We start from the raw sequence: 55219 nt of genomic DNA, 5'->3' as shown, positions 1-55219 counted from the left end.
GGCCAGCTGTGATCCGGTGGTCAGATCCCAGTAACGGACGTCCTCGGGCGCGGCGCTGGGCTGGTCCGCCCGTGGGTCGCTCGGCAACGGACGCGCAACGATCGTCGCGGCGGCGACCGCGAAGACCAGCACGCTCGCCACCGCCGTGACCACCGCGTAGCTCTGCCGCCGATCGAGGCGGCGGCCGGTGTACCACGCCCCTACCCAAGCGACGACCAGACAGACGGCAAGCGCCACAGCCGCCAGGATCCGGACGTCGGCCAGCCACACCGCGGCGACGGCGGCCGCGACGATCGCCACGCACCAACTGGCGGCGACGATGACGACCGTCGCGGCGCCCCGCAACAGCCAACGCAGATACCTCGACGTCGATCGACTCGAACCGATAACGGATCACCCCTTTCCGCCGAAAAGGGTAGGCGATACCGGTGGAGGTAAGCCTAGCCTTACCCGATTCGGCGGTGTACCGTCGCTCGCCGTGAAGCCCTCAACTCCAGAAGCAGTAAGCGCCGCGCTCACCGAAATCCTGCGCGACGACATGAACGTCGACATCAGCCGGGTCACCCGCGAATCCCGCCTGATCGACGACGTCGGCCTGGACTCGGTCGCCTTCGCGGTCGGAATGGTGGCGATCGAGGACCGCCTCGGCGTGGCGCTTGAAGAGGAAGACCTGCTCAGCTGCGACACCGTCGGCGATCTCGAAGCGGCGATCCTCGCGAAGGTACCTGCCGCGCAGTCGAATTCGTGACTGAACTAGCCGCGGCGCTCACGGCGGCCATGAGGGACGCCTCGACCGGTGTCGCGGTGCTGGACACCGACAGCGGCGACTGGGCTCGCCACCCGTGGCCCGAGGTGTACGCGCGTGCCGAAAACGTCGCCGAGCGCATCTCCGACGACCGGGCCGCGACGGTCGGCCTCGTCGGTGATCCGACGGTGGAGTTCATCGCGGCGATCCCGGGGGCCTTCCTCGCAGGCGCCGCGATCTCGGTCCTGCCCGGGCCGATCCGGCGTGCCGACCCCGACCAGTGGGCCGTGAGCACCCTCGAGCGCTTTCGCTCCATCGGCGTCACCACCGTGTTCGGCCACGGCGCCGAGCTGACCCTGTTGCGCAAGCACACCGACGCACCCGTCGTGCACGATCTCGGGCAGGTCGCGCACCCGCGCCGCTCGACCACCTATCAGGGCCCGGATCGTGCCGAGGTCGCGATCCTGCAGGGCACCGCCGGCTCGACGGGAACGCCTCGCACAGCACAGATTTCGCCTGCGGCTTCGCTGGCCAACCTGCGTGGACTGGTCGGCAGGGTCGGCGTCGATCAGCGCAGTCGGCTGCACAGCTGGCTGCCGATCTATCACGACATGGGCCTCACGTTCGTCCTGGTGGCCATGTTGGGCCGGGCCGAGCTGTGGCAAGCGCCGACGCGGGCCTTCGCCGGTTCGCCGTTCAGCTGGCTCAAGTGGCTCACCGAGAGTCGGGCCGATGTCACCGCGGCGCCGAACATGGCATACAACCTGATCGGCAAGTACGGGGGCAGCCTGTCCGGCTTCGACCTCGGCAACCTCCGCTTCGTCCTCAACGGGGGTGAACCCGTCGACTGCGAGGGTTACCAACGCTTCGCCACCGAGATGGGGCGCTTCGGCTTCGACCCGGCTTCTCTCGCACCCTCCTACGGATTGGCCGAATCCACCTGCGCGGTAACCATTCCCGAGCCGCTCACCGGTCTTCGGGTCGACGAGGTGGCCGTCACGGCCGGCGCGAGCGAGGCCGTCCGCCGCTACGCGGTGCTGGGTCATCCCATTGCCGGTATGGAGGTCCGCTGCAATGCCGAACAAGCACACACCACCGACGTGAGCGGGCGTGAGGTCGGCGAGGTCGAGGTGCGAGGCAGCTCGCTCATGACGGGCTACCTCGGCCACGCTGCGATCGATCCGGGAGAATGGCTGCCCACCGGGGATCTCGGCTACCTGACCGACGACGGACTGGTGGTCTGCGGCCGCGCCAAAGAGCTCATCACGGTAGCCGGCCGCAACCTGTTCCCCACCGAGATCGAGCGCATCGCAGGTGAGATCGACGGCGTGCGCGACGGCTGTGTGGTGGCGATCGGCACGGGTGAGGCCTCCTCGCGGCCGGGGCTGGTCATCGCCGCGGAGTTCAAGGGCGACGACGCACCGGCCGCGCGCAGCGCCGTGGTGGCGCGTGTCGCGGCGCAGTGCGGCGTGGTGCCCGCAGATGTGGTGCTGGTGAAACCCGGTGCACTGCCCCGCACCTCGTCGGGCAAGTTGCGCCGTTTGGAAGTCAAACGAACGCTGGAAGGTGCCAACCGATGACCGCAACCGCGGACGCGCCGGTGACGGCGGATTACTCCGAGCTACTCGATCGGGTGTTCGACGATCGGGTCATTGCCTGGACCGCCGAGGCCGAGGCGACCGAACGCTTTCCCCGCAAGCTCATCGAATACCTCGGCGACGCAGGCGTGTTCGCACACAAGTGGTCCAACGGTCCCCAGCCGGACGTCGCCAAGATCATCGCGCTGGCCCAGGCGCTGGGCCGGCTGGGCTCGGCCGGCATCGCCGTCGGTGTCAGCCTCCACGACTCGGCGATCGCGATCCTGCGCCGGTTCGGAAAGTCGGACTACCTGCGCGACATCACCGAGCGGGCCATCCGCGGCGAGGCGGTACTGTGCATCGGCGCCTCCGAGCAGTCCGGAGGCTCGGACCTCCAGATCGTCGGGACCGAAGTGCGTTCGGTGCGAGACGGTTTCGAGGTGAAGGGCATCAAGAAGTTCGTCTCGCTGTCGCCGATCGCCGATCACGTGATGGTGGTCGCCCGTAGCGTGGACCACGACCCGAACAGCAGGCACGGCAGCGTGGTCGTCATCGCCGTACCGCTCGCGCAGTGCGAGGTGCAGACGCCCTACCGCAAGGTGGGCGCCGGGCCGCTGGACACCGCCGCGGTACACATCGACACCTGGGTGCCCGCCGACGCGCTGGTCGCTCGCGCCGGTACCGGGCTGGCGGCGATCTCCTGGGGCTTGGCCCACGAACGTCTGTCCATCGCGGGTCAGGTGTCGTCGTCGTGTCAGCGGGTGTTGGGAATCACCCTGGCCCGCATGATGAATCGCAGGCAGTTCGGCCACACGCTCTACGAGCATCAGGCCCTGCGCATGCGGATGGCCGACCTGCAGGCACGGGTGGACATGCTGCGGTACGCCCTCGACGGGATTGCCGCCACCGGAAGGCTCGACCTGCGCGCGGCCGCCGCCATCAAGGTCAACGCCGCGCGCCTCGGCGAGGAGGTGCTCTCGGAGTGCATGCACATCTTCGGCGGCTCGGGCTATCTCCTCGATGAGACACCCCTCGGAAAGTGGTGGCGCGACATGAAACTGGCGCGGGTCGGCGGCGGAACCGACGAAGTGTTGTGGGAGCTGGTCGCCGCGGCGATGAAGCCCGACTACGACGGCTACGCCGAGTTCAACCAGCTGCCGTAGAACTGCTAGCCGGCATCCTGGCTGCGCGGCAACGCATAAAGGGCCATGCGGCGGTTGGGCATATCGTGCTCGCCGAGGAACTCGCATCCCGCGTACTCGCACAGCCGTCGCGCACCGGTGTTGCGGTGATCGGGGTCGAACATGATGCGATGACACTGCGGTTCCATCTCGAAGATGCCCGCGACGATGCGCGGCAGCACGATCGGCGCGATTCCGCGGTTGACGAACCTCAGATCGGCGATCGCGGCGTGCAAACCGATGTCGTGCGGATCGGCGGCATACCGGGTGGCGATGGAATCCTTTGCCGCCCGGTAGAGCTCGATGTAACCGAACGGTTTGCCGCGAAAGTAGCCGAGCAGCGGGCGCGAGTACTGACCTTCCAGCTGCGCGGTCAAGTACCGGTGCCACCGGGCAGGCGGCCAGTCGTACTCCCAGGTTTCGACCAGGTGCGGACGGTTCATCCACTCCGAGATCATCTCCGCATCGGTGTCGGGATCGACGAGACGTGCGGCGTAGGGCTCGGCGACGAGCGGAACAGACGGCGCTGCCACCGCGCGCACCTCGTCGGGAACGTTGGTCAGCTCGCGCGGCAGAACGGGGCTCGGCACCTCTTTCATGTCGGTCATCGAACCGCCACCCTACCGCAACAAGTTAGGCAAGCTTTACCTACGTGCGAGCGGCTTTCTCAGGACAGCAGCTCGCGCAGGACCGCCGCCTGGCTGATGTCCAGATCCCGTGACGCGGTCACCAGCACGACCGGCTTCTTGCGCGCCAAAGCGCGCAACTCGGCGAGCGCCTCAGCGCCATCGCCGGATTCGAGCTCTGCCGCGTAGCGGGTGGCGAACTCGTCGAAGCGCTCACGCTTGTGCGAGTACCAGCGCCGCAGCTCGGTCGAGGGGGCCACCGCCGGTAACCAACGGCCGACCCTGGGGTCGTTCTTTCGCATGCCGCGCGGCCAGAGCCGGTCGACGAGCACCCGCTCCCCCTCCTCGGGGGCGGGGTCGTCGTACACCCGCGCGAGCGTGATGGTCGGGCGCCTGCTCATGCGTGGGATGGTAGGACGATGGACAACGATCGGGTCGCAGAACTTCAGCGTTGGCAGGACGCGGGCGCGGTGTGGGAGGTCGTGTCGCGCCGCGACGGGTCGGTCACGGTGGCGTTGTTGCGCTGCGACGGCGGGGAGGAGGCCGACCGGTTCACATCCGATGACCCCCGCCTGCTGGATTTCATCGGCGATCGCCGCAGCAGCGAGGAGTGACCGAACCATCACACTCCCCAGTCACACCGGACCGGACCGGCGAACCAGGTCGGCGAACGCGTTGGCCGCCGCGTCGACAGCTTCGACGTCATCGGTGGCCACCAGGTCCAACAGCAGTCCTCGGGCGACGGCCAGCCCGAGCCGTGTCAACGCCGGATCGAACCCCGGTGCGCTACTCGCGGCGCGGGCCAACCAGGCGTCCACGGCACCGGGCAGCATCCTGGCGAACGGCTGCTCGCCTTGCACGCCGCGCGCATAGCACTCGAAGAAGAGACGCTCGAAGGGACGTAATTCCGGCCTGCGCAGGTTCGTCCACATCGCGACGATCGCCCGATCCGGCTCGGGCGGTAGCTCACTGAGCAGCGCCATCTGCCGCCGTTCGACCTCCTCGACGATCGACAACAGCAGTTCGTCGCGAGATCCGAAGTGGTGCAGCAGCATACGGTGACTGGTGCCGATGGCCGCGGCTACCTCCCGCAGCGAACGATCCCCGATTCCGGCCCGCGCGAACTCGGCGACCATCGCGTCGAGCAGCTCCTGCCGACGCTCGACGTCAGGAGGCCGGGCCATCGAGGCGGTGGAGCTGCTCGCTTCGGGCCTTCAAGCCGGCGGCCTCCAAGTCCAGGTAGCGCTTGGTCATCCGGTGCATGAGCACGCCGACCGCGACGCCGACGGGACCGCGTTGGTCGATCTGCTGACGCACCTTGGTACGCCCGTCGGATATGGGGACGACGTCGTGGCGCGCCACCGTCACCCCTCCGGGCGACCGTTGCTCCCAACTCCACCCGCTGCCGGGCCGCAGCTCGGTCACCACCCACACCAGCTTGGGCATGCGGGGTTGCTTGAGCTCGAACCGCCTGCCGACGGCGAGCTCCGCATCGTCCAACGCGATGAGTCTGGTGACCGAAGCGGTCCACTCGGGCCAGCGTTCGACGTCGCTGAACACCTCCCAGACCACGTCGGCAGGCGCGTCGATCTCGATGGCGCAATCGGTAATCATGTACCAAACGGTACATGAATTGTCGGGTTCGTGGAAGGCCCGTGCAGCAAACAGAACCGTCGAAAGTGCGTGCAGAAGGTGTCGGTCGCCCATACGGTCAGACCAGTGGCTGCCTCGTTCGAGGATTGACGGAAGGACGCCTTCGTTGACGATGACTGCGAACACCTACGGACGATTCATCGGAAGGGTCGGTGGGCTGGCCGTCGCGCTGGGGATCGGGGTCGCCGTCGCCAACTGCCCCGGCGTCGCCGTCGCCGAGGGCGGCAGCTCCGACGGCGCCGACGCCACCAGCTCCTCGGTGTCGGAATCGGCCGTCGGTTCCGACGCCACGCCGTCGAACGATGACACGCAGGTCGCCGATGACACCGACGAAGACACCGGCGATTCCATCCAGGACGAAGACGATCCCGTCGATGACGATGACGATCTCATCGGCGAGGACGACGAGGATGAACAGCCGACGCCGTCGAACTCGGACGAGTCCCCGGTCCAGGACTCCGACGACGAGGTCGAGGACGAGGATGCCGACGCGGCCAAGACCCTGGATCCCGACGGCGACCGCGAGGGCGGTGACGAAACCGACGACGCAACCGATTTCGACGCGGTTCAGGCGCTATCGCCGGTCGTGAACGCGCTTTCGCGCGCCATCGAGCCGAGCGACGACCAGCAACCGCCGATGACGGCAGCGGCTGACGCCGCCGTCGTCGAGGCGGAGCCGGAACCGGCGGACACCGTCGCGGCCGTGATCACCGACGCACCCGAGCCCACCGTCGTCAGTGAACCTGTCGCCGCGACCGTCGACGGAGTGGTCTCGTCGGTCTTGTCCGCGTTGGGTTTCGGCTCGCAGGCCGCCGACGGTGCGACTACGCCGCAGCCGCCGGCCGCGCTGTGGGCGATGCTGGCATGGGCGCGGCGCGAGATCGGCGTCACGAGCACTTCTTCGACCACCCCGGCAGCGCAGACCGTGACGACGTCGCAGACCCTCGCGGGCGACACCGTCAGCCCGCTGGGCACCCCGCAGCAGCTGGCCGCCGAACGGATCGCCAGACAGACTGCCCGCTCGCTGCCGGTAGTGTTCATGAAAAGCATCTTGCGACTTGGCTTTTGGATGGCAGCGCGGCATCAGTATCCGGGCGGCCTGGACCAGGGCAGCCTGGCCGCGCTGAACCGTGCCGTCGACGAGTACGCCATGGCCGCGGCGTTTCAACAGCAACTGCTCAACCCGTTGACCCCGACGGTGGTCACCCAGGTCGCCCCGCCCCACATCTGGTACGGGCAGCACGTGCCCGGTTCGCGCATCCTCTACGACAACCCCGACACGATCTATCGGTTCATGCCGGTCAGCGCATCGTCGACGTATGTGATCACCGGCCGGTTCCACGATCTCTCCGAGGAAGGGATGCCGGCCGACGTCACGTTCAGCGTGCTCGAAGGGCTGGCCGGCACCACTTCGACGATCATGACCCTCGACGATCTCGAGATCAACGAGGACGGCACCTTCGTCATCACGGTGAGCACCGAGCCGGCCAACGGCCGCAAGAACCATCTGCAGCTCACGCCCGGCTCCACGATCATCGCCGCGCGCGACACCCTGGGGAACTGGAACGAAGAGACGCCGATGAGCCTGTCGATCAAGCGTGTCTCCGGCCCGCCCAACAGCCTGTTCGCCCAGATCGGCGGCTTCGTCTTCCTCGGCCCGCAGGTCAGCACCAACCCCTTCTTGACGTCGCTGGTGTCGTTGATCCCGCCGCTGCCCTTCATGCCGCCGATACTGCGCGGGGTGTTCACCGCGGCGATCCTCATCGTTCGCGGCGTCAACGAGCAGGCCAAGTACATGGCGCTGGCGAGTACCGACCCGCAGACCGGGCAGCCTCGCGAGGCCAACGTGCTGGCCCAGCCGTCCAGCAACGCTGAGTTTCTCGCCAACCAGTTGCAGAGCACGGGCCACTTCCAGCTTGCCGACGACGAAGTGCTGGTGCTCACCATCGACCCCGGTACGGCCAAGTACTTCATCGTCCCGACCTACAACATCTGGACCATCACCGACGACTACTGGAATCAACAAACCAGCCTCAACAACGAGCAGGCCATCGCCAACGACGACGGCACGTACACGTTCTTCATCTCCCCGACCGATCCCGGTGCGGCGAACTGGGTTTCGACCGGCGGCCTCAACCAGGGCGCGATCTCGATCCGGTTCCAGAATCTCGATCCCGATCCCGACAACGAGAATCCCCCGCGCATCGTCGACCAGCAGGTCATGACGCACGAGGAGCTGCGGAAACTCCTGCCGCCGGAGGACTTCATCACCGAAGCCGAGCGCGCCCAGCAACTCGCATTGCGCAAGGCCGGCTACGACCGGCGCTGGGCGCCCTATCCGCAGCCCTGACCGCGGCGACGGCCGCTCGCCGGGTGCGGAACAATCGCATCCGACATGACCGACAACGATGACCCGGCGCCCCCGTCTCGGCGCCGCCACGCAGTGCGCCTCGTCGCGGTCGTCGCATTCCTGTTGGGGCTGTTCTATCTGGTCGCCGTCGCCCGGGTCATCGACGTCGAGGCGGTGCGAGACGCGGTAGGCGCCACCGGACCCGCTGCTCCCCTGGCGTATGTGGTCGTCTCGGCGGTGCTGGGCGCGTTGTTCGTGCCCGGGCCGATTCTCGCGGCCGGCAGCGGGTTGCTGTTCGGGCCGGTGCTCGGGGTGTTCGTCACGCTCGGCGCGACGGTCGGGACGGCGACCATCGCCAGCCTGATCGGGCGCCGGGCCGGCAGGGACAGCGCCCGAGCCCTCCTCGGCCCGCCGCGCGCCGACATCCTCGACCGCCTGATCGCACGCGGCGGGCTCTGGGCGGTCGTCGGGCAGCGGTTCATCCCCGGCGTCTCCGACGCGCTGGCGTCCTATGCGTTCGGCGCGTTCGGAGTTCCGTTGTGGCAGATGGCCGTCGGCGCGTTCATCGGGTCGGCTCCGCGCGCGTTCGTCTACACGGCGCTCGGCGCGTCGATCTCCGACCTGTCGTCGCCACTGGTCTACGCGGCGGTCGCGGTCTGGTGCGTCACGGCGATCGTCGGCGCCTTCGCCACCCACCGGGGATACCGGGCGTGGCGTACGCGCGGTCGGTCGCCGAGCGGGTGACCTCGCCGTTTGATTGTGAGCTGACTCACATTAGGATGGGCCGCGGAGGTCAGAGCCCATGACACGTAAGTTCTCACATTCACTCGCCCAGGGCGGACTCAACTGGGACAGCCTGCCGTTGAAACTGTTCGCGGGAGGTAACGCCAAGTTCTGGGATCCCGCCGATATCGACTTCTCCCGGGACCGCGAGGATTGGGAGGCGCTGTCGGACCTGGAACGCGACTGGGCCACCCGGCTGTGCGCACAGTTCATCGCCGGCGAGGAAGCGGTCACCCAGGACATCCAGCCGTTCATGGCGGCCATGCGCGCCGAAGGCCGACTCGGTGACGAGATGTACCTGACGCAGTTCGCGTTCGAGGAAGCCAAACACACCCAGGTGTTCCGGATGTGGCTGGACGCCGTGGGCATGACCGGGGACCTGCAGCATTACCTCGACGACCTGCCGTCGTATCGGCAGATGTTCTACGAGGAGCTCCCGGAATCGTTGGACACCCTGGCCACCGATCCCTCGCCGGCCGCCCAGGTTCGGGCTTCGGCGACCTACAACCATGTCATCGAGGGCATGATGGCGTTGACGGGATACTATGCGTGGCACCGGATTTGCGTGGACCGCGGCATCCTGCCCGGCATGCAGGAGCTGGTCCGGCGCATCGGCGATGACGAGCGTCGCCACATGGCCTGGGGCACGTTCACGTGCCGGCGTCACGTCGCCGCCGACGACGCCAACTGGACGGTGTTCGAGACGCGGATGAACGAACTGATCCCGTTGGCGCTCAGCAACACCGAGGACGCGTTCGCGCTCTACGACGAGATCCCCTTCGGCCTGACGATGGCCGAGTTCCAGACCTATGCCGCCGACAAGGGTATGCGTCGGCTCGGCACGATCGGCAGCGCACGCGGACGGCCGCTGGCTGAGATCGACGTCGACTACGAGCCTGTCCAGCTCGAAGACGCGTTCGCCGAGGAAGACCGGGCGGCGCTGGCGTCGTCGGCCTAGGGCAGTTCGGGGCTGCCCGGCGGTGGGGTGAGCCGCCAGGTGTCACACGCCGTCGCCAGCATCGCGTAGGTGCCGACGACGAAGATGAGCTCCATCGCCTGATGGGTGCCGATCTCATCGACCAGGCGCTGCCACGTCGACGCGTCGGCGCGTCCGTCGGCGAGCATCTGGTCGGTCGCGTCGAGCACCAGCCGGTCCACGCCGTCGAATCCATCTGCGCCACGCGCCACGCGGGCGATGTCCGCCTCCGGTAAGCCACCTGCGGTGGCGACCCGGAAATGTTCGCCCCAGAAGAACGCCGACCGTCGAACGTACGCCAGCCTGAGCACCGCCAGCTCGCGTAGCCGCAGCGGAAGCTCGCCTTGCTGCAACAGAAAAGCGTTGTAGCTCAGAAACACCCGCGCCATCTTGGGGTGGCGTACCAGAACCCCGATGATGTCGAAGTTCAGCGGGTCCCTCGGGTGACCCGAACCCGCCCGCGGCACCTGGTCGCCGGGTATCCCCATCAGCGCGCCGAGCGCCTCGTACTCGTCGGCACTCCACTCGTCGGCGGTCAGCGGGGTCAGCAAGGGTGGGTGGGTGTCTTCGGTGCCGTCTCGGCGCGTCAAAGCAGGGGCTCCTCACCCGCCAGGATGGTGCGGTGCATCAACCGTCCGCTGTCCTCGGCGTACGGAAGCGCCCGGTGCATGGTGCCGGTGTTGTCCCAGATGAGCAGATCGCCCGGTTGCCAGCGGTGGCGGTAGACGTACTGCGGCTGGGTTGCCCAATCACGAAGGCGGGCAAGCAATGCGCGGCTCTCCTCGACCGGCATGCCCACCACGTAGTCGGCCGTCGCACCGAGCAGCAGCGACTTGCGGCCGGACTGGTGCGTCCACACCAACGGGCACACCTTCGTCGGCGACTTCTGCCAGAAGGCGACCTCCTCATAGCTCATCTCCGGCGTCACGTAGTACTGCGAACGCTCTGCGCTGTGCACCACTCGGATTTCGGCGATGGCGTCCTTCTCGGACTGTGGCAGATCGTCGTATGCCGCATAGGTATTGCAGAATTCGGTGTCGCCGCCGCTTTCAGCGAGCTTCACCGCCCGAAGCAGCGTCGCGAGATTGGGATAGGGCTGCAGCGAACCGTCGAAGTGCCAGAACATCGAGCCCTTCAGATACTGGGCGCGTTGGTTGACGTTCTTGTCCAGCGAGATCTTGTAGATGCCGTCCTCACCCTCGTTGGCGACGATGTCGCCGAGAGTCTTGGCGATGGCGACCTGTTGCTGGTCGGTGATGTCGAGGCCGCGGAAGAACACCACACCGCGCTGTTCGAGGACGGCGCGGATGTTGGCGGCTTCTCGGCCGCTGAGCAGGGTGTCGAGATCGGTCCTGATCTCGCTGCCGATCCTCGGGGTGAGGTCGACGACATCGAGCTGGGTAGAGGTCACTTCCATGCTGGATCAGCTCACCCTCGTGAGAATGGTGTTGGCGGAATGCTTCACGCGCGGCTGCTTCCACAGCTCCACGGCCAACGACACCGTGATCAGCGAGTAGAGCAGGTTGCGCAGGTTGGCGACATCCTCGGGCAGCGGTTCGGCGTAGTCGAATTTGTCGACATAGGCGAGCGCTTCCTCAGCGCACGGGAACATCTGGTCATAGAAGGCCTGGATCTCCGCCATGGGGCTGTTCACGCGCTTCACATAACGCTCGTGCCCATCCTCGATCGCCCACTCGGGCACAAGATGCTCCAGGTGTGAAAACTCCCGTGGCAGAGAGGTATTCATCGGTTGCCTGCCTTCTGCTCTTCGCCGGCCTTCACATAGTCTGCGACCACTTTGTGAAAGTGCCGCAAGAGGATCTCCTCGTCGTTCATCGTGAAGTGTGTCAACACACCGCTGTTCAGCATCGCCTGTAGGCCCTCCGACGGGCTGGCGTCTTCCAGGATGATGTCGTTGAGGAACGTCACCGTCAGCTCCTGGCCGAGCCGCTCCTTGTAGGTCTTCGGTGGTTGGTAGTACATCTCGGTTTCGAAGAGATGCGAGTGCGGCCCGGTCGGCCAGTGGGTGTGCACCGTGAACCCCGACGCACCGAAGATCAGCACGAAGTTCGGGAAGAACTGGAACGAATCGAAGCCGTACTTGTCCGACCGGGTGGGGTTCAGCCCCGGCGGCATCGGACCGCGATCGGTGCGCTTGTTCCACGGCCCCGCCGCGCTGGCTTCGAAGACGCATTCGATGGGCTTGGAGTACGGCGTTTTTCGAGAGGGCTCGCCGGAGAACGAGAACATGCGGTGCGGGCCGTTGAGCTGGTAGGCCAATGCGTCGGTGAACGGGTTCGGCTTGTCCAGCGCCTCCTTGGCCTCGGCGGTCAAGGTGCCGAACGAGGACGCGTGCAGATACGGTCCGTGATAGCTCTCCGCGAACCCGTCGAGGAAGATCTTCCAGTTGCACTGCAGTTCGGCCGTGAACTTGTAGACCTGATGCGGACCGTCGAAGGGATAGCCCTCGATGCCGTGTGCCAACTCGCCGAGGAAGTCGCGCAGCGACTCGGTGTTGTGTGGGTTGAGGTTGATGAAGATGAAGCCCTCCCACACTTCGCATTGCACCGCAGGCACCCGGCAATTGTCCGCGTCGAAGTCCAACAGCAGGTCTTTGCGCGTCGTCGAGTGCAGTGATCCGTCCAGGTTGTAACGCCACCCGTGAAATCGGCAGTACAGCAACGGTGCTCGGCCTTCGACTTCCTGAAACGGGTCGTCCTCCCAGAGCATTTTGTTGCCTCGGTGCGGACAGATGTTGTGGAAGGCGCGGATCACCCCATCCTTGCCCCGCACGACGATGATCGAGGTGTTGAGGAACCTCAGCTCGCGGGTGAAGTAGCTGCCCGACTTCGGCACTCGTTCGACCCGTCCGACGTAGAGCCAGCTCTTTCGGAAGATGTGCTCGCGCTCCTTGTCGTAGAACTCCTCGGAGACACAGTCCTCGAGCGACACCGGTCCCCGGCCGAGTTCGGGATACGCGTCCGTCCAATGTCCAGTGGCGGGCTTGGTCACCAGGCTGTCGTGACTCATGCCGGCGACGCTAACAGCCCCGTGCCCCCCGAAATAGGTCCAGAAACGCAACACCCTGTTGCATTTTTGGAACACCAGAAATGTGACGACCAGCGAAAAGCATTGCTTCTGAGCGGCTTTGAAGGGGGTAGCAACCCCGATGGCGGATCAAGGACGTCGATCGTTGCTCGACGCGGATGGGCGAACACGGCGGGCCACGCCGAAGACGATTTTGCTCGCCGGGGCCGGCGCGACGACGATCGAGGAGGCCGGTGGAGCGGTGTCGATGTCCAGTCGGGCTCTAGAAGTCGCTGATTAGCAACTGCCGATAGGCGCCACAGCAGACGGGGCACCGTGGCTGGCTTGCCGGCCTCGGACCCAGTAGAGGTAGCGCCCCACGACGGGTGACGGTGTTGTAAATTCTTGATCGCCGAATGCGTGACTCGGTAAGTACCGCCTATGGGCAGCGGGTTTACCCGTTCCGCACGATGCTGCCCGCCATCTGGGCTCCCCAAAACACACGTCAACTTAGATGAGCGAATCACTTGTGTGTGAGGTTAGCCTAAGCTAATCTTCCCCTGCCACTTGGCAAATTAGGCGCACTATCAGGAGAAAACGTGCAACTCGCATATCATGCTGACCCGCCGGCATTTGACCTCGCATCCGGCCAGCCACGGTCGACTCGTCGCAGCACCAAGTTCATGGTTGCTGGCGTCGCGATGGCAAGTGCCGGCGTCATCGCCGTCAGCCCGGTAACCCCGGCCCTCCCCGACATTCAGGAACGCGCCGCACATGCGGCGGTTGCGCTCACCGCGGCGACCAATCCGCTCATCGTGTGGCAGGAGACCATCACGGCGACGATGGAGAGCCTGCAGACCCTGGGCGTGGGAATCTCGGAGTCGGTGCCTGCGCTGCTGGGGGCGATCAGTAGCCCCGAGATCTACCTGGAACTGGTCAACATCATCGCGCAGAACACACTGAACCCGGTTCCTCTCCTGACCCAGATCGTCAACTTCCCGACGAACTACGGTGGCGTCATCGATACGGCTCTCACCGACACGGTTGAGCGCCTGACGGATACCGTCATGAAATTCCCCACGGTGCTGATCAATACGCTGCGCTACTTGGCGGAGGGTCAGTTCGTCGAGGCGTTCGCCGAGGCCGACGTCTACTTCGTTCTCGACTTCCTGGGTGCGCTGCGCCCGATGATTCCGCTGTTCTCAATCCCAAGCGATTTCCTGGCGAGCCTTCCTGGCGCGGAGAGACTGCCTGCACTGCTCGACGTCGTCTCCGAGTTCGCCGTCACCAAGGCGGCGGTCGCGCCGTTCCTGACGGCGGTCGCCCAGACGGCGGAGATCTTCGATGCCACTCGGATCGCGTTGACCGCCGGGGATTTCCAGTCCGCGGTCATCGAGCTGGTGAACCTGCCCGCCAAGGTGCTCAACGCGTTTGTCAACGGATACACGCCCGGCTTCGCCACCGGCGCGTGGCCAGGCCTGATCAACGGCGGCATCGTCGACTACCTCACGGTGACCCTGCCCAACCAGATCGCCGCTGCGCTGACCGGTCCGGTGGCCACCGCGACAACCACTGGCGCGCAAGGGTCGCCGAGCGACTTCAGCCTGAGCAATGACGCCGTCCTGGTCGACGTCGTTTCCCAGAAGGGCCTGTCCGGCACCAACGGTTCCGGCGACGGCGGCGTCATCGGCACCGGCGAAGGCGAAGACGACGAGACCGACGCGATCGACGAGGACGTCAGCGGCGAAGACGACACGTCCGAGGAAGACGTTACCGGCGAAGACGACGCGTCCGAGGAAGAAGGCGCCGGCGACGAGAACGTCACCGACGAAGACGAGGACGCGACCGACACCGACGACGACGCGACCGACACGGACGACGACACCACCGGTGACGACGACGCGACCGACGCGGACGACGACACCACCGGTGACGATGGTGCGACCGGCGGTGACGACGACGCTGGCGCGGGCAACGGCAACGGCTCGGGCTCCGGCAGCGGCTCGGGCTCGGGCTCCGGCAGCGGCAGCGGCTCGGCCTCCGGCTCCGGCAGCGGCAGCGGCTCCGGCTCGGGCTCGGGCGGCGGCTCGGGCAACTAAGCAGGGCCGACGCGGCGGCCCCCTCGGCGACGTGGGGGCCGCCGTTTCGTTCGATGGGCAGACCGAGGCCGCAGAAAACGGCCCACGCCCGCAACACTTCGTTGCATATTCGGAACACCCATGGAACACACCCCGAAGTTCGAACTCGACGCCCTGCTGGTGTTCGGCAAGGTGGTGGAAAACCGCAGCCTTTCGAAGGCGGCCGCACTGCTCGGCATGCCCAAGTCCACCGTGAGCCGCAAGCTGAGCAAGCTGGAATCCGACCTCGGCGTAAAGCTGTTGCGCAAGAACACCCACCAACTCACGGTCACCGACCTGGGCGAACAGATCTATGCGCACGCGGTGAACATCCTCGCCGAGGCCAACGACGTGCGCGCTCTGGTGGAGGGCAGCAAGTTGGAACCTCAGGGCGAGCTGAAAGTCGCGCTACCGATCTTCGTCGGCGTCGACTACGCCTCGCGGGTTGGCGCCACCTTCCTGCGGCGCCATCCCCAGTCACGGCTGGACATCCGGTTGGTGGACGACATGGTCGACCCAGTCAGCGACGGTTTCGACGTGGTGTTCGGCACTGCACCACTACAGGATTCGACGCTGATCGCGCGAAAGGTGTTCAGCCTCGAGCTATTTCTCTGCGCCTCTCCGGAGTTTCTCCGGCAACTCGCCGAACCGATCACCGAGCCGACCCAGCTCAACGACCTACCGTTGATCGACTTCAACTTCGGCCCCCAGCGCAAGCTGACCGTGGCCAAGGGCAAGCGCCGACACGAGCTTTCGCCGCCGGTGCGGGCACGCGCCAACAACTTTCAGGTGTGCAAGCAGTACATCCTCGAAGGGCTCGGCATCGGCGCCATGCCGACGCAGATCATCTGTGCCGCCGAACTGCGCGCCGGCACGATGGTGCCCGTCCTGCCGCAGTGGACACCGCAACCGCTGGACGTACACATGATCTACCCGTTCGAACTGTCTTACTCCACGCTGATCAGCGCGTTCTATGAAGCGGCCTGCGAAATCATCGTCGAGAACACCGCGCGCGCATAGGCGGCGCCGCGCCGATTCGCGAGCCGCGCGACACGAGCCCGCAGAATTTCGCTACCGGCGGCACCGTAATATTGCACGGTGCTTATCGGCGTCACCGGCGGAACCGGATACGTGGGCGCTCACTGCGTACGCGCCCTGCTCACCCAAGGCCACCGGATCCGTCTGCTGGTCGCCCCCACCGAAGAAGGCGCGCCGGTGCTGGCGCGTTTCGCGGAGATCGGCGACATCGAACTGCTGACCGGCGACGTGCGGGATCCGCGCACGGTCGACGCGTTGCTGCACGGCTGCGATGCGGTGCTGCATGGGGCCGGCGTGGTCGGCACCGACAGCCGGCGCAGTGCCTTGATGTGGGAGGTCAACGCCTACGCCACCGAAGCGGTGCTGACCCGCGCGGTCGACGCCGGACTGGACCCGGTGGTCTCGATCAGCAGCTACAGCGCGCTGTTTCCTCCGCCCGACGGCGTCATCGGTCCGGATACCCCGACAACGGCGGGCCGGAGCGACTACGCGAAAACCAAGGCCTACGCCGACCGCGTGGCGCGACGGCTCCAAGACCAGGGCGCCCCAGTCGTGGTCACCTACCCCTCGAGCGTGGTCGGCCCAGCGTTTCACACCGCCCCAGGCGTCACCGAACGCGGGTGGGCACCGATCACGCGGTTCGGTGTCGCGCCCCGGTTGCGCGGCGGCATGCAGATGATCGACGTCCGCGACGTTGCCGACGTGCACGCGGCGATCATGGCGCCCGGTCGCGGCCCTCACCGCTATGTCTGCGGCGGGGTCCTCGTGCCGTTCAACGACATGATCTCCGCGCTCGAGCGGGGCTCCGGCAAGCGGTTCACCAGGATTCCGGTGAGCCCCGCGATGTTCCGGGCGGGAAGCAGGTTCGCCGAGGCGCTGTCGACAATGGTGCCGATGGGTGACGGGCTGAGCTACGAGGCCGCCCTTCTCCTCACCGCGGCGACGCCGACAGACGACTCGGCCACCATCCGTGACTTCGGGCTGACGTGGCGGTCGCCCGTCGAGGCCATCGTCGCGTCGTTTCCTCGACACCGGGTCGGCGAGGATGCCGGAAACACGGTGGCCTGACTCGCGACGCATGCGGCCCGACATTCGCCAATAGGCTGTTGGTGGCGTCCCGGACTATCTAGCATGGCAGGTGCGACTCCTCGCCATCAGTCGAAGGAGGTCCTGTTGACCGCCGAAGCACCCGCAGTAGGGGAACTCGAGGCCCGTCGGCCGTTTCCGGCGCGGCTGGGCCCCAGAGGAAATCTGATCTACAAGCTGGTCACCACCACCGATCACAAGCTGATCGGCATCATGTATTGCGTCACCTGCTTCGTGTTTTTCTTCATCGGCGGGCTGATGGCGTTGCTGATGCGGGCCGAGCTCACGTCCACCGGACTTCCAGTTCCTGTCCAAACGAGCAGTACAACCAGCTGTTCACCATGCACGGCACGGTGATGCTGCTGTTCTACGCCACACCGATCGTGTTCGGGTTCGCCAACCTGGTGCTGCCGCTGCAGATCGGCGCGCCCGACGTGGCGTTCCCGCGGCTCAACGCGTTCTCCTACTGGCTGTTCCTGTTCGGCGCCCTCATCACCCTCGGCGGATTCATCACCCCCGGCGGGGCGGCGGACTTCGGCTGGACCGGCTACACCCCGTTGAGCACCGCCATCCACTCGCCCGGCGCCGGCGGTGACTTGTGGATCTTCGGTCTGGGTGTGGCCGGCCTTGGCACCATCCTGGGCGCCGTCAACATGATCACCACCGTGGTGTGCATGCGCGCGCCCGGGATGACGATGTTCCGGATGCCGATTTTCACCTGGAACATCATGGTGACGTCGATCCTGGTGCTGATGGTGTTCCCGGTCCTGACCGCGGCGCTGTTCGCCCTGGCCTACGACCGGATCCTCGGCGCCCACGTCTACGACCCCGCCAACGGCGGTGTGCTGCTCTGGCAGCATTTGTTCTGGTTCTTCGGGCACCCCGAGGTGTACATCATCGCGTTGCCGTTCTTCGGCATCATCACCGAGATCATGCCGGTGTTCAGCCGCAAACCGGTCTTCGCGTACACCACCTTCGTCTACGCGACGCTCGGCATCGCCGCGCTGTCCATGGTGGTGTGGGCGCACCACATGTTCGCGACGGGTGCCGTACTCCTACCGTTTTTTGCGTTCACCACGTATCTCATCGCAGTGCCGACCGGCATCAAGTTCGTCAACTGGATCGGCACGATGTGGCGAGGCCAGCTGACCTTCGAGACGCCGATGCTGTTCGCGGTCGGCTTCATGTTGACCTTCGTGCTCGGCGGCGTCACGGGCGTGATCCTGGCCAGCCCGCCGATGGACTTCCACATCACAGACACGTATTTCGTGGTGGCGCACTTCCACTACACGCTGTTCGGCACGATCGTGTTCGCCACCTACGCCGGCATCTACTTCTGGTTCCCGAAGATGACCGGTCGGCTGCTCGATGAACGGCTGGGCAAGCTGCACTTCTGGCTGACCTTCATCGGCTTCCACACCACGTTCCTGGTGCAGCACTGGCTCGGCGATGAGGGGATGCCGCGGCGCTACGCCGACTACCTGCCCTCCGACGGGTTCACCACGCTCAACGTCGTCTCGTCGATCGGCGCGTTCATCCTGGGTGTGTCGGTGCTGCCGTTCGCCTGGAATGTGTTCAAGAGCTGGCGCTACGGCGAACCCGTTCTCGTGGACGATCCGTGGGGTTACGGCAACTCGCTGGAGTGGGCGACGTCCTGCCCGCCGCCGCGGCACAACTTCACCGAACTGCCCCGGATCCGTTCGGAGCGGCCGGCGTTCGAGCTGCATTACCCGCACATGGTCGCCCGGATGCGCGCCGAATCACACGTCGGCAGGCATAAGAACGACGAGGATTCAGCGGTCGGCTCCGACGCGCGGATCGAAGCCGACCGCAGCAGCTGACCGCCGGTTACTTCGCGTCGGCCTTGGCGTCCTCGGCCGCGTGCATCCCGTACGGGACCGCGTTGAGCAACGTGACGGTGGCGGTAGCCCCGCTGGGCAGGGTGTAGGTGCGCTTCTCGCCCGGGCGCGCGCCGACAATGGCCGAGCCCAACGGCGATTGCACGGAGTAGACCTCGATTTCGCCGTACTCGGCGCCGCGCACTCCGAGCAGGAAGGTCTCGGTGTCATCGTCGTCGTCGAAACGCACCGTCACGACCATGCCGGGCTCGGCGATCCCGTCGTTGGGCGGGTCCTCCCCGACGACGGCGTTGACCAGCAGGTCATGGATCTCTTGAATCCGAGCGCGACGGGCACGCTGGATCGCCGCGGTGTTCTCGTCGCTGCCCTCCTCGTCTGCCACTTCATCGGTCAGCTGCTGCAGGGTGGCCAGCTCCTCCTGGAGCCGCTCGTGTGCCGCCGGGGTGATCCAAACAGTTTGGGAAGATGTCATTTTCGTCCTTTCAACGGTGGTGATAAGCGATAACGGGTCGTCGAGTCGATGGCCTGAAGGCGCCGCCGAGACGACATGACCGCCCGTGCTGGGCGAAGGTCCCGGATTGCGCCAGGCTACCTACCGGTTCGGCGCAACGGGTTGAATTCGCGTAGGGCTTCGGGTTGCTTGCCGGTGGTGATGTGTTCGGCCAGCAACCGGCCGGTGACCGGTCCGTGCGCCAACCCCCACATTCCGTGGCCGCCCGCGACGTACATGCCGCGCGACACTTCACCGATCAGCGGCCTGCCGTCGGGGCTCACCGGACGCGGACCCACCCAGACGTCGCGGCGCTCGGACCACCGCACACCCTCCAACAAGGGGCTTGCCGAGGCGACGATCGCAGCGACGCGTTCGGTGTCCACCCCGTCGTCGGGGTCGCGGAACTCCATGGTGCCCGAGACGCGCAGCGCGCCCTGGTAGGGCGTACATGCCACCCGCGCGTCCGGCAGGTAGATCGGCCCGACCAGCGGCCGGTCGACGGGCGCGGTGAACGAGTAGCCGCGACCGGCCTGCACCGGGACCCGCAGCCGACCACGCATGAGCCGCGAGAGCCAGGCGCCGGCGGCGACCACCACGGCGTCCGCGGTGAGCACGTCACCGCCGCTGATCGACACCTTGACCGCCCCGCCCGAATTGTCAACGTCCGAAACGTCATTCGTGAGCATGGTGGCGCCCCGCTCCACGACCGCGCGGCCGAGCGCGTGAACGAACCGGCCGGGATCCACGAAGCGCTGATTGTCGATGCTCAGCCCGGCGGTGACCGCCGGGGAGATCAACGGCACCTGCTCGCGCAGCGCCTCCCCCGACAGCCCGGTGACGTGGAGTTCCTGGCCGGCCTTCTCCAGCTCGCGCATTTCGGCCAGCATGCGTTCGGCGGCATCGGTGCTGCGGAAGACCGCGGTGATCGGCGCGTCGGTCACCGGGGCGTCGACCCCGTTGGCCACCAGCACATCGAACGCCTCGATGGCTTCTTCGTTGAGAGGAACGTTGGCCCGCACCGCGCGCCGCCAGGTCGATTTGCGGCAGCTCGCGGCGAACTGCATCAGGAAGGTCGCGAGTGCGCGGTCGGTCCTCACCGGAATGTGCAGGGGCGCGGACTTGTCCAGCAGCGAGCGCACTCCGTAGCGCAGCACCGCCGGCGAGTTCAGCGGTATCGTCAGCGCGGGAGCGACCCATCCGGCGTTACCCCAGGAGGCGCCCGCCGCGACCCCGCTGCGGTCCACGACGGTGACGTCGACGCCGCGCTCTTGGAGGAACCACGCGGTCGACAGCCCGACGATGCCCGCACCGACGACAACCGCCGATCGGGGTCCACCGTCAAACCGGTCGACGCCGCCCATCGTCACCTCCACAGCTGAGAATCTGGATCGCACCTTCCATGGTGCCGTCGCCGACCGCCACGCCATTGCCCGGAACGAACAACGCTGCGCCGCCAGGTTGTGGCGATCCGACAACGACATATTGGAGACATATTGGAGTTTGCTCAACCCCGCAAAGAGGCGTGCTGTGCGGTCTTTATTCGTTGCTGCGTGGCTCGTGGCCCGCGCCGGGGCGGCCGTCCGGCTGATGGACATCGGTGGCGGCGAGTTCGATCATCATCGCCAGCCGTTTGTTGGCGTCGTCGAGTGGCAGATCGGTGATCTCGCTCATCTTGCGCAGCCGGTATCGCACGGTGTTCTCGTGCACCCCGAGGCGACGACCGGCTTCGGCCGGGTCGCCGAGGGCTTCCAGCCAAGCGCGCAACGTCGCCACATAGCCGCTGGCGTGCGCCTCGTCGTGCCTCCTGAGTTCGGCCACCGGGCCGCGATCGGGTGATCGTCCCGCCCGGGCCGCGGTGCGCAGCCGCTGCAGCAGGATCTGGTCCCACGATTCGTCGTAGGCAGGCGGTGCGGTGTCGGCCGAACAACTCTGGTGCAGCGCCAGGCACTCGTCGGCCTCTTGGCGCGCCGCAGGCAACTCCGTCAGTTGCGCGGGCTTGCTGATGCCTGCCGACAATGTGACCCGTTCGGGCAGGGCGGCGCGCAGACCCGCGATCCAACGCCGGGCGGCATCGAGGTCCTCACCGGGCAGGATGGTGTAGACGGTGTTGCCCGCCAGCGCGCTTCGGCCAGGACGCGACCAGCCGAACCCGGCGGTGGCCCGGTCGAACGCCAGAAGCAGTGCGGCGTCTCGTTCCGCGCCGATGGCTGCCTGGATCGCGATCACGCGCAGCGGCCCGGATGAGAGCCCCAGGCGGCTGACCGACGATGCGGTGTCGGCGCTGCCCTCGAGCAGTCGAATGACCAGTTCGGATTCCACCTGCCGTTCGAGATCTGCACTGGCCCTTGACCGCAACAGGTGCAGAGCGACCGTGCGGGCACCGTCGACCAGCGCGGCGCGCGCCTGACCTTTCAGCGGTGCGGGACACGCCACCCAGACCGAACCGAGCAGTTCTCGCCCCGAGCGCACCGCCACCACCATGCGGCCCGTCACCCCGTGCTCTGGGTGCTCCCCGACAAAGAGCGGATCGTCCGAAGCCGCCAGATGGGCGTAAACCCCGTGTGCCCTGAAGAACTCGCTGAGCGACTCCGGTGCCTGCCGATCCATGATCGTCGCGACCCGCGCGGGGTCGGCGTTGCGCTGGTTTCTGGAGTACGCCAACACCCGCGCCAGCTGGTCTTCGATGGTCACCGCGCCCCCCGTCGCCTCCGCGAGGCTGTCGGCGAGCGCGAACAAATCGGTTGGGCCGCGCCCCGATTCGGTCTCTCGGCCCTCCAACACGAGGCCGTACACCACAGCCGCGAGCTCGCTCCAGGACACTGCCGGATCGACGGCCATCACCGCGACGCCTTCTGCCATTCCCGAGAACGTGGCGTCATCGTCACCGCCGCGCAGCAATACGACGATCGCCCTTGCCGAAACCGCCCACCGCACCGCTTCTTTCACCGAGCGTGCGCCGATCGCCAACAGCACGTCACCGACCACGGTGCGACCGCCGACGGCCTCGGGCATGACGACGCTGCTCAACTCGGTGGAGCGCGGCACCGGGCAGAAGCGCAGCCGAACACCGTAGCTGCCCAGCACATTCACCAGCCGGTCCAACGTGACCACACGTTCTCCTTACACCCAGCCGGTCATCGCGTGCCCGCGGTCAGCACCACGCAGCATCGCCCGTTCGCCGGGTCAAGGTCCGCGCTGGGGCAGTGCGGTTTCAACTCGGCTGTCAGCCCCGAGATGAGCGCATGGTTCATCCCGCAGACCAGCTGCCGATGGGCTTGTGCGAGACGGTGAAACGGGCAGTTCACGAGCAGCACGCGGGCGTCGTCCTCGCGGGGCTCGTACCCGTGCTGTGCCAGTGTTTCGACGGCGAGGCGCAGCGCCGCCTGCGGGCTCTCCGGTTGACCCTTCTCCTCGGCGGCTCGGCGTCCGATCGCGCTGCCTTCGCGGGCCGCGAGCCGGTAGAGCGTGTCCACCACGGGTTGGCCCGTCTCGGCCGCTTCGGCGATGGCGTCGGCCATCAACCGCCCGGCCAACTCGTAGTCGCGGTCCGGCAGCGAGACGCTGACCTCGCCGGCCGCGCGGCGGTACAGCTTCGACGGCCGGCCGGCGCCCGGTCCGCGACGCCCACCGAGCCGTGCGTACTCGGATTCCAGCAGCCCCTCCGCTTCCAGCTTGTCGAGGTGGAATTTCGCCTGGTGCACCGGCACCGCCACCGCCTCGGCGGCCTGGTCGCGGCTCACCGCGTCCGCCTGCGCGCACACGTACAGATACAGCCGGCGCCGCAGCGGATCGGCCAGCGCGGCGATCACCGATGTGTCGCGCTCGGCGAGAGGCAAAATCGCCTCCTTCTAAGAGAGAACACTCTTGACGATAGAGATCCGACAGTTCTAACGTAGAGACTACTATCCGTTAGACAGGAGTCCCGACATGAGCGCTAGCATTTCTGATCCGAACAGCCGCATCAAAGACCCTGTTTACCAGGCATTCATCCTGCTGCGAACGGTTTTCGCGGCCGCCCCGATCCTGTTCGGCCTGGATAAGTTCACCAACGTGATGGTCGACTGGACCGTCTACCTCGCGCCGTGGATCGACGGCATCGTGCCCGGGGACGCGGCGACCGCGATGCGCATCGTGGGCGTCATCGAGATCGCCGCAGGCGTACTGGTCGCCGTCGCGCCGCGCATCGGCGCCTACGTGGTCGCGCTGTGGCTCGCCGGAATCATCGTCAACCTGTTGACGCTGTCCGGCTTCTACGACGTCGCATTGCGCGATTTCGGCCTGCTGGTCGGCGCCTTGGCCTTGGCCCGCCTCGCGCAGGCCGAACACGGCCCGGGAATCGGCCGGGCACGGGTCACGGCGTCACAGTCCACGCATCGCTGACCGGCTCAGCGCGCCCCGCGCACCAACCTGCCGGGGCGCGCACCGGTGTCGGCGCCGTCGCGCCGGGTCACCACACCGTTGACGATCGTGGCGCGGTAACCGGATGCGCCCTGCACCAGGCGATTGCCGCCGGCGGGCAGGTCGTAGGCCATCCGCGGGGCGTGCAATGTCAAGGCGTTCATGTCGATCACGTTGATGTCGGCCTTCTTGCCGACGGCGATCGTGCCCCGGTCGGTGAGCCCGAACAGCTCGGCGGTGTCATGGGCCTGCTTGCGGATGACGTATTCCAACGGCAGCTGCTTGCCGCGGTGGCGGTCGCGCGCCCAGTGCGTCAACAGGAACGTGGGATAGGAGGCGTCGCAGATCATGCTGCAGTGCGCGCCGCCGTCGGACAGTCCGAGCACGCCCGCGGGATGGGTCAGCATCTCCCGGATCGCGTCGTGGTTGCCGTCGGCGTAGTTGTACAGCGGCAGCAACAGCATTGCGCCCGCGTCGGATTCGAGCATCAGGTCATACATGGTCGTCAGCGGATCTTCACCACGTTCGCGGGCGATCGCGGCGACCGTGCGATCGGGCGTGGGTTCGTAGTCGGGCGGCTCCCCGAGCGCGTAGAGCCGGTCCACCGAATGCTGCGCGAACGCGAACATCCCGTCGAAGAGCACGTTCGGGTCGATCGGCAGGTCTTCCTCGGCGAGGATCGCCGCCTTGACGGCGGGGTCGGCCAGCCGGGCGGCCAGCTCGTCGCGGCTGAATTCGGCCTTCAGGCGCCGATAGGTCGGCCGGTGGGTGAACGCATGATGGCCGGGGAAGCCCAACAGCATCCCGAACGGGCGCGCCGCGATCTGCGGGTACAGCCGGCTACCCGCCTCGTGGGCGGCCGCGCTGATCTCGAGCTGTTCGCGCCACAGGTTGGGATCGGCGTCGACCTGGATCAGCGCAAAGCTGATGGCGCAATCGATTTCGGCGCCCAGCCGACGCATCCACTCCAACTCCTTCTTGGGCGCGACGATGTCCTCCCCCGCCGCGCCTTGCGGGGCGAGCTCGAACACCGCGGCACCGCCGGCGGCCATCGCCCGCCCGAGCGCGAACAGTTCGTCTTCGGCGGCGAACGTGCCAGGAACGGGTTCGCCGTCCATGGCGCGATGCGCCAGCGTGCGCGACGATGAGAAGCCCAGCGCCCCGGCTTCGGCCGCCTCCCGCACCAGCCGGCTCATCACCGCGATGTCGTCGGGTGTCGCGGGCTCGTTGCGGGCGCCGCGCTCCCCCATCGCATACGCGCGGACCGTTCCGTGCGCGATCTGGCTGCCGACATCCACCGCCAGCTCACGTCGCCCGATCACGTCGAGATAGTCCGGGTAGCTCTCCCAGCCCCACGTGATGCCTTCGGCCAGCGCCGAACCCGGAATGTCCTCGACGCCCTCCATCAACTCGATGAGCCACTCTTCGCGGCCGGGCTGCACCGGCGCGAACCCGACGCCGCAGTTGCCCATGACGATGGTGGTCACGCCGTGGGTGCTGGACGGCTCGAGCAGATCGTCCCAGCTGACCTGCCCGTCGTAATGGGTGTGGATGTCGACGAATCCGGGCGCGACGACGTTTCCCGTCGCGTCGAGCGTTTCCTTCGCCTCACCCTCCAGCGGCGGGTCATGCGGGCCGCGGCGGCGAACTTCGACGATCTTTCCGTCGGCAACGGCGATGTCGGCCTGGAATCGATCGGCGCCCGTTCCGTCTACGACCGTTCCGCCGGTGATTTTGAGATCGAACACGATTCACTCCTCGGCTACAGTGGCAATGTAACACCGTTACAGGCCGATGTCGTCGAGTTCAGACAGGCAGGATGCGTCGATGACGACCCAGACCGCGCGCCCGGCAGACAACGCCGGCCAGCGCCGTGACCGAGGCGGCGACGCGATCGGCCCACCGCCGCAGCGCCCCACCCTGGTACCGGCCGAGCGGTATCACTCGGCCGCCTTCGCCGCCCTGGAGGTCGAGCGGATGTGGCCGATGGTGTGGCAGCTGGCCTGCTCCGTCGACCATGTGGCCGAGCCCGGCGACTACTTCGAGTACCGGTGCGGGCCGTACTCGGTGCTGATCGTTCGCGGCGACGACGGCGCGCTCCGGGCGTTTCAGAACGTGTGCCGCCATCGCGGCAACACGCTCTGTGCGGGAACGGGTTCCGGCCTGACCGAGCTCACGTGCGGCTACCACGGCTGGACGTGGGATCTGGCCGGGGCGCTCAAACGCGTGCCCAACCGCAGGGGCTTCGGCGCGCTGCGGATGGCGGAACTGCCGCTGCACGCCGCCGGCGTCGACACCTGGGAGCGGCTCGTCTTCGTCAACCTCGACAGTGCCGCGCCGCCCCTCGTCGAATACCTGGAGCAGGTACCGTCGGACGTCGCGTGGAACCGGCTGGGCGAATTCCGTTGCTACGCCACGATGACGATCGAGGTGGAGGCGAACTGGAAGACCATCGCCGACGGCTACAGCGAGACCTATCACATTCAGACGCTGCACCCTGAGCTTCGCCGGTGCATGGACGACGTGCATGCGCCGCAGCTGATCTGGGGACACACGGGCAAGTCCGAACAGTTCTACGGCGTGCAGAGCCCGCAGCTCAAGGAGACGCTTTCGAGCCGTGACGTGTGGGACGCCTATGTCTACACGCAGGGCGCGTTGATGGGTGTCGGGGAAGGCACCCCGCTACCCGACGGCCGGCCATTGCCCGGCGAGTCGGTGGCGGAGGTGATCGCCGAACGCACACGGGCGTTCGCGGCGCAACGCGGTGTCGAGTTGAGCTGGGCCAGCACCGATCAGCTGATGCGGCTGCACCAGTACAACGTCTTCCCGAACATGACGCTGCTGACCAACGCCGACCACCTGACGACCATGCACTCGCTGCCGGGACCCGATCCCGACCACGGGGAACTGGTGATGATGTTGTGGACGCGGATGCCGCCCGGTGCGCCGAGGACGAAACCCGCCGACGTCCGGATGACCGCAGGCGAAGCAGAGCCCGGTGTGGTGCTGACCCAGGACATCACGGTGCTGCCCGGCGTGCAGCGCGGGATGCACCAGCCGGGCTTCACCCACCTGAGCCTGTCCAACGAGGAACGGCGCGTGATCAACATGCACCGCAACCTCGATCGCTATCTGGATCTTCCAGAAACCGAACGGATCACCGGGGGTGAGACACCCTGACCGGCACCTCACGCAAGGCCGCCAAGACCGAAGGCGCACGCGGCCAGGACAATGTCAACGCCGAGGCGATCCTGGAGACGGCGGCGCGTCTCATCGAGCTCGACGGTGTGGACGCGTTGACGATGCGCCGCCTCGCCGAGGAGATCGGGGTGGCGGTCACCTCGATCTATTGGCACGTCGGGGGACGAGACAAGCTGCTGGACAGCCTGGTTGACCGATTGCTCGGCCAGATGGCCCGGCTGCCCGTCGAAGGCGCCACGCCCGTTGATCGCATCGCGTCGCTGGCACGGGCGCAGCGTCGCGCGCTCATCGAGCGGCAGCATCTGCTTGCCGTCGCGCACGAACGCGACCGCACGCCGCTGCTGTTCCTGCCGATCCAGCAGACCCTCGCCGTCGAGTTGGCCGAGCTGGGTGTGACGGGCGCTGACGCCGCGCTGTTTCTTCGGGCGGTGCAGGTGCACGTCATCTCCTCGGCGGTGATGCAGTTCACCGCGGTGCGAGGAGCCAAGCACGAGGAGGAGGATCCCACGCTGTGGGGTGACGACTGGCCCGACCAGGAACTGGTGGCCGCCCTGCGGTCGCCCACCGACTATGACGCGGTGTTCGAATACGGGCTCGACGCGCTGCTGGCTCCGCTACGGAAGAAGGATGCGGAAAAGGGTGAGAATGAACAGGTTTGACGGCAAGGGTGTTCTTGTCACCGGTGCCGCATCGGGCATCGGCAAAGCGACTGCCGAGCGACTGCTCGCCGAGCGGGCCGTCGTGGTGGGCATCGATTCGGCGCCCGGCCCCGCGGGTACGGCTGAGAGGTTCACCTACCGGCGCGCCGACGTGCTCGACGCCGACGCGGTCACCGCGGCCGTGGATGCCGTCGTGGCCGGGACAGGCCGCCTCGACGGGGTGGTGCACTGCGCGGGCGTCGCCGGCGGCGGTCCGATACACCTGCTGCCCGACGACGAATGGGATCGGGTGTTGAACATCAACCTCAAAGGCACCTTCGTGGTGATGCGGGCGGCCTTGGCCCAGATGATGCAGCAGAGCCGGATCGGCGGCGAGCGGGGCGCCATCGTCACTCTGGCGAGTATCGAAGGCCTGGAGGGCACCGCCGGGGGCAGCGCGTACAACGCGTCCAAGGGAGGCGTCAACCTGCTCACCAAGAACGCCGCTATCGATTACGGCCCCAGCGGAATTCGGGTCAACGCGATCTGTCCCGGTTTCATCGAGACGCCGATGTTCGACGCGGTCGTCGGGCTGCCCGGCATGGAGACGCCGCGCGAGGCGCTGCGCCACGAGCACAAGCTGCGCCGATTCGGCCGCGCCGAGGAGGTCGCCGCCGTCGCGGCGTTCCTGTTGTCGTCGGACGCCAGTTTCGTCAGCGGACAGACGATCGCTGTGGACGGCGGCTACACGGCCGGACGCGACCACCATGTCACCGAGCTGATGGGGCTGGCCGGAGGCTAACGCGGAGTGAACACCGGAACGAAAACGGCGTCGTCGCCGACGTCGTGGCGTTCGAAGCGCACCTCGACCGGAAGGCCGACGTATACCGAATCCGGGTCGCAGCCCACGATGTTCGTCGCGATGCGCAGATCCTGCTGTTCGTCGAGTTCGACGATCGCGACCACGTACGGTACCGGCACCGCTGGGTTGAACGGCTGATGGTTGACGGTGTAGCTGAAAACCCGTGCGTGTCCCGACACCGGTCGAGCGACGAGCGCGCCGTTGCATTCGGGGCAGTCCGGCGCCGGAGGATGCACCCACCGCGCGCATGCGGTGCACCACGCGATCAGCAGTTGCCCGTCGGCGCCGCCGGTCCAGAACGCCCGGTTGTGTTCGGAGAGGGCGGGCAGGATGCGCGCCGGAACGTCGGGTGGGGCATCGGGTGGAGCATCGCCGGGCATGACAAGCAAAGTACATTCCGCACAGTCGCCGTCACAAAAAACAGCCGGATGAAACGGATGGTCTGCCGATGAGCCACTTCGAAAAGGACGCCGTCATCAGCGGTCTGGGCCTCTCCCGAGTGGGGCGGCGCACCGGTATCCCTGGGCTGGAGCTGACGCTGGAGGCCGCCCGCGCCGCCATCGACGACGCCGGCCTGGCCACGAGCGACATCGACGGCATCGCCTCGCTGGGCGATGTCCCGCTGGCCGAGGTCACCACCGCGCTCGGCATCGACGTGCCCGACCGCACCTCCGGGTTCGACACCGGAGGTCTGCTCACCCCGGTGATGTCGGCGTGCCGCGCGGTCGCCGAGAAGCGGGCCCGACACGTGCTGGTGTATCGCACGGTCCTGATGCTCGGCGGCACGATGACCGAATCACCGTCGTCATCGGGGCCCAACCCGCTGGCCAACCCTGCGAGCGAGCCGCACACGCCTGGAACGCGAAGGAGACTCAAGCCGTTCGAGGACATCGACGAGTTGCTGGCCGCACATGCCTACTCGGCGGCCAACTGGCTGGCGATGCACTGCCGCCGGCACATGGAGCTGTACGGCACCACCAAGGAACAGCTGGGCTGGTTGGCGATCAACAGCAGGCGCAACGCCGCGCTCAACCCGCGAGCGGCCTACCGCGAGCCGATGACGATGGACGATTATCTGGCGGCACGTCCGGTGTCGACACCGTTCGGGCTGTTCGACTGCGACGTCCCGGTCGACGGGTCGATCGCGGTGGTGGTGTCCCACGCCGACTACGCGGCCGACTGCCCGAATCCCGCTGTGGCCGTCGAGGCCATCGGCGGCTCATACGGTTCGGGTGGGTGGTTTCATCGCGACGACTTCCCGAAGATGGCCTCGGTCGACGCGGCAGCCCAGATGTGGTCGCGGACCGATCTCACGGCCTCCGATGTCGACGTCGCCGAACTGTACGACGGATTCACGTTTCTCACGATCGCCTGGCTCGAGGCGCTGGGATTCTGCGCCGACGGCGAAGGGGGTCCGTTCGTGGAGGGAGCGACCCGCATCGCGCTCGACGGGGCGCTGCCCCTGAACACCTACGGCGGTCAGCTGTCCGCGGGCCGGATGCACGGCTACTGGCTGCTGCACGAGGCGTGCCTGCAGTTACGGGGCCAGGCCGGTGAGCGTCAACTGACCCGGCGGCCCGAAGTGGCGGTCGCCGCGGCCGGCGGCGGGCCGATCGCGGGCTGCATGCTGTTGACCTGCTGACCCCCCGAGACGGGGCTCACCCCATCGTGAAGAGTTCGAGCTGGATGTTGTCGGGGTCGCGAAACACCACCGTCGAGAACGGGAACGGCGTGTCTTCGGTTCTGATGCCGGAATGCTCGATGCCGAGTTCGTCCAGCCACGCCGTCCACGCCTGCAGGTCCTCGCGGCTGGCCACGTTCAGCCCGACATGGTCCAGGCCGGTGCGGGCCTCGTCGAACTGCTCTCCGGTGTTGGCGGTGTTGGTGTGCAGCCCGATCACCAGGCCGGACCGCTGGTCGACGAGCAGCTCGGCGTAGCCGGTGTCCTCCCGGCCGTAATGGGGGAACTTCACCGGTAACCGATCGGCGCCGAGCAGCCGCTGATACCAGGCCAGGCTGGCCTCCAGGTCGGTGACGGTGATCGAGATGTGGTGTATGCCGGTGAGGGCGGGTGCAGCGCTTTGGGTCATGCTCGGCTCCTTTGAACTGTCAGACGGATCCTCTCACCACCGTCGCGGCAGAGGACATGCGGTGCGTGCTCACGCCGGGTCGGACGCCAGCGTGAGCACGCTGATATCCGGAGAGCTGCAGATCCACCCCGCGCGGCCGCCTCGGCCACCAGGACCGGTGTGGCAAGCAGAACCGTCGGACCGGTCCCGTCGAGTCCGGCCGATGCACGGTCCAGGTCCGGTGGATCGGAACGCCGAGGTCGCTGTCAGGGCGACTGCGCAAGTGGCCCGAGGGCCGATTGTCGTCGGCTTCCGCGCCAGAACCGCAGGCCGTAACGCGCCAACTTGCGGGTCGGCACCCGGGTAGGCCAGTCATCGGCGCGGAAGTAGGCGTCGGAGCCACCGTCCACGAAAACAACGCTGCCACAGAGGAAGTCCGCCGCGTCCGACAGCATGAACACCATCCACTTCGCGAGCTGATGGGGGTTGCCGAAACCGCCGACCGGAACCGGAAACGCCCGAACCGTCTTGGCTTCTCGAGGTGTGGCCAGCTGTTTCTCGAGCAACGGCGTCAAGATCGCGCCGGGAGCCAGTGCGTTCAATCGGATACCCGCTCCGGCCCACTCGGGCCGGACGGCCTTGCGCCGCACCCAGCGCGCCACGGCGATCTTCGATGCTCCGTACGCCAATGACGGTGCGGCGGAACGAAATACCCGCAAGGCCCGGGCGGCTCGATCGACGTCTCCGCGCAGCAAGGCACGAACGGCACGGTTGGGAACCATCGGCATGGTGGTGGTCGAGTTGCTTGCCACCACGACGACTTTCGCTCGACCGGCCGATGCGAGTGCCGGCCGCCATGCGTCGAGCAGTTCGGTCACGCCGAGGTAGTTGACCGACAGGATCAGTGGAACATTCTCCGTTCCCGGCAGCGGGCCGACACCGGCGGCGAGTACGGCACCGTCGAGTCGGCCGTCGACACGGCCGAGCACGGCGGCCGCGGCGGCCGAACGACCCTGCGGCGTGGACAGATCGGCCACCACCTCGGCGTCCCGTTGGTCGATGCCGACCACGGTGTGACCGTCGGCGCGCAGCTGTTCGGCAGCGGCACGGCCCATTCCAGAGGCCGATCCCGTCACGGCATAGACGCCCATTGGCCACTCCTGATAGGTCGGTTCACGTGGCGCAGCGCAGCGCCGGCCATCGATACAACATAGTGACGGCCCGCCAACGGGCGGTCTGCGGGACGGGGACACCGCGCAGCGGTTCGGCGTTTGTTTCGCTGCGCAGCGGGCAGACGATGGTCATGGGCCCGGCCGGACGGCTTTGGCGACCTACTCGCCGGTCTTTTCCTCGCGCAACGCCTCGATGTCGCCCTCCAAGGTGACGTTGCGCTCGTCGAGGGCTGCGTTGCGGTCCTCGAGCGAGAGGATGCGGGCGATGCCTGCGAGGTTGACGCCCGCCTCGACCAGTTCGCTGATGCGTTGCAGTCGAACGAGATCGTCGGCGCTGTAGCGCCGGGTACCGCCGGGGCTGCGTGCGGGCTGCAGGAGGCCGTGGCGTTCATACAGCCGCAACGATTGTCCGCTGATGCCGGACAACTCGGCCGCTACCGAGATTCCGTACACCCCGAGATCAGACGGGGGCGGGCCGGCCTTGCGGGTCCCGTCTTTGACATCATCGTCGGTCATCTCGTGCGCAAAGTCCTGATGTGCTCGATCGGAAACATGTGCCGCCCAAAGGTGAACATATGCCTGCGGTATTGCACAAGCCCAGTGGCGGTGCTATACAAAATCTATTCGCGGGACCATAGATTTTCAATATCGCATTTGCCTGGAGGTCGACTGACGGGGAAGGACGTCATGCCGTTACATCCTCGGGACGATATTCATCACCACGGCGGCGTGAGGCGTCGGGCCGGGACCGCCCTGTCCCAGGAATTGACAAGCGTGACGAGACCGGACTCGGATATCGACATCGACCACGAAGCAGTCGAGCTTGCCGTGGGCGCCGGTGAACCGCAGCGGGTCGGCCGGTTCCGCTTCTTCATCGCCGATCAGCACTGGGAGTGGTCGGAGAACATCGAGCGGATGCATGGCTACGAGCCGGGCTCGGTGAAGCCGACCACCGACTTGATACTCAGCCACAAGCACCCCGAAGACCGTCAACAGGTGGCTGCGGTGTTGGAGCGGGTGATGAGCGGGGAGCCGTTCAGCAGCCGCCACCGCATCGTCGACACCGCGGGGGGCACGCACTGGGTCATCGTCATCGGTGACCGCATGATCGACGAGCGCGGCGATGTGGTCGGCACCTCCGGCTTCTATGTCGACTACACCGAGACCATGCAATCCGACATCTCCGCCGCGGTGTCCAAAGTGGCGGAAGGCCGCGCCCAGATCGAGCAGGCCAAAGGCTTGCTCATGGCCGCCTACGGCATCAGCGCAGACCGGGCATTCGACATCCTCGTTTGGCGATCACAGGAAACCAACATCAAGGTCCGGGAACTGGCCCGCCGGTTTGTCGAGGAGATGACCGGCGCCCTACCGTCCGACACCCGAGCCAGTGTGGACCACATCCTGCTGACGATCTCCTAGAGCGTGCTGAAATAGCGTACAGCGCAAGGCATTACCGAAGTCGTGCGTCAAGGCGGTTCAATCGAACAGGTCGTCGAGCACGCGTTGCTCGAGTTTCAGCCAGCGGTCGACCTGAGCGCGAATCCCGTCGACCTCATTGGGATCGAGGTGATGTGCCCCGTCGCGGGTGATGCGGCACAGGTCCATCGGTCCACCCACGCTGGGCGATGACACGGCCAGCGCGTCGAGCACCCGAAGCGCAGCGAGCAGACCGTGGTCGACGCTGCGTTCGGTCATCCGGAAGTTCGCGAGCAGGGCATATGCCTGCTGCGCCATCGGCGCACCGCTGCCCACCGCCTGAAACCCGGTCTCCTCGTAGTGCCCGATCAGCCCATGCGGGTCGATGTCGATGATGAACGGCCGGTCCCCCGCGTAGCCCGCCGCCAGGACGTACGTGGCCGGTGTCGCGCCGCTCTGCTGTGCGGCAGGCACGTCCTCGATGAAATTGGCGTAGTGATGCTTGAGCACGGGCACCACGCGCTGCTGAAGGGCGCGGCCGATGTCGCCGGCCTCCAGGATCGCGTCGGGTTCGGCGTGGAAGATCTCTTCCAGGTCGTACAGCACCGCCCGCGATCCGCTGCCGCCCCACGCCGCGTGCTCGCCCATCCGGTGAAGCTTCTGCGCCGGATAGCTCAACCCGCGACCCGGATCGGTGATCTGCGAGTCCGATGCCATCACCACGCCATCGGCGCAGCGCAGTGCGATAACGACAGTCACCGCCCGATGGTCTCACGCCACGGGCGGGTTACGGTGGCCGCTGATGCACTTGTTCATCGCCACCTCGAGCCTCGGGCACACGGATTGCGAACGCATTGCCCGTGCGGCGATGGCGCAGCCCGTGCTGGCGATCACCAGCCTGACGTTCATCGTCTTCGGGGTGGTCGTGCTGTGGTCGGCAATCCGAGGAAGGGCCGTGCTGGCGGGGCTTGCCGGGCTGACGTCCGTCGCCGTCGGGCTCGGCAGCTTCGCCTACCACGGACCCCAGCCGGCATGGGCGCAGGCTGCGCACGACTGGCCGATCATCGCTCTGGCACTGGTGTGCGTCGCCGGCTTGGCGCGTAGCCGGCTCGTCGAGCGGCGCCGGCCCTGGGCTGCGGCCACCGGGGTCTTCGCGTTGGGGCTCATCACCTACGCCGCGGGGCGTTCGGCATCGCCGCTGTGCAGGCCTGAGAGCCTGTGGCAGTACCACGGCGCCTGGCATGTCCTCGCCGGCGTTGCGGCCGGTCTGGCCGCCTGGGCCATGATTTCGCGCCGACCTGTCGAGGCCACCGGCAGGCGCTGACCTAGCGGCCCAGCACCCGGGCCGCCGTCGTCGCCACTGCGCCTTGCAGATCCGACACCGGCCGGCTGCCCCGCAGGTGAATGGCGTTGGTGAGCAGCACCACGTAGGTGTCTGAACCCGGGTCGATCCAGAGCGAGGTTCCGGTGAAGCCGGTATGGCCGAAGCTGCCGATCGGGAAGATGGTGCCCCTTGGTCGCGAGTGACCGGTGTCGATGTCCCAGCCGAAGCCACGCAGGTTCTGTCCCCTGATCGCCGGGTATCTCGGGCCGACTTCTCGGGCGGCCGCGTTGGCCGTCCGGAGCTGATCGGCCGAATGGCCGGGCTGTTGAGGCGCCGTCATCAGCTGCAAAGTGGCCTGCTGCAAAGGAAACCGGCTCGGACGGCCCGCCAGCCGGTCGAGCAGGGCCTGGGCGTAGCGGCTGACGTCGTGCACGGTGGAGAACACCCCGGCAGATCCGGCCACCCCTCCCATGCGGCGCGCGGCCGGGTCGTGCACCGTTCCGCGCAGCAGGCGTCCGAAGTTGGGATTTCCGCGGGGATCCTCGCGGTGTTCCTCGTCGAGCGCCGTCGGGGCGATGCGCGGCAGCAGATCCGTGCTCCAGGTGTTCGCCGGGCAAGCTTCGGGACGCTTTCCCGGCGCCGACACCAGCGCCACTCCCCTGATCTTGTGGGGCCCGCATGCTTTCGCCGGTGGCAGGTAGTGGGTGTCGTGCATGTCGAGCGGCGCGAAGATGTGTCGCTGGACGTAGACGTCTTCCTGCTCACCGGTGAGCTTTTCGATCAGCGCGCCGAGCAGAATGAAGCCGATGTCGGAGTAGCGAAACACCTCGCCGGGCTCGGATTGCAGCGGTGCGCTCAGCGCGCGACGGATTCCTTCTGCCTTGTCGGCGTGGTCGAATCCCCAGGTGCCGCGCAGGTCGAGGACGTCCGGTAAGCCCGAGGTGTGCGTGAGCAGCATCCGCACGGTCACCCGTGTGCGCTGCGGGTCGTTCGTCGGGTTGAACTCCGGCAGGTGGTCCTGGATGGGATCGTCGACGCCGACCTTCCCCTGTTCGTACAGCTGCATGACGGCGGTGGCGGTGGCGAGAGGTTTCGTCAACGACGCGAGGTCGAAGATCGTGTCCGCCGTCATCGGCTCGGCTGGTGCGGGCAGGCCGTCGAGCCCTTGCTCACCGGCGAGCTTGCGCACACCGTAGGCCCGCTGGAAGACGAGCTTGCCGCCGTGTCCGATCGCTGCCACAGCTCCCGGCAACCGGTGTGCTTCGAGCGCATCGTTGATGACCTTCGACACCTCAGGGATGTCGGGAGTGTCCGGTGCGGGTGGTGGCTGCGTAGGTCTGGTCGTCGTCGCAGGCGGTGCGTGCGTGGCCGACGGGCTGAGGCCGGCTCGTGGCGGCGGCGGCGCATCGCCGCACGACGTGATGCCGGTGAGGGCGACCAACCCGGTGCTCAGAGCAACGAGGGCCCGCGCGGGTCGTGCTGCGAACCTGACCATTGCCGCCTCGTCGGGTGAGGGTGCACGCTTCGACCCTCAGAATAGGGCGACGGTTGTTAGCATCGCGCCGTGTCCGACAGGGTCGATGGTGACGGACCGCGGGCTTGGCCGCGGCGTGAGGTTCTCAGGTATGCCGCCGCCACGCCGGTCCTGTTCGTGGCCGCGGCGACCCTGACCGCGCCGACGGCGTCGGCGCAGTCACTGCGGCTCGTCGACTTCACGCACCGCCAGGTGCCCGCCGATCAGATCAAGGCCGCGGGCTATGACGGAGCGTTGGTCTACGTGTCCGAGTTACGGCCGGGCGCGGACTTCGACTTCAAGCCCGTCACCCGGGAATACGCGGATTCGCTGCGTGCGGCGGGCCTGCACGTCGTCAGCTGCTATCAGTACGGCAAACCGGGCTGGCCGACGCCCTCGGACTACACCCGCGGATACGACGGCGGCGTGGCGGACGCTCGAACGGCGCTGCGGCTACACGCCGCCGCAGGGGGTCCGGATTCGGCGCCCATCTTCTTCAGTATCGACGAGGACATCGATCTCGACACCTGGAAAAGCGTTGCCGCAGACTGGCTTCGAGGGGTCAACTCGGTTCTCGGAGTGAACCGCACCGGCGTCTACGGGCACTCGCGGGTGTGTGCGTGGGCGATCGATGACGGCGTGATCGGGCCTTCGACGTCGTCCGGGCATTGGTGGGCGTGGCAGACGAGAGCGTGGTCCGCCGGCAAGCGCGAACCGCGAGCGGTGCTGTATCAGGCTGTGGTGGTCACCGGACCGGATACCGGCATCCCCATGGGAGGCACCCAGGTCGACGAGAACGAGGTTCTGGCGGCCGATTTCGGCCAGTGGGACCTGGATCGGACGTGAATTCTCCCCGCGGCTTAGGCGGCCGATCTTTCCAGCACGTGCACGCCGCAGGCCGAGCCCAGCCCGATCACGTGGGCCAAGCCGACCTTGGCGTTCTCGATTTGGCGGTCCCCTGCCTCGCCGCGCAGGTGATGGCAGATCTCCCAAATGTTGGCGATGCCCGTCGCCGCGATCGGATGGCCCTTGGACTGCAGGCCGCCGGACACGTTCACCGGGGTTGAGCCGTCGCGCCAGGTTGCGCCCGAATTGAAGAAGTCGGGGGCTCCCCCTTCGTCGCACAACATCAGGTTGTCGTAGTGCACGAGCTCGGCGGTGGCGAAGCAGTCGTGCAGTTCGACGAGATCGAGGTCGCCGGGCCCGATACCGGCCTGCTCGTACGCGGTCGCGGCGGCCCGCCGGGTCAGGGTGTTGACGTTGGGCAGCACCTGACAGCCGTCTTCGTACGGGTCGGTGGTCAACACCGATGCGGACACCTTCACGGCGCGGCGACGTTGTTCCAGCGACAGCGACCTCAAGGTCTCGCCGTTGCACACGATCGCGGCCGCCGCGCCGTCGCAGTTGGCCGAGCACATCGGTCGGGTGTTCGGGTAGGCGATCATCACGTCGTTCATGATCTGCTCGAGCGTGAACCGCTTCTGGTATGCCGCAAGCGGATTGAGGGTCGAATGCGCATGGTTCTTCTCGCTGATCCTGGCGAACAGTTCGAAGCTTGTGCCGCCGTACTTGTGGCCGTACTCGGTGCCGATCTGCGCGAAGACGCCGGGCATCGTCTCGGTGCCGATGCGCCCGTCGATCGGGGCGACGGCGCCGTAACGGCCCTTCGGCTGCCATACGTCGGAGTCGTCGGCCTTGCTTCCGCCCGCGAGCAGCCCGGCGCCGGACAGCTTCTCGACACCGACGGCCATGCCGTAGGCGACCTCGCCGGCCTTCACCGCCATGATCGCGGTGCGCAGCGCGGTGGCGCCGGTCGCGCATGCGTTCGCGACGTTGTACACCGGGATACCGGTCTGACCGATCTGCTTCTGCAGTTGCTGACCGATTCCGGCGCTGGCGTTCATCAGGTTTCCGGCCGCCAGCACACCGACGTCGGCCATGGTGATCCCGGCGTCGGCGAGCGCACCGAGCGCCGCTTCCGCGGCCAAGTCAACGGTGTCCAGGTCGGCATGCTTGCCGAACTTGGTCATCCGGATGCCGAGAATCCATACGTCGTCGCTGGCACTCATCGTCGCTCCCTCGGTTGCATTCGTGGTCAGTTCACGGGCTCGAAGGCGAAGTTGATCGCCTCGGTGCCTTCGGAATCGGTGCCGACCGGATAGGTGGTGAGGCGCACCTTCATCCCGTCGCGGACATGTTCGGGGTCGGGCTCGACGTTGATGAGGTTCGCCCGGACCTGCGTGCCGTCGCAATCGACCACGGAGGCCACGAACGGCGTCGGTATGCCCGGGGCGGCGAAGGTGACGATCGTGAACGCCCGCACCGTGCCCTCGGTCGCGACCGGCACTGTGCTGAACTCGGTCCCGAAGCAGCCGGCGCATGCGTTGCGCCGGTCAAAGAACCGCGCGCCGCAGTTCGCACACTCCTGCGCGACGAGATGCGGTTCGCCGTCGTCGAGGACCAGATAGTCGACAAAGGGGATCTTTCCGGCCATGAAACCTCCGTGGTGTGGTGATCCGACGGTAGCGAACGCCGTCGGTGTTTGTGCATCCGGCCGGCAATCCGCGCCGGGCAATGCGAAGCTGGAGCCGATGCAACACCGAACGCGCAGCCTGGTTCTCGCGCTCGCCGCTGCGTGCATGCACCTGACCACCGCCCCGGCTGCGGCGAACGCTGACGAGTGCAGCGCGATCCTGCCCGTCGCCGACCGGCTCCAGCCGGAGCTCAACCAGGTCTTTCCATCCGGAACCGCGCCTTACGTGGCCGGCCGGATTCGCAGCGCGCTGTCGCCGCTGTACGGCCTGACGAGCGCGGCGGCCGTCGACCTCCGGATCCGCTCGGACATGCTTGCGGCGCAGATCGACGACAGTGACCCGTATCGGCCGGCCAGACCCGACCTCCTCGCCGGCGACCTCGCCAAGGCCAACGAGTTGCTGGCGGCGGCTCGCCGATACTGCGCGCACTAGCGGGTCCCCGGTAGCCAGCGCCGAACCGAGATGCGCTCTGCGTCGGGCCAGATGGCGTTCGCGGCGGGCGACGCACAGAACGCCTCCTCGGCCTGGCGGATGGTCATGGCGACCGCGTGCAGGCCGTCCTCCTGATGGGCGCGACAGCTGACGGTCAGGACCCGGCGGGTGTGCGGGTCGATTTCCTGGGCCTCGATGGTCAGCACCACGACGAGCGTGTATCCCGCACCGGTCGGCAGATAGAAGGTGAGGTCTCGACTGACCAACCCGCCGCCGTTGGTGACGAGGTATCCGTCGCCGCTGGGATAGACCGCCTGCCCGACCATCTGGGTGCGCTCGTAGTGCAGCCGGTCACCCGGTGCGCGCCACACCGAGAACCGGGTGTTCGCGGTGCCGTTGAACAGGTTCCGGGCGATCGGGATGATCAGCTCTTCGCGGCCGTCGTCGTCGACGTCCTGCAGCCCGACGCCGCCCGGGCTCGTCGGTTCGAGTAGTTCGTCGATCGTCTGCACCAGCTCGCCCGAGACGTCGGTCACGGTGATTTTCACCGCGCCGGGCCGCGGCAGATCGGGCACCCGCCAGTAGGTGACGGCGAAATCGAGAGCACCCGAGTGAAGCGAGCAGTCCACCTGCGCGGTGGTGGCTTGCGGAGAGATGACGGCCGCCGTCTGCGGGCACGGCGGCAGCGTGGGGTCGGCGGTCGCGGCCGGGCACACGAGTCCCGCGTTCGCCGCCGCCACGGCGAGAAGCAGTGCCAACCTTTTCACGGCTGCGCCCCTATCGCGGCGGTGAAGGTTGGGCCGGTGTTGGACCGGGCGTCGGCCCAGAGGCTGCCGGGGGCTCGAGCATCGGGATCTGTTGCGCGACAGGCTGTTTGCTGCCGGTCTCCGGGCCGATGTCGGCTACCTGCCACGCGTCACCGGCCTTGTGCACGGTGACCCGCAGCAGAATGATCGACACCTGGGGCGTCGGGTTCTGCAGGTTGCGGGTGGTCTGGTGGGCCGACACCACCACCTGGTAGGAGCCGTCGGGCTGGGCGACGGGATCGACGGCCAGCACTTCACCGGTGGAGCTGACCTGCGCCTGCAGCATGACGGCTTTGAGCAGGTCGCCCGCGTTGGTGTACTTGTCCTGAAGTGACGGTGACACACCGTCTTTGACCGTGTCGAAAAATGCGTCGGGGTCTTCGAAGGTGTAGTTCAGCGACTTCATCGCATAGTCCTCGGCCAACTGCGCCACCGTGTCGCGATCGGCCTGGTTCTGACGCAGCTGCGCGACCTCGTCGGTCACCTGCTGATACTTGACGAACCCGAAAGCGCCGGCGCCGAGCACGGCTGCCACCAGGGCGGCGGCCACCCACAGCCCGGGTCTCTTCGACCAGTGCCGCGTCTTCGGACACTCGGTGGGCGCCGAGCCCTCGTCGTCCGTGGGTTCGGCGGCCTCACCGGACTCGGCGTTGGCGTCCTCGGGCCCGATGTGTTCGGCTCTCTCGTCGGTTTCGGCCGCGTCGGTCATGTCGGTACCTTCTCTACCTTCTGTGCTGTCGCATCGTTCGGGTCTCACTGGTGCCACTCCGGCACGTTGAGCTGGATCCGCACACTGCCGGTGTCGGTGAACGTCGATTCCCAGAAGTCCAGCCAGTGCCCGGCGTCGATCCGAATGTCGTGCAGTGGGGCCAGCGCGGGCTGCAGGACGCCCGCGAAGGTGCCCAGCGGGCCGGACAGCATGTCGAGGTATTCGCCGATCTTGCCCACCAGGATCCCGACTGGATCGGTGGGGCCCACCACGCCGAGGCCGGTATGGGAAAGGGTTTCGATCTCCTCGATCAGCGCCAGAAAGGCAGGCACGGAACGCGGCAGGAGTCTGCCTGTCTCGCTGATCTTTTCGCCGGCGTCGATTTCATCCATGTTGGTGGTGAACGTGGAGACATTGCGGAACAGCGTGGCCAACGCCGCCTTGTCGTCCTGGATGACCTTGGCGGTCAACGCGGCGGTGGTGGCCAGCGCGTCGAGGGTGGCGTCGTTGTCGGCCAACGCTGCGGACATGTTGTCGATGACGGCGTGTATCTGGTCGAGGTCCAGCGCCGTGAAAAGGGCGTTGACCCTGGCGAGCACATCGCTGGTGGTCACCATCGGCGCGACGCGATCCGCGGGGATCACTGCCCCATCGCTGAAGTACGGCGGCGCAATCAGTTCCGGGTCGAAGTCGATGTATTGTTCGCCGACGGCGGAGAGGTTTTGCACGCTGATCGCGCTGCCCGCCGGGACCGGGTGCGCGCGGTCGATGTCCATCGAGACGGCCAGCCCCGTCGGTGTGGTCTGGATATCGGTGACGCGGCCGATCTTGATGCCGCGCATCGTCACATCCGACGTGGGCATCAGGCCGCCGGATGTGTTGAGCATCAGGGTGAGCCGGGTGACGCCTTTGGCCGGGTTCATGTCCAGCACGCCGAACGCCATGTAGACCGCACCGGCGAGCGTCATCACCGCCAGGATGGCCAGCGTGGCGCGGGCGCTGAACTTCATGGCAGCAGCCCCATGGCCTGCATCGCCGATACCGCCTGGTCGGCCTTGTCCGCGGGATCCACGCCCTCGTTGCCGGTCGGCGGATGAAGTTCGGAGATGGTGTATTTCGGGCCCCCGTCGCGGAACCACCCGATGAGCTTGTAGCGCAGCAGCGCGACGAACTTGTCGGCGATCACCGGGATGGTGGTGTCGGCGGTCGCCATCGTCCCGACCATCGGCGTGAGGTGGGACAGGATCTGCATCAGGTCGCCTGCGACCGGGTTGATGAGTTGTCCGCCGAGGTCGCCGACGTCGCGAGACGCCCCGACCACGTCGAGAATCGCCAGCGTCACCGCCGACAGCCCTTCCAGTTTGGCCGGGCCTTCGGTGACGAGGCGGTTGAACACGGCGGTGTTCGCCGCCATTGCGGTGCTGACGTTCTCCATGCCGGCGAGGATGCCCTCGATGGTGTCCTGGTTGGCTGCCAGGTCGCCGAGCACATCGGACACGGTGTGCTGCATCCGGGTCAACTCGACGGGGTCCTGCGGAAACGCCTTGTTGGCGTTGACCACGGTGTCCTGAAGCGTGCCGATGGCGCCGCCGGCCACCAGGTTCGACATGGACCGCAGCAGGTTTTCGACGTTGTCGGCGGGGGCGGTGTCACGCAACGGGATGGTGTCGCCGTCACGCAACATCGCCCCGGGCGGCCCTTGTGGTGGGAGCAACGCGATATGGATGTCGCCGAGCGGGGTGGCCTGGCGAAGCTCGGCACGAGTCCCTTCGGGAAGCTCTGTGTCACCGGATATCTCGACGTAGGCAACGGCTGTGGTGCCGTCGAGCTCGACGCGGTCGAGCACCCCGACCTGAACCCCGCCGGAATCCACCCTGGCGCGAGCGGGCAGGTTGAGCACGCTCGAGAACTCGATCCCGATCCGGTAAGCGTGGTGCGGAAGATAGGCGCCCGGCACCGGCAGCCGCGTCGGATCCAGCGAGCATGCCGCCGTCGCGCCGATAGCCACCGCGGCCACCACCGCGCAGATGGCGTTGATCGGACGTCGGATCACGACAGCGCCCCTCCCAGAATCAGATTGGTCAGGCCGAGCGTGACGGGATCGGACTCCATGCCCGACGCGCACGCCGCGTCCGCCCCGGGGATATCGCGCTGCCGCAACCCCTCACAGATGGCGCCCGCCTGTGACGGGGAGATCGAAACCTGCGGCGGGATGTAGGTGACGTTGTGGGTGCCCCACGCCGGCTCGTAGATGTCGGCGAGCCAGTGGCTGAACTGGGGCCACGAATTGATCATGGCCAGAATCGCGGGGGCGTGCCTGTCCAGCACGTCGGCCAGCCAGGCGAACCGCGAATCGGTCTGGTCGTAGATCCGCGGCCCGAACCGGCTCACGGCGTCGACCAGGATCGGCAGCAGATGCGAGATGTGACTCATCGCCGCTCCGAAATTGTCCGACAGGCCCTCGATCAACTCGGTGGTGACCGGAAGCGTTCGGATGGCTGAGGCGAAGCTGTCCCAGTTCGCGAGGAACTCCGAGGTGAGGATCTCACTGTTCTCGAACAACTGCCGGTAGTCGGCGTCGGCCTTGTAGGGGTCGCCGAGCATGGTGGCCAGATTGCGCATCGCCCGGTTGATGTCGGGCCCGGTGCCCTCCAGCGAACGGTTGGCGGCACTCAAGCTCTCGTTGATCGCTTGCACGCCGGGAGCGTCGGAGGGATCCTCTCCCGGCTGGGATCCCAAGATCGCGTCGGTGAGTTCACCTATCGCTGAGAAGGTCTCGCTGATGCTGACCGGCGTCTTGGTGGAGTTCAGCTTGATACACCCGGGGCCGGTGAACTTCGGACCCCCGGTGTACGGCTTGGTCAGTTCGATATGGCGGTCGGTGACAATCGATTGCGAGTAGGTGACCGCACCGACGTCGGCGGGCAGGTCGAGGTCGGCAGGCACGGTGAAGGCGACCTGAACGTGGTCGGGCTTGTTGGTGATCGCGATCGTGGAACCGATCTCGATCCCCAGCAGCGCCACCTTGTTGCCGGGATACAGCCCGACCGCGTCGGTGAACTCCGCGCACATCGACCGGGTGTTGCTGGTCGTGGGCCCCAAGATCTTGACGCCCGCGATCCCGGCGGCGGTGACCAGCACGACGGCGAGCACTGCCGCGACGCCCCGCGGAGAACGTAACCGCGTGCCGATCGCAGACATCGCCGTCATCTCAACAGTGCCTCATGATGTTGGGCAGGCACAGATCCTGCCCGGGGACCAACCGGTTGCTCTCGTCGAACACCACCCCGTTGCCGCTGAGCATCGGGACGATGATGTTGAGGGTCTGCGCCAGGCCGTCGAGAGCCATGCCCCAACGCTCGGGGTGGGCGCGCAGCGTGTCCTCGATGTCCTCGATTCCCTCGGCGATGGGCGCGATCTCGCGGCCATAGAACACCGTGATGCGATCGAGGATGCGGGCCAATTCCTTGATCAGGCTGAAGAACTCGACGATATCGACGGCTTTGGTGGTGTACATCCTGCCGAGCAGGTCGAACTGTTCGAACAGCGTGACGAGTTGTGCGCGAGCGGCGACGGTGGCGCGCAGCCCGTCGTTGACGAAGTCCAGGCCGCGGTGAAAGTCGCTGGTGGACTTGCTCATGGCCGCCGTCAAGGCGTCAGCCGACCGGATCAGGTTCCGCACCGCATCCGGATACTTGTTGGCCGCGTTGGCCACCTCGGCGAAGGTGTCATGGATGACTTGGCCATCGACGTCCTTGACCACCGGGGTGGCGGCCTCGATGATGTCGTTGATCTCGAAGGGCAACGTGACGTGATCCGGTGAAATTGTGTTGCGGCCGAGCGGCACAGTTCCCTTCGGGTCGAGCGCCACGTAGTGGCCGCCGAGCGGGGTGAGCAGTTTGACCTCGAGGGTGGACTCCGAACCGACCGGCACCGATCGTTCGACGTCGAACCTCAACTCGACGAGGCCGCCGTCGAGCCGAACGCCGGTGACCTTCCCGACCGGGATGCCTGCGATGCGAACCTGGTCGCCGACCTGCACGCCCGCCGAGTTGGGCAGGTGCGCGGTGTAGCCGGTCTGATCGGAAGGGTTCAGATAGGCCATCGCGGTGGCGGCCAGCGAGGCAACGATGACGACGACACCGATGATGCCGTTTCGGCGATTGTAGGAAGCGGCGGCGCGTTCATCGAGCACAGCGCGCCGCCTGCTCAGCCGCTTACCCAAGGCGGTGAGTCGATCGCCGAGTGCCGTCATCGACACACCACCAGGTTCTGTTGCCCGAACGACACCTGCCCGATCCCCGGTAGGGTCACTTCCCCGTTGGCGCAGGAAAACGTTGGCGTCGCAGGTTGTTCGTCGACCAGCCAGCTCCGCATTCCCTGGATCAGGGACGGGGCCAGCGAAAGCCCCGCGATGATCGTCGGGGTCTGCGGCCACATCCGGCTGACCAGGTCGTAGAGCGGAACCGTCGTCCCGTCGAAGGTGCGCTCGGCGTATCGCAGGACGTGGGTGGTGTTTCGCAGGACAGGCAGCGTGCTGTCCAGGGTGGCGCGGAACTCCTCGGCCTTGGAACCGAACTTGGTCAGGACTTCGTTGAGCTGGGCGATGAGCTGGAACAACTGCTGTGACTTGCCGCCGAGATCCGCGGAGATCGCACTGAGGTTGCGGATCATCACGGTGATGACCGCCTGGCGGTCCACCGCCAACTTGGCGATGACGTCGAGATGATGCAGGAACGGGCCGATGCCGGATTCGTCACCCTGGATGAGCCGCAGCAAGTTCTCTCCCAGCAGATTGAACTGGGCCGGGTCGAGGGTTTGGAACATCGGCTCGAACCCGTTGAACAGCTTGGCCACATCGAAGGATGGAATGGTCTGTCCGAGGGGTATGGTGCCGCCCCCCGGCAGTTGGGAAGCCGGTTCGGCGGGCTGCACGAGCTCGACATAACGCTGACCGATCAGGGTTTGATACCGCACCGCAGCCACGGTGTTGGCGAACACCGGATGCGCTGCCTGCGTGGTGAAGTCCACCTTCGCGATGCGGCCGTCGAGACGGATGGTTTCCACCTTGCCGACCTGCACTCCCGAGACGCGGACGTCATCGCCCACGTAGAGCCCTGACACATCGGAGAACTCGGCGGTGTAGCGGGCGGCCGCGCCGGTGACCGGACTGCGCAGGGCGGTGAGCACGACGAGAATGCACACCACCGCGACCGCGGTGAAAGCGGTCAGCCACATCACCGATCTGGCAACGCTTCTCATCGCTCACCGTCCTGCGGTGGCCCCGGCGTCGCAGCGGGCAGTGCCGCCGCCAGCCCGGGCATGGTGTCGATGGTGAGGTCGAGTCGCATTCGGGTCTTGCCGTCGATGATCGGGAATGCCGCACTGGTTCGGTCCAGAAGGCCCGAGAGCCGGTCGTAGGCCGGTGCCGTGCTCCCGATGGTGTACGAGAGCGGCAACCACGCGCTGACCACACCGCCGAAGAACGGGACGAGCCACGGCATGTTCCTGGCGAAGATGGCCTCGGAGTCGAAGAGCAGTGTCGCGGTCTGGTCCATGATCATGTTCATGCGCTCGACGCCGTCCGGATGCGCCAGAAACTCCATCCCGTTGAGCAAATCGTATGCCAGCCTGATGAGCGGGACCGCGTCGCTGACGCCGTTGATCACCGAGGCAAACACCGAAAGCGACTGTGAGAAAGGCACTTTCTGAGAGTCGCTCAACATCTTGATCAGATCGAAGTATGACCGGGTCACCGGTTCGGTCAGGTCGGCGTGCCGTCGTACCACCTCGATGATGTGGTCGACGTCGGGTGAGTCCATGATCCGCGCGAACTTCTGGCCGTCTCGAAGCAGTCCGCTGATGGAGGCCGACTCCACACTGGTGTCCACCGCCAACGTGTGGCTTCGGTTCAGTCGAGGACCGGTCCCGCTACTGACCAGCTCGACCGCGGCTAACCCAAACGTGTTGGATGACATGAACTTAGCCGTCGTGTCGGCGGCCAGGGCGGTCGCTTGACGTGGTTCGAGCGTCAGCGTGATCTTCTGCTTGTTGTAGCCGACCGATTCCAGGGTCTTCACCGATCCGATCGTCAGGCCGCGGAACTTCACCTCTGCACCCGGCGTCAGCCCCTCGCCGATCTCATCGGCCATCACCGTCAGCGTGAACGTGTCGGCGAAGCCGCCGGTGCCCAGCTGGTAGAGCCCGGTACCCGCGACGCCCAGCAGCACCGCGGCAACAAGGCCACGGATCCGCAACGAGCGCGAGCCAGGCGTCCGTCCTCCTTGGTCTGGATAACTCGGCATGGGTTATCCCGATATCCGGATGCCGGCGCTGTCGCCCCAGAACAACAGCGTCAGCACCATGTCGGCGGCGACCACGATGACGATGCTGGCGCGGATGGCCCGGCCCGAGGCCCGTCCGACGCCCTCGGGGCCGCCGCCGGCGTAGTACCCCTGGTAGCCGTGGATGGCGATGATCAGGGTCACGAAGATGAGCGCCTTGAGCACCGAGAACACCACGTCGGACGGCTGGATGAACGAGTTGAAGTAGTGGTAGTAGGTGCCGGACGATTGCCCGTGCAGCACGTTGACGACCAGCGCACACGACACGTAGCTCAGCACCAAGGTCACCACGTAGAGCGGCACGATGGTCACCATCCCGGCGAGCACCCGTGTCGTGACCACGAACGGGATCGAGCGAATGCCAAGGGCTTCCAGCGCGTCGATCTCCTCTGAAATGCGCATGGCGCCGATCTCGGCCGTCATCCGGCACCCCGCCTGCGCCGCGAACCCGATTCCCGCGATCATCGGTGCCATCTCGCGGGTGTTCGCATACGCGGAGATGAACCCGGTCAGCGGGCCCATGCCGACCATGTCCAGGGCGTCGTAGCCCTCGATGCCCACCGAGGCGCCGACCGCCGCGCCCATCAGCACGAGCACGCCGATCGTGCCGCCGCCGACGATGACCGACCCGTTGCCCCACATCACGTCGACCAACAGCACTCCGGTTTGGTGCCGATAGTGCTTGAGCGTGTGCGGAATCGCCGCAATCACCTGAAGCAGAAACGAAACCTGGTGCCCGAGGCGCTGGATCAGGGCGTCGCCGCGTTCGACGGCCCACCATGGCCCCCGCAGGACACGGGGCCGGTGCCGCGACGGCAGCGATACCCGCGCCATCAGCCCATCCTCAGGGGCATGGACATCGACACTCCCTGCGTGATGATCAGGTTGAGAATGAACACCGCGACCACGCCGATGACGACGGAGGCGTTGACCGCATCGGCCACTCCGCGCGCACCGCCTTTGGCCTCGAGACCGCGCTGGCAGGCGACGAGGACCACGACCACGCCGAAAAGCCAGGTCTTGAGCATGGCGACGGCAACGTCGCTGACGCTGGCGAACGACGCGAACGACGCGATGTAGCTGCCCGGCGTACCGCCCTGGAAGCCGACATTGATGGCATAGCCCGCCGCCAACCCCATGAAGATGATGAAGGAGCACAGCACCGGCGCCACGAACACGATCGCGGCCAGGCGAGGGGCGACCAACCGTGGTACCGGGTCGACGCCCATGACGCGAAGCGCGTCGACCTCTTCGCGGATCGTGCGGGCGCCGAGATCGGTCGCCACTGCCGAACCCGCCGCACCGCCCAGCAGCAGAGCGGCCACCATCGGTGCGCCCTGGCGGATCACCGCCAGCCCGCCTGCCGCACCCGAGATCGACGAGGCGCCGACCTGTTGGATGAAACTGCCGACCTGGACCGCCACGATGACGCCGAACGGGATGGACACCAGCAACGCCGGAATCGCCGTGACGCTGATGATGAACCATGCCTGGTTGATGGTGTCGCGCCATGGGTGTCGCAGCCGGATCACGTCCACGATCAGATGCCGGAAGGACTGAATGGCCAGGTCGAAGAACCGACCCAACGTCTGCAACGAGGAATCCGCCCGGTCGAGGACACGCCAGAGCCGGGCACTTCGAATCGTGGCGTTCCGTTTCGGCGCAACGGCTACAGCGTGCGCCGAGACGTCATCATCGTTGCCGGTGAGGCTCGCATCGGCGTCGCGCAGTCGGTCGCCTTCGGTATCAGTCGCTACGTCAACCGCTGTCGCGTCATGCGCCTTCACCGTCAAAACGTGAGTTCCTCCCGGTTGCTGCGACGATTCCTCGCGGGCACGAGCGCTCGAACGCGGAGTCAAACCTCCGCCCAGGGAAGCCATTGAATATGACGCACGCGACAATATCAAGCAAATCCCGACGCCTAGTTTGCTAGCTCTACCTGATGCCTTGGCGGCGAAACGGCTGCCAGCAGTGTTGGACTCAGCGGTGCGCACAACGACGCGAAGACAGCTTTGCGGAGCTCACCGATCGACGACAAGTCCGCGACGGAAGCGCCTCCGCCGCGGTCGGGCGGGACGTCGAGCACACCGACCCGGCCATGACACCGGCACCGACGTAGCACTCCCGTTGGCGGCGATTGTCGACGCCGCGTCCTTCTACACGGCCCGGGCAGCCGTGACGGACGCCGCGACCTGACCGTGGTGATGTGGACCAGCTGCCGGCTCCGCCACGGGCGCCACACGTCGATGAGATCGAGGCTCTTGCAGCCGATTTCGGGGTGTAGGGGTTCGGCCGAGCCGCTCAGTGAGTGCACCTGAAGTTCGCCGGTCCCGGCGGCCAAACCGATTCGCTGCCAACCAATTCCAGTCAAGGGCACCGGCCGAATTTCGACTCCGGGTCGCGCCGTCAAAAAGGGTCCGGCCATCTGGGTCAAAGGACCCCGGCCCCGCACACCTCAGGAATATGCTCAATCCCCTAATGACCGAGTGGCTGCTGCTCGCGCTGATCGTTCCGGCCATCGTCGTGCCGGTCGTCCTGCTGCTCGGCTTCGCCGGTTGCGACAAGGTTTTCGGCCTCGACCGTCTCGAGGAGGCCGGACCGGTGATCGAGTCGGCCACCGGAAAAACCATGACCGTCATCACGCTGACGTGGATGATCGACGAAACGGCAACGGAGATCGAGTTCGAACGGACCAAAGTCAACCCGACGGGACCCCCGGATCCGCCCTTTCGGTTCAAGGTGGCCGCGTCGCTGCTCAGCCACGACGACCCCGGACTCGAGCCAGCCACCAGCTATACGTACACGGCGAGGGCCATATTCGCCGACGGCGACGAATCCTTGGCGTCTGCCCCTGTCACGGGTACCACGCTTCCGCCGCCGACCTTTGACGCCGCAGGCGCCGGAGGTTCCGGGGCGGGCACGACCAGCGCCACGGTGACATGGACTCATACCGCCTCTGCCGCTGCCACAGCGGTCGTCGTCGGCATGCGGTGGGCGCACCGGGGCGGGTTGCTGCCACCGAGTGGATCGCCTACCCGCACGGCGACTTACGGCGGCAACCCGATGACCTCACTCGGCGTTGTCGGCCTCAACAACGCGGCTCTGACGGCGATAAACGGCACCTTCGTCTACCACGAGTTCTTTGGTTTACTGAACCCTCCGACCGGCGACCAACCGATAGCGGTGTCCCTTGAGCGCGCGGGTGCGGCGTCCATCACCGTCGAAGGATGCTCGGTTTCCTACCTCGCCGTGTCCGCGTTCGGCGCCGTCACCGCAGATGCCGGCACGGAAGCTGGCACGTCGCTGTCACAGACGGTCAGTTCGGCCGTATACGAGATGGTCGTTCAGATGTTCACCACCGCGTCGGGGGCGATCACCAACTACAACCAGACGTCGCGTTTCACCGGTCTGGCCAACGGCATCGGCATCCTCATCGGAGATGCGCCGGGAAACGCGTCGGTCCCGTTCACCGCACAGCGCGCCGACGGTGTCGATTACGCCGCGCTGGCTGTGCGGCTCACGCCGATCTCGTAGCGAGGCAGCCATGGCCAATCCGTTCACCGGCGACTACCCCGCGGCGGTGCAGATCGCCGTGCGACAGATCAACGCCCTGTTGGGAACCCTGCACCAGAACGGTGACCGGGACACGCCGCTGAAGCTGATGCACAGTGTGTCCACCCGCATCGGTGATCCTCGCCGCAGACGCCCGGACGTCGGGGCGTTCGCGGATTGGTTGGTGGCCTACCAGCGCGCGAGCTCGGGCCGCGGGCTCGCCGATCTGCGCGCCCAACTGACGGCGACCGCACCCCCTGGCACGTTGAGGATGTTCGAGGACGCGTTCGAGCGGTTCGATCGGGATTGGGTGATCGAGCTGCCCCCTGACGTGGTGCGCGGCAGAGCCAAACTGCAGATCTCGTCGGTCACGGTCGGGGTGCCGGACGGCTCGTCCACCGAGGTCGTCATTCGGGCGGCCGTTCGGGCGCAGTATTACCCGGACCCCGGTACAACGGAGCTGCCGCAGTCGGTGCACGGCGAGGTGCGCGCCACGTTCGACGTCAGCCAGATACCGCACGGAACCGGACGTCGGCTGCTCATCCGGCCGTCGGCGCAGGACGCCAAGATCGACTTCATCGCCGCGCCCGGCAGCGGATTGGCCCCGCCGGCCGTGAGCCGGATCGCCGCTGAGGTTCGCAAGTTCATCCGCGAAGGTGTATCCCTGCTGCCCGTCGATCTGCCCCACGACTTCGCGTTCGCTCATTTCAAGGGCATCGGGTCCGGTTCCCATCAGGTGATCGCTCTGCCGTACCAGCTGTCGGGAGCTCCGTCTCCACCGAGCGGATTGCAGAGCCTCACGCAATCCTTCCTCGGCTCAAGCGGATTCGGCTTCGCGGTGAGCAAGGAACACGTCAACACCCTGATCGATGTCGAGGCGATCCGGCAGGCGGTCAGAAACCGACCCCCGCTGACCATCACGATCAGCACCATCTTCGGGGGTTCCGTTTCGGTGAAGTACCGCTTGCGATTCACGTCCGGGCCCACGCTGACGTTCAAGACCGGTGCGATCGAGATCGCCGGGCGGGTCGCGGCCGAGACCGACACCGCGTGGGCACCCAACGGGTTCGTCAGCTTCAAACAGCGAGTCGTACTCGTCCTGGACACGAGCAGCCAGAGAATCAGCCTCGAACGCGCCGGCGAACCCGAAGTCGACGAGTCGTGGTTCATTCCGCACAGCAGGGCGACCAGCGTCGTAAAGGCCGAAATCGACGACGCGTTGGCGCAGAACCGCCCGGCGATCCGCCAGGTTTTCGACGACGCCAGAAGCGCGCTCACCCGCGGGCTGCGCGCATTCGACACCGCCGCATCAGCTTCCTACACGGCCGTCGACATCACGCCAGAAGTCGTGTTGGTACGCGGTGAGATTCGCAGCCAGAACCGCCGCCCACCGGTGGTCACGGTCGAGGAGACTCACGGGGGTGCGGCGTTCACAGCGCTGAACAGCTGGATTCCCGCCGGCACCATCGAACGGTTCGTCTGGACGTGGGTGGAGCATTCGCATCCCGCCACCATCTGGTCAGGCGTGCAGAAAACCGTGGTCGACGCGCACAGCTTCATTCTCCCCAAGCCCGCCGGGCTCACCAACGTCAGCCAGATCTGCCTGCGGATCGAGGGCACGCAGATCACCCCGTCCGGGCAGCTGTCCACCGTGACGGCCGGTACGACGTGTCAGGTGCAGCAGCCGGAGTTCGCGATGGACATTCCGTCGTGGTGGCAGCCCGTCACGATCCCGATCTGGCGGCCGGATCTGGCCGAGAGTGTCCCCCTGAGCCAGGCGATCGCCGGTCACACCAGCGTGGCCGCCTTCCCAGGGGACACCTCATTCCAGCGAAATGCGTTGGTGTACTTCGTCGATGGTCGGAGCGATCGGCCGCTCGATCCGCTTTTCGAAGCGTTGCGCCGGGCGCGCGACAGCTCGTCGCTGGTGGTCACCGTCGTGGTGCCGGCCGGCACGTTCGACGCGCCTCGCGGCGAGGTGGAACGCCGACTCGGGTTGCCGCACGACGCTCTTCCCACGGTGCATATCACCCAGGACGACGACGGCGGCTGGACGCAGACGTTCGGAGTCTCCAGCATGCCGTCGGCGTTTCTGCTCAACGCCAGGCGCGAGTACGTCTGGAAGCATGAGGGCGAGCCTCAGCCCGAAGAGCTCGTCGCCGTGCTGGACAAGTACGCCGCCCCGCCGGCGCCGTCACGCTTTCGCCCCCTGGCGCTGGCGGTCTCCCCGGGTGACACGGCGCCGAACGTCAGGTTCGAAGACGGCGAGCAGCAATATGCACTGCACCGTCTTCGCGGCCGCGAGGTGATTCTCACCTTCTGGCAATCGTGGTCCGCGCCCTGCCTTTCGGAGCTGCAACGGCTGCAGCGGCTGCATCAGGACGGCCGAGAGGCGCCGTTCATCACCGGCTTTCACGGCGGCCCCAAGAGCGAGGCGGTCGACGAGATCCGCAAGCGGCTGCGCCTGACCTATCCCCTCGCGCACGACCCCCAGCAGCGGATCGCCCGCAGCTACGGAGTGCGGTGCTGGCCCACCACAGTCAAGATCGACGCCGAAGGATGCGTGGAACATATCCAATTCGGAACGGCGCACGATCACGACCGACCGGAATCGGTCACGAGCGGTTGACCGATGCAACTGGTACTGACCTCAGTCGTCGTGCTGGCTGTCGATCAAGCGGTGAAGCTTCTGGTTCGCAGCGGGCGGTTCGCAAGCGTGCGGCTGGGGCCGTTCGGGTCCCTGCGGATGGTCGCGGGACGGCTGTGGTGGTATCGGTCGGCTGTGCGTGCCTCGAAAGCGTTGTTGCTCTGGGCGGTTGCGGCGGGCACGCTGTTGGTCGCGGCAGCGGCGCTGCCGACTTCGCACATGTTTGTCGGGTTGCTGCTCGGCGGCTCGCTCAGCAATGTGATCGAAAGCTCGCTGCGGGGTTCGGTCACTGACTTCGTGTGCCTAAGGTTCTGGCCGGCGTTCAACGTCGCCGACGTCGCGCTCACGGCCGGTGCGCTCGGGATCGGGTTCGAACTCCTGAGGACCGTCGGTGTCGTCGCGGCCTGAAGCGGGCGCACCGGAACTCGCCGTTTCCGGGTTTCCGCGGTTCTTCACGATCGCGGGGCGGCGGGTCAACTCCTACAAAGTGTTTCTGGCGGTTGGCATCTGCGTCGGGACGCTGACAACCGCGGCGGCCGCGGACGCGGCCGGACTGTCGCCGCTGCCCGTCGGGCTGGCGGCGATGGGATCCGCGCTCGCGGGTTTGATAGGCGCACGCGTGTATCACGTCCTCGTCCATGCGCCGCGTTACCTCGGTGCGGACTCGCCGCGCACGTTGTGGCATACCGCGTCCGGGGGGATGGGTGTCTTCGGTGCGCTGCTGACGTTCGTCCCCACCTCGCTCGCCGCTGCCGCCGTCATCGGCGTCCCCGCGGCTGACTTGTGGGACCAGATGGCCGTCGGCGTACTCGCGGGGGGCTTCTGGATTCGGCTGGGGTGCGTGTTCAACGGCTGCTGCGGCGGGCGCGAGACCGACGGGCCGTTCGGGGTTTTCCTGCATGACACCGTTGGTGTGCGTAAGCGACGCGTTCCGGTGCAATTCCTCGAGATGGCGTGGTGGGTCCTCGGCCTGGTGGCTTTTCTCGCTCTGTGGCCCACGGAATCACCCGCGGGCAGTTGCGCACTGGCCGTCCTCGCCTGGTACGGCGCGGGCCGCTTCTTTCTCGAACCGCTGCGGGAAAGCCCGGCGGTCGTATACGGGCGCGTGCGGATCAATCAGCTGGTGGCGCTCCTGATCGCCATGGGTGCGATCAGCGCGTTGGTCTTGGTTGCCTGGCCTACGTGAGCCTCCACGAAAAAAGGCCGCGTGTCCGCGGCCCTCGCTGGTCGACGTCCCGGTGTCCAACCTGCGCGGGCTTTCTCGGTCGTCCATACATGCGGGCATGTTAATTCCCGCGCCGTCGGATTATCCGAGGCGCCGTTATCTCTTGCGTCGGCGGTCAGGCCGCCCGGTCTCCTGGGGGTGCCGGGCCGCCGGGTTCGTCGGCTTGGTTGATTGATGCCGCGGCATCCGAGTCACTTTCGGTGACTTGTTCTTCGTCGGTGGGTTCGTTTGCGGTGACTTGGTTGTCGGGTGGGTCGTCGGGTCGGAGGAGGCGTTCGGGTCGGTGGTAGTAGTTGAGTCGGGCTTGGCCGGTGTCGAGGTCAGGTGGTGGGAGCCATTCGACTTCGCAGTGGTTGTTCATGCGGGTGTTCCAGCCGCCGTTGCGGTCGACGCTGCGGTTGTCGGGTCCGCAGGCTAGTCCGAGTTCGTCGATGTTGGTGTTGGCGCCGTCGGTCCAGTCGGCCTCCACGTGATGGGCTTGGCAGCCGTAGGCGCCGATGGTGCAGCAGGGTTTGGTGCATCCGCCGTCGCGGGCGATCAGCATGATCCGCTGGGCCGGTGAGGCGGTGCGCCGGGCGCGAAACAGATCCAGCGCTTTTCCGGTGGTTTTGTCGAAGACGGCCAGGTAGTGGTTGGCGTGAGCGGCCAGCCGGATCACCTCGGCGATCGGCATCACGGTGCCGCCGCCGGTGGTGCCGATGCCGGCGCGTGATTCCAAGTCTTGCAGGGTGGTTCGGATGATGATCGACACCGGCAGCCCGTTGAGCTGGCCGAGTTCACCGCTCATCAACGCGATGCGCCCCACGGCGAGCAGTGCGTCGTGCTGACGCTGGGCCAGGCTGCGGTGATCGTTGTCGATCTGGGCT

At 66.7% G+C, this 55219-nt stretch carries 56 protein-coding genes and 2 pseudogenes (1 of these 58 cut by a window edge); 24 read left to right on the top strand and 34 right to left on the bottom strand.

Going from position 1 to position 55219, the window contains the following annotated elements:
- Nucleotides 1–300: the 5' end (the start) of an alpha/beta hydrolase gene (locus MELE44368_RS18130; protein ID WP_164890146.1), read on the bottom strand. The gene continues 945 nt to the left of window position 1, outside the view; only the first 300 of its 1245 coding nucleotides appear in the window; its start codon is at nt 298–300; its stop codon lies beyond the left edge, outside the window.
- A gap of 178 nt (nt 301–478) precedes the next feature.
- On the opposite strand from MELE44368_RS18130, the gene MELE44368_RS18125 reads away from it, so the two are divergent.
- From MELE44368_RS18125 to mbtN, 3 genes are read left to right on the top strand one after another with little or no spacing between them, the layout of a single operon-like run.
- The gene (locus MELE44368_RS18125) at nt 479–748 is read left to right on the top strand and encodes a mycobactin biosynthesis acyl carrier protein MbtL (protein ID WP_046751631.1); all 270 of its coding nucleotides are present in this window, start codon (nt 479–481) and stop codon (nt 746–748) included.
- Entirely contained in the window at nt 745–2325 is a 1581-nt protein-coding gene (mbtM, locus tag MELE44368_RS18120) for a long-chain-fatty acid--ACP ligase MbtM (protein ID WP_128109766.1), read from the top strand. The genes MELE44368_RS18125 and mbtM overlap by 4 nt, the downstream gene beginning before the upstream one ends.
- Complete coding sequence (gene mbtN, locus MELE44368_RS18115; protein WP_128109765.1) at nt 2322–3485, top strand: mycobactin biosynthesis acyl-ACP dehydrogenase MbtN; 1164 nt, start codon at nt 2322–2324, stop codon at nt 3483–3485. Before mbtM ends, mbtN begins: the two co-directional genes overlap by 4 nt.
- 5 nt (nt 3486–3490) lie before the next feature.
- Here mbtN and MELE44368_RS18110 read toward each other — a convergent pair whose 3' ends face one another.
- Complete coding sequence (locus MELE44368_RS18110; protein ID WP_064917954.1) at nt 3491–4111, bottom strand: GNAT family N-acetyltransferase; 621 nt, start codon at nt 4109–4111, stop codon at nt 3491–3493.
- Between the two features lie 59 nt (nt 4112–4170).
- Complete coding sequence (locus tag MELE44368_RS18105; RefSeq protein WP_064917953.1) at nt 4171–4530, bottom strand: DUF488 domain-containing protein; 360 nt, start codon at nt 4528–4530, stop codon at nt 4171–4173.
- Between the two features lie 18 nt (nt 4531–4548).
- Between MELE44368_RS18105 and MELE44368_RS18100 the strand changes: the two genes are divergently transcribed.
- A complete protein-coding gene (locus MELE44368_RS18100) occupies nt 4549–4743 on the top strand; it encodes a hypothetical protein (RefSeq protein ID WP_046751636.1) in 195 nt (64 codons plus the stop codon).
- Nucleotides 4744–4764: 21 nt separating this feature from the next.
- Here MELE44368_RS18100 and MELE44368_RS18095 read toward each other — a convergent pair whose 3' ends face one another.
- Nucleotides 4765–5313, bottom strand: coding sequence for a TetR/AcrR family transcriptional regulator (locus tag MELE44368_RS18095; protein ID WP_064917952.1), 549 nt, complete (start codon nt 5311–5313; stop codon nt 4765–4767).
- Nucleotides 5297–5743, bottom strand: coding sequence for an SRPBCC family protein (locus tag MELE44368_RS18090; RefSeq protein ID WP_046751638.1), 447 nt, complete (start codon nt 5741–5743; stop codon nt 5297–5299). Before MELE44368_RS18090 ends, MELE44368_RS18095 begins: the two co-directional genes overlap by 17 nt.
- Nucleotides 5744–5894: 151 nt before the next feature.
- Between MELE44368_RS18090 and MELE44368_RS18085 the strand changes: the two genes are divergently transcribed.
- Genes MELE44368_RS18085 through MELE44368_RS18075 form a run of 3 tightly spaced genes read left to right on the top strand, consistent with a single transcriptional unit; the run spans nt 5895 to nt 9873 of the window.
- Nucleotides 5895–8132 (top strand): DUF1214 domain-containing protein, encoded by a 2238-nt coding sequence (locus MELE44368_RS18085; protein ID WP_128109764.1) that lies wholly within the window; start codon nt 5895–5897, stop codon nt 8130–8132.
- 45 nt (nt 8133–8177) lie between these two features.
- Entirely contained in the window at nt 8178–8876 is a 699-nt protein-coding gene (locus MELE44368_RS18080) for a TVP38/TMEM64 family protein (protein ID WP_128109763.1), read from the top strand.
- Nucleotides 8877–8934: 58 nt separating this feature from the next.
- A complete protein-coding gene (locus MELE44368_RS18075; protein WP_128109762.1) occupies nt 8935–9873 on the top strand; it encodes a R2-like ligand-binding oxidase in 939 nt (312 codons plus the stop codon).
- Here the strand turns inward: MELE44368_RS18075 and MELE44368_RS18070 are convergent.
- From MELE44368_RS18070 to MELE44368_RS18055, 4 genes are read right to left on the bottom strand one after another with little or no spacing between them, the layout of a single operon-like run.
- Nucleotides 9870–10481: a carboxymuconolactone decarboxylase family protein gene (locus tag MELE44368_RS18070; protein WP_241566674.1), complete on the bottom strand. Its 612-nt coding sequence runs from the start codon at nt 10479–10481 to the stop codon at nt 9870–9872. The genes MELE44368_RS18075 and MELE44368_RS18070 overlap by 4 nt on opposite strands.
- On the bottom strand, nt 10478–11308 hold the full coding sequence (locus tag MELE44368_RS18065; protein ID WP_128109761.1) for a TauD/TfdA dioxygenase family protein: 831 nt from the start codon (nt 11306–11308) through the stop codon (nt 10478–10480). Before MELE44368_RS18065 ends, MELE44368_RS18070 begins: the two co-directional genes overlap by 4 nt.
- 6 nt (nt 11309–11314) lie before the next feature.
- Nucleotides 11315–11638: a hypothetical protein gene (locus MELE44368_RS18060; RefSeq protein WP_128109760.1), complete on the bottom strand. Its 324-nt coding sequence runs from the start codon at nt 11636–11638 to the stop codon at nt 11315–11317.
- Nucleotides 11635–12921 carry an aromatic ring-hydroxylating oxygenase subunit alpha gene (locus MELE44368_RS18055; protein ID WP_128109759.1) on the bottom strand — a complete coding sequence of 429 codons (1287 nt, stop codon included), beginning with the start codon at nt 12919–12921 and terminating at the stop codon, nt 11635–11637. Before MELE44368_RS18055 ends, MELE44368_RS18060 begins: the two co-directional genes overlap by 4 nt.
- Before the next feature lie 680 nt (nt 12922–13601).
- Here MELE44368_RS18055 and MELE44368_RS26700 point away from each other — a divergent pair.
- From MELE44368_RS26700 to ctaD, 4 genes and pseudogenes are all read left to right on the top strand, one after another.
- Entirely contained in the window at nt 13602–15017 is a 1416-nt protein-coding gene (locus tag MELE44368_RS26700; protein ID WP_164890145.1) for a hypothetical protein, read from the top strand.
- Between the two features lie 120 nt (nt 15018–15137).
- The gene (locus tag MELE44368_RS18045; protein WP_128109758.1) at nt 15138–16055 is read left to right on the top strand and encodes a LysR family transcriptional regulator; all 918 of its coding nucleotides are present in this window, start codon (nt 15138–15140) and stop codon (nt 16053–16055) included.
- 78 nt (nt 16056–16133) lie between these two features.
- Nucleotides 16134–17141, top strand: a complete 1008-nt coding sequence (locus MELE44368_RS18040; RefSeq protein ID WP_128109757.1) for an NAD-dependent epimerase/dehydratase family protein — start codon at nt 16134–16136, stop codon at nt 17139–17141.
- A gap of 105 nt (nt 17142–17246) precedes the next feature.
- Nucleotides 17247–19000, top strand: a pseudogene (gene ctaD, locus MELE44368_RS18035) (aa3-type cytochrome oxidase subunit I).
- Nucleotides 19001–19007: 7 nt separating this feature from the next.
- Here ctaD and MELE44368_RS18030 read toward each other — a convergent pair.
- The 4 genes from MELE44368_RS18030 to MELE44368_RS18015 all read right to left on the bottom strand — a co-directional run bounded on the left by MELE44368_RS18030 (nt 19008) and on the right by MELE44368_RS18015 (nt 23347).
- On the bottom strand, nt 19008–19490 hold the full coding sequence (locus MELE44368_RS18030; RefSeq protein ID WP_128109756.1) for a GreA/GreB family elongation factor: 483 nt from the start codon (nt 19488–19490) through the stop codon (nt 19008–19010).
- Nucleotides 19491–19606: 116 nt separating this feature from the next.
- Nucleotides 19607–20872: an NAD(P)/FAD-dependent oxidoreductase gene (locus MELE44368_RS18025; protein ID WP_128109774.1), complete on the bottom strand. Its 1266-nt coding sequence runs from the start codon at nt 20870–20872 to the stop codon at nt 19607–19609.
- A 175-nt stretch (nt 20873–21047) separates the two neighbouring features.
- Complete coding sequence (locus tag MELE44368_RS18020) at nt 21048–22622, bottom strand: PucR family transcriptional regulator (RefSeq protein ID WP_128109755.1); 1575 nt, start codon at nt 22620–22622, stop codon at nt 21048–21050.
- Between the two features lie 23 nt (nt 22623–22645).
- Nucleotides 22646–23347: a helix-turn-helix transcriptional regulator gene (locus MELE44368_RS18015; protein ID WP_128109754.1), complete on the bottom strand. Its 702-nt coding sequence runs from the start codon at nt 23345–23347 to the stop codon at nt 22646–22648.
- 91 nt (nt 23348–23438) lie between these two features.
- Between MELE44368_RS18015 and MELE44368_RS18010 the strand changes: the two genes are divergently transcribed.
- Entirely contained in the window at nt 23439–23891 is a 453-nt protein-coding gene (locus tag MELE44368_RS18010) for a hypothetical protein (RefSeq protein ID WP_128109753.1), read from the top strand.
- A gap of 5 nt (nt 23892–23896) precedes the next feature.
- Here the strand turns inward: MELE44368_RS18010 and MELE44368_RS18005 are convergent, their stop codons facing one another.
- Nucleotides 23897–25657, bottom strand: a complete 1761-nt coding sequence (locus MELE44368_RS18005) for an N-acyl-D-amino-acid deacylase family protein (protein ID WP_128109752.1) — start codon at nt 25655–25657, stop codon at nt 23897–23899.
- 79 nt (nt 25658–25736) lie between these two features.
- On the opposite strand from MELE44368_RS18005, the gene MELE44368_RS18000 reads away from it, so the two are divergent.
- Genes MELE44368_RS18000 through MELE44368_RS17990 form a run of 3 tightly spaced genes read left to right on the top strand, consistent with a single transcriptional unit; the run spans nt 25737 to nt 28550 of the window.
- A complete protein-coding gene (locus MELE44368_RS18000; RefSeq protein WP_128109751.1) occupies nt 25737–27089 on the top strand; it encodes an aromatic ring-hydroxylating oxygenase subunit alpha in 1353 nt (450 codons plus the stop codon).
- A complete protein-coding gene (locus tag MELE44368_RS17995) occupies nt 27086–27769 on the top strand; it encodes a TetR/AcrR family transcriptional regulator (RefSeq protein ID WP_128109750.1) in 684 nt (227 codons plus the stop codon). The genes MELE44368_RS18000 and MELE44368_RS17995 overlap by 4 nt, the downstream gene beginning before the upstream one ends.
- Entirely contained in the window at nt 27756–28550 is a 795-nt protein-coding gene (locus MELE44368_RS17990) for an SDR family NAD(P)-dependent oxidoreductase (RefSeq protein WP_128109749.1), read from the top strand. The genes MELE44368_RS17995 and MELE44368_RS17990 overlap by 14 nt, the downstream gene beginning before the upstream one ends.
- Here MELE44368_RS17990 and MELE44368_RS17985 read toward each other — a convergent pair.
- The gene (locus MELE44368_RS17985; RefSeq protein ID WP_128109748.1) at nt 28547–28990 is read right to left on the bottom strand and encodes a Zn-ribbon domain-containing OB-fold protein; all 444 of its coding nucleotides are present in this window, start codon (nt 28988–28990) and stop codon (nt 28547–28549) included. The two genes, MELE44368_RS17990 and MELE44368_RS17985, sit on opposite strands and share 4 nt — an antisense overlap.
- A gap of 68 nt (nt 28991–29058) precedes the next feature.
- On the opposite strand from MELE44368_RS17985, the gene MELE44368_RS17980 reads away from it, so the two are divergent.
- Nucleotides 29059–30252 carry a thiolase family protein gene (locus MELE44368_RS17980; protein WP_128109747.1) on the top strand — a complete coding sequence of 398 codons (1194 nt, stop codon included), beginning with the start codon at nt 29059–29061 and terminating at the stop codon, nt 30250–30252.
- A gap of 16 nt (nt 30253–30268) precedes the next feature.
- On the opposite strand, the gene MELE44368_RS17975 is transcribed toward MELE44368_RS17980, so the two are convergent.
- From MELE44368_RS17975 to MELE44368_RS17960, 4 genes and pseudogenes are all read right to left on the bottom strand, one after another.
- On the bottom strand, nt 30269–30700 hold the full coding sequence (locus tag MELE44368_RS17975; protein WP_128109746.1) for a VOC family protein: 432 nt from the start codon (nt 30698–30700) through the stop codon (nt 30269–30271).
- 85 nt (nt 30701–30785) lie between these two features.
- Nucleotides 30786–30936 (bottom strand): annotated as a pseudogene (locus tag MELE44368_RS27175) (metallophosphoesterase); the annotation flags it as partial.
- A gap of 9 nt (nt 30937–30945) precedes the next feature.
- The gene (locus MELE44368_RS17965) at nt 30946–31830 is read right to left on the bottom strand and encodes an SDR family oxidoreductase (protein ID WP_128109745.1); all 885 of its coding nucleotides are present in this window, start codon (nt 31828–31830) and stop codon (nt 30946–30948) included.
- Nucleotides 31831–32010: 180 nt separating this feature from the next.
- Nucleotides 32011–32367, bottom strand: a complete 357-nt coding sequence (locus tag MELE44368_RS17960; protein WP_128109744.1) for a MerR family transcriptional regulator — start codon at nt 32365–32367, stop codon at nt 32011–32013.
- Between the two features lie 258 nt (nt 32368–32625).
- On the opposite strand from MELE44368_RS17960, the gene MELE44368_RS17955 reads away from it, so the two are divergent.
- Nucleotides 32626–33270 carry a PAS and ANTAR domain-containing protein gene (locus MELE44368_RS17955; RefSeq protein WP_241566672.1) on the top strand — a complete coding sequence of 215 codons (645 nt, stop codon included), beginning with the start codon at nt 32626–32628 and terminating at the stop codon, nt 33268–33270.
- Nucleotides 33271–33327: 57 nt separating this feature from the next.
- On the opposite strand, the gene MELE44368_RS17950 is transcribed toward MELE44368_RS17955, so the two are convergent.
- Nucleotides 33328–34026, bottom strand: coding sequence for an Ntn hydrolase family protein (locus MELE44368_RS17950; protein ID WP_128109742.1), 699 nt, complete (start codon nt 34024–34026; stop codon nt 33328–33330).
- Between the two features lie 43 nt (nt 34027–34069).
- Between MELE44368_RS17950 and MELE44368_RS17945 the strand changes: the two genes are divergently transcribed.
- Nucleotides 34070–34591, top strand: coding sequence for a ceramidase domain-containing protein (locus tag MELE44368_RS17945; RefSeq protein ID WP_128109741.1), 522 nt, complete (start codon nt 34070–34072; stop codon nt 34589–34591).
- Nucleotide 34592: 1 nt separating this feature from the next.
- On the opposite strand, the gene MELE44368_RS17940 is transcribed toward MELE44368_RS17945, so the two are convergent.
- A complete protein-coding gene (locus tag MELE44368_RS17940) occupies nt 34593–36086 on the bottom strand; it encodes a serine hydrolase domain-containing protein (RefSeq protein WP_128109740.1) in 1494 nt (497 codons plus the stop codon).
- A 69-nt stretch (nt 36087–36155) separates the two neighbouring features.
- Here MELE44368_RS17940 and MELE44368_RS17935 point away from each other — a divergent pair, with 69 nt between their 5' ends.
- Complete coding sequence (locus MELE44368_RS17935; RefSeq protein ID WP_128109739.1) at nt 36156–36950, top strand: DUF1906 domain-containing protein; 795 nt, start codon at nt 36156–36158, stop codon at nt 36948–36950.
- 14 nt (nt 36951–36964) lie between these two features.
- On the opposite strand, the gene MELE44368_RS17930 is transcribed toward MELE44368_RS17935, so the two are convergent.
- The gene (locus MELE44368_RS17930) at nt 36965–38173 is read right to left on the bottom strand and encodes a thiolase family protein (protein ID WP_128109738.1); all 1209 of its coding nucleotides are present in this window, start codon (nt 38171–38173) and stop codon (nt 36965–36967) included.
- Between the two features lie 26 nt (nt 38174–38199).
- Nucleotides 38200–38598, bottom strand: coding sequence for a Zn-ribbon domain-containing OB-fold protein (locus tag MELE44368_RS17925; protein WP_128109737.1), 399 nt, complete (start codon nt 38596–38598; stop codon nt 38200–38202).
- Between the two features lie 97 nt (nt 38599–38695).
- Here MELE44368_RS17925 and MELE44368_RS17920 point away from each other — a divergent pair, with 97 nt between their 5' ends.
- The gene (locus MELE44368_RS17920) at nt 38696–39070 is read left to right on the top strand and encodes a hypothetical protein (RefSeq protein ID WP_128109736.1); all 375 of its coding nucleotides are present in this window, start codon (nt 38696–38698) and stop codon (nt 39068–39070) included.
- Here the strand turns inward: MELE44368_RS17920 and MELE44368_RS17915 are convergent.
- Genes MELE44368_RS17915 through MELE44368_RS17870 form a run of 10 tightly spaced genes read right to left on the bottom strand, consistent with a single transcriptional unit; the run spans nt 39067 to nt 48572 of the window.
- Nucleotides 39067–39837, bottom strand: coding sequence for a hypothetical protein (locus MELE44368_RS17915; RefSeq protein WP_128109735.1), 771 nt, complete (start codon nt 39835–39837; stop codon nt 39067–39069). The two genes, MELE44368_RS17920 and MELE44368_RS17915, sit on opposite strands and share 4 nt — an antisense overlap.
- A 10-nt stretch (nt 39838–39847) precedes the next feature.
- A complete protein-coding gene (locus MELE44368_RS17910) occupies nt 39848–40585 on the bottom strand; it encodes a hypothetical protein (protein ID WP_128109734.1) in 738 nt (245 codons plus the stop codon).
- 44 nt (nt 40586–40629) lie between these two features.
- Nucleotides 40630–41595 (bottom strand): MlaD family protein, encoded by a 966-nt coding sequence (locus tag MELE44368_RS17905; RefSeq protein WP_128109733.1) that lies wholly within the window; start codon nt 41593–41595, stop codon nt 40630–40632.
- A complete protein-coding gene (locus MELE44368_RS17900) occupies nt 41592–42638 on the bottom strand; it encodes an MlaD family protein (protein WP_128109732.1) in 1047 nt (348 codons plus the stop codon). Before MELE44368_RS17900 ends, MELE44368_RS17905 begins: the two co-directional genes overlap by 4 nt.
- Nucleotides 42635–43786 carry an MlaD family protein gene (locus tag MELE44368_RS17895; protein WP_241566671.1) on the bottom strand — a complete coding sequence of 384 codons (1152 nt, stop codon included), beginning with the start codon at nt 43784–43786 and terminating at the stop codon, nt 42635–42637. The genes MELE44368_RS17900 and MELE44368_RS17895 overlap by 4 nt, the downstream gene beginning before the upstream one ends.
- 10 nt (nt 43787–43796) lie before the next feature.
- Nucleotides 43797–44840 carry an MlaD family protein gene (locus MELE44368_RS17890; RefSeq protein WP_128109730.1) on the bottom strand — a complete coding sequence of 348 codons (1044 nt, stop codon included), beginning with the start codon at nt 44838–44840 and terminating at the stop codon, nt 43797–43799.
- Nucleotides 44837–45847 (bottom strand): MlaD family protein, encoded by a 1011-nt coding sequence (locus MELE44368_RS17885; protein ID WP_128109729.1) that lies wholly within the window; start codon nt 45845–45847, stop codon nt 44837–44839. The genes MELE44368_RS17890 and MELE44368_RS17885 overlap by 4 nt, the downstream gene beginning before the upstream one ends.
- The gene (locus tag MELE44368_RS17880; protein ID WP_128109728.1) at nt 45844–46890 is read right to left on the bottom strand and encodes an MlaD family protein; all 1047 of its coding nucleotides are present in this window, start codon (nt 46888–46890) and stop codon (nt 45844–45846) included. The genes MELE44368_RS17885 and MELE44368_RS17880 overlap by 4 nt, the downstream gene beginning before the upstream one ends.
- Nucleotides 46891–46893: 3 nt before the next feature.
- On the bottom strand, nt 46894–47763 hold the full coding sequence (locus MELE44368_RS17875; protein ID WP_128109727.1) for an MlaE family ABC transporter permease: 870 nt from the start codon (nt 47761–47763) through the stop codon (nt 46894–46896).
- On the bottom strand, nt 47763–48572 hold the full coding sequence (locus tag MELE44368_RS17870; RefSeq protein WP_241566675.1) for an MlaE family ABC transporter permease: 810 nt from the start codon (nt 48570–48572) through the stop codon (nt 47763–47765). Before MELE44368_RS17870 ends, MELE44368_RS17875 begins: the two co-directional genes overlap by 1 nt.
- A gap of 835 nt (nt 48573–49407) precedes the next feature.
- Here MELE44368_RS17870 and MELE44368_RS26695 point away from each other — a divergent pair.
- Genes MELE44368_RS26695 through MELE44368_RS17855 form a run of 4 tightly spaced genes read left to right on the top strand, consistent with a single transcriptional unit; the run spans nt 49408 to nt 54314 of the window.
- Nucleotides 49408–50463 carry a fibronectin type III domain-containing protein gene (locus tag MELE44368_RS26695; RefSeq protein WP_164890144.1) on the top strand — a complete coding sequence of 352 codons (1056 nt, stop codon included), beginning with the start codon at nt 49408–49410 and terminating at the stop codon, nt 50461–50463.
- A 10-nt stretch (nt 50464–50473) separates the two neighbouring features.
- Nucleotides 50474–53110: a TlpA family protein disulfide reductase gene (locus MELE44368_RS17865; protein ID WP_164890143.1), complete on the top strand. Its 2637-nt coding sequence runs from the start codon at nt 50474–50476 to the stop codon at nt 53108–53110.
- A 3-nt stretch (nt 53111–53113) separates the two neighbouring features.
- Nucleotides 53114–53536: a signal peptidase II gene (locus MELE44368_RS17860; RefSeq protein WP_128109725.1), complete on the top strand. Its 423-nt coding sequence runs from the start codon at nt 53114–53116 to the stop codon at nt 53534–53536.
- Nucleotides 53520–54314 carry a prolipoprotein diacylglyceryl transferase gene (locus tag MELE44368_RS17855; RefSeq protein ID WP_128109724.1) on the top strand — a complete coding sequence of 265 codons (795 nt, stop codon included), beginning with the start codon at nt 53520–53522 and terminating at the stop codon, nt 54312–54314. Before MELE44368_RS17860 ends, MELE44368_RS17855 begins: the two co-directional genes overlap by 17 nt.
- Before the next feature lie 154 nt (nt 54315–54468).
- Here the strand turns inward: MELE44368_RS17855 and MELE44368_RS17850 are convergent.
- The coding region (locus MELE44368_RS17850; protein ID WP_164890142.1) for a DUF222 domain-containing protein at nt 54469–55219 on the bottom strand (751 nt) is incomplete at its 5' end.

It is taken from the genome of Mycolicibacterium elephantis DSM 44368 (genome assembly GCF_004014805.1).
Taxonomy (GTDB): Bacteria; Actinomycetota; Actinomycetes; order Mycobacteriales; family Mycobacteriaceae; genus Mycobacterium; species Mycobacterium elephantis.
The sequence above is the reverse complement of the archived record's forward strand: the minus strand, read 5'-3'. Positions and strand labels throughout refer to the sequence as shown.

Coding starts and splice junctions, on each gene's coding strand:
- mbtN (WP_128109765.1), top strand. CDS start 2,322: ATGACCGCAACCGCGGACGCGCCGGTGACGGCGGATTACTCCGAGCTA.
- MELE44368_RS18110 (WP_064917954.1), bottom strand. CDS start 4,111: ATGACCGACATGAAAGAGGTGCCGAGCCCCGTTCTGCCGCGCGAGCTG.
- MELE44368_RS18105 (WP_064917953.1), bottom strand. CDS start 4,530: ATGAGCAGGCGCCCGACCATCACGCTCGCGCGGGTGTACGACGACCCC.
- MELE44368_RS18100 (WP_046751636.1), top strand. CDS start 4,549: ATGGACAACGATCGGGTCGCAGAACTTCAGCGTTGGCAGGACGCGGGC.
- MELE44368_RS18095 (WP_064917952.1), bottom strand. CDS start 5,313: ATGGCCCGGCCTCCTGACGTCGAGCGTCGGCAGGAGCTGCTCGACGCG.
- MELE44368_RS18090 (WP_046751638.1), bottom strand. CDS start 5,743: ATGATTACCGATTGCGCCATCGAGATCGACGCGCCTGCCGACGTGGTC.
- MELE44368_RS18085 (WP_128109764.1), top strand. CDS start 5,895: ATGACTGCGAACACCTACGGACGATTCATCGGAAGGGTCGGTGGGCTG.
- MELE44368_RS18080 (WP_128109763.1), top strand. CDS start 8,178: ATGACCGACAACGATGACCCGGCGCCCCCGTCTCGGCGCCGCCACGCA.
- MELE44368_RS18075 (WP_128109762.1), top strand. CDS start 8,935: ATGACACGTAAGTTCTCACATTCACTCGCCCAGGGCGGACTCAACTGG.
- MELE44368_RS18065 (WP_128109761.1), bottom strand. CDS start 11,308: ATGGAAGTGACCTCTACCCAGCTCGATGTCGTCGACCTCACCCCGAGG.
- MELE44368_RS18060 (WP_128109760.1), bottom strand. CDS start 11,638: ATGAATACCTCTCTGCCACGGGAGTTTTCACACCTGGAGCATCTTGTG.
- MELE44368_RS18055 (WP_128109759.1), bottom strand. CDS start 12,921: ATGAGTCACGACAGCCTGGTGACCAAGCCCGCCACTGGACATTGGACG.
- MELE44368_RS26700 (WP_164890145.1), top strand. CDS start 13,602: ATGGTTGCTGGCGTCGCGATGGCAAGTGCCGGCGTCATCGCCGTCAGC.
- MELE44368_RS18045 (WP_128109758.1), top strand. CDS start 15,138: ATGGAACACACCCCGAAGTTCGAACTCGACGCCCTGCTGGTGTTCGGC.
- MELE44368_RS18030 (WP_128109756.1), bottom strand. CDS start 19,490: ATGACATCTTCCCAAACTGTTTGGATCACCCCGGCGGCACACGAGCGG.
- MELE44368_RS18025 (WP_128109774.1), bottom strand. CDS start 20,872: ATGGGCGGCGTCGACCGGTTTGACGGTGGACCCCGATCGGCGGTTGTC.
- MELE44368_RS18010 (WP_128109753.1), top strand. CDS start 23,439: ATGAGCGCTAGCATTTCTGATCCGAACAGCCGCATCAAAGACCCTGTT.
- MELE44368_RS18000 (WP_128109751.1), top strand. CDS start 25,737: ATGACGACCCAGACCGCGCGCCCGGCAGACAACGCCGGCCAGCGCCGT.
- MELE44368_RS17990 (WP_128109749.1), top strand. CDS start 27,756: ATGAACAGGTTTGACGGCAAGGGTGTTCTTGTCACCGGTGCCGCATCG.
- MELE44368_RS17985 (WP_128109748.1), bottom strand. CDS start 28,990: ATGCCCGGCGATGCTCCACCCGATGCCCCACCCGACGTTCCGGCGCGC.
- MELE44368_RS17980 (WP_128109747.1), top strand. CDS start 29,059: ATGAGCCACTTCGAAAAGGACGCCGTCATCAGCGGTCTGGGCCTCTCC.
- MELE44368_RS17975 (WP_128109746.1), bottom strand. CDS start 30,700: ATGACCCAAAGCGCTGCACCCGCCCTCACCGGCATACACCACATCTCG.
- MELE44368_RS17965 (WP_128109745.1), bottom strand. CDS start 31,830: ATGGGCGTCTATGCCGTGACGGGATCGGCCTCTGGAATGGGCCGTGCC.
- MELE44368_RS17960 (WP_128109744.1), bottom strand. CDS start 32,367: ATGACCGACGATGATGTCAAAGACGGGACCCGCAAGGCCGGCCCGCCC.
- MELE44368_RS17945 (WP_128109741.1), top strand. CDS start 34,070: ATGCACTTGTTCATCGCCACCTCGAGCCTCGGGCACACGGATTGCGAA.
- MELE44368_RS17940 (WP_128109740.1), bottom strand. CDS start 36,086: ATGGTCAGGTTCGCAGCACGACCCGCGCGGGCCCTCGTTGCTCTGAGC.
- MELE44368_RS17930 (WP_128109738.1), bottom strand. CDS start 38,173: ATGAGTGCCAGCGACGACGTATGGATTCTCGGCATCCGGATGACCAAG.
- MELE44368_RS17925 (WP_128109737.1), bottom strand. CDS start 38,598: ATGGCCGGAAAGATCCCCTTTGTCGACTATCTGGTCCTCGACGACGGC.
- MELE44368_RS17920 (WP_128109736.1), top strand. CDS start 38,696: ATGCAACACCGAACGCGCAGCCTGGTTCTCGCGCTCGCCGCTGCGTGC.
- MELE44368_RS17910 (WP_128109734.1), bottom strand. CDS start 40,585: ATGACCGACGCGGCCGAAACCGACGAGAGAGCCGAACACATCGGGCCC.
- MELE44368_RS17905 (WP_128109733.1), bottom strand. CDS start 41,595: ATGAAGTTCAGCGCCCGCGCCACGCTGGCCATCCTGGCGGTGATGACG.
- MELE44368_RS17895 (WP_241566671.1), bottom strand. CDS start 43,786: ATGTCTGCGATCGGCACGCGGTTACGTTCTCCGCGGGGCGTCGCGGCA.
- MELE44368_RS17890 (WP_128109730.1), bottom strand. CDS start 44,840: ATGACGGCACTCGGCGATCGACTCACCGCCTTGGGTAAGCGGCTGAGC.
- MELE44368_RS17885 (WP_128109729.1), bottom strand. CDS start 45,847: ATGAGAAGCGTTGCCAGATCGGTGATGTGGCTGACCGCTTTCACCGCG.
- MELE44368_RS17880 (WP_128109728.1), bottom strand. CDS start 46,890: ATGCCGAGTTATCCAGACCAAGGAGGACGGACGCCTGGCTCGCGCTCG.
- MELE44368_RS17875 (WP_128109727.1), bottom strand. CDS start 47,763: ATGGCGCGGGTATCGCTGCCGTCGCGGCACCGGCCCCGTGTCCTGCGG.
- MELE44368_RS26695 (WP_164890144.1), top strand. CDS start 49,408: ATGACCGAGTGGCTGCTGCTCGCGCTGATCGTTCCGGCCATCGTCGTG.
- MELE44368_RS17865 (WP_164890143.1), top strand. CDS start 50,474: ATGGCCAATCCGTTCACCGGCGACTACCCCGCGGCGGTGCAGATCGCC.
- MELE44368_RS17860 (WP_128109725.1), top strand. CDS start 53,114: ATGCAACTGGTACTGACCTCAGTCGTCGTGCTGGCTGTCGATCAAGCG.